Here is a 55,546-nt window from a genome sequence, read left to right as displayed (position 1 = left end):
ATCCCGATCGGCAGCGGGCCGATACTGATCGCGGCAATTCCTTTGAGCGCCGATTGTTCCGCCGTGTCCGCCACGCGATATGTGGTGTCAGCCAAGAATTCCTCCTTTATTTGCGATCATTGGTCACCCGCATGAGAGTCCGCGACCTTCAGATGCCATCCCGGTCAAAGATCCAAGGATTTGCCGCGCGATGCCGAGCTTCGAAGGAGCGGATGTCGTGGGCGAATAGCAGTGTGGAGCCGACGAAGTCGCGGCCCGTTAAAAACGCTTCCTTCTTCGCCTGCTCGATATCGAAGGTGATACTGCGGGCACCCCGATCGAGTTGGATCGATTGTTGCGCGAGATCGATCGAGAGACCGTTGCAAGCGGCCTCGCTGACGATGGAGGCGAGTTCATTCGCAAGTATCTCTTCGACACTGATCGTCAGAAGCCCGTTATTGTCGCAGTTGTCGTTGAAAATGCCCGCAAAGCTAGTGCCGATCAGGGCGCGAATGCCGAGTTGCTGCAGCCCCCAGACCGCATGCTCCCGACTTGACCCGCAACCGAAGTTCGGGCCAACGACCAGGAAGCGCGCCCGGCGGTAGCCCTCCCGGTTCAGGATAAAATCTGGATTGGGTTTTCCCTCCCTGAAGCGAAGCAGGTTGAAAGCGCCCTCGCCAAGCCCGCTGCGGTCGATGCGCTTGAGGAACATCTTTGGCATGATCACGTCGGTGTCGATGTTTGGCGCCATCATCGGCGCGGCCGCGCCCGTGACACGATCGAACGGGATCATTGGCGCGGCTCCCCAAGCAGCCGGCGCACATCGGTGATGCGTCCAGTCACCGCGGCGGCGGCGACCATGGCCGGGCTCATCAGGTGGGTTCGCACCCCCGGCCCCTGACGGCCTTCGAAGTTGCGATTGGTGGATGAAGCGCAGCGTTCATCCGGCTTCAGCACATCGTCATTCATGGCGAGGCACATAGAGCAGCCGGACTGCCGCCACTCGACGCCGGCGTCGGTGAACACCTTTGCAATCCCTTCCGCCTCGGCCTGTGCCCTGACCTGCGTGGAGCCAGGAACTACGATGGCGCGGACGCCACGCGCGACGTGACGGCCCCTGAAAATCTCGGCGGCATCCCGAAGATCTTCGATCCGCGAATTCGTGCATGATCCGATGAACGCGAAATCGATCGCGACGGACTGTATGGGAGTCCCGGGCGTCAGGCCCATGTAGTGAAGTGCGCGTACTGCCGCCGCCTTGCGGCCAGGTGAGCCCTGGCCCCCGGGATCGGGGACATTGTCGGTTACCGCAATCGCCTGATCCGGGCTGGTGCCCCATGTCACCAATGGCGACACATCGGCGACGTCGAGCGCTACCTCGCGATCGAACCGGGCGTCCGGGTCGGAGCCTAGGTTCAACCAGCACTTTGCGGCGCGCTTCCACATTTCGCCCTTCGGAGAACGCGGGCGGTCCCGCAAATACTCCAGCACCTTCCAGTCAGGGGCGATCACGACGCCCCGCGCCCCCGCTTCCACAATCATAATACACAGCACGATCCGCCCCTCGACGCTCATGTCGGACACAGCAGGACCACTGAATTCCACCGCATAGCCCGTGGCGCCGTCCGCGCCGATACGGCGGACGATGTCCATCACGATATCCTTTGGGGTTACCCCGAGCGGCGCGTGTCCGGTCAACGCGATCCGCATGGTCTTGAGACGGCGATAGCGGACCGTGGAGGTCGCAAGATAGTGCTCGATATCCGAGGTTCCGATGCCGTAGCCGAGCGCGCCGAATGCGCCGTACGCCGTACTGTGGCTGTCGCCGGCGGCGACTACCATGCCCGGCATCACCAAGCCCTGCTCGGGCGCAACCACATGCTCGATGCCCTGGCGCGGATCGAGAATGTCGAAATACTCAATGCCGAAATCCCTGGCATTGTCCGCGAAGAATTTGACTTGTCGTGCTGCGTCGTGGTCTGCAATGTCACGGGTACGGTGCTCGGCGGTTGGATTGACATGATCCACGACCATCAGCGCCGCAGACGGCTTCCAGACCTTGCGTCCTGCTGCGCGCAATCCGGCAAATGCCTGCGGACTGGTGTATTCGTTGAGCACCGTACGGTCTACGTAAAGCAGCACGAGGCCAGAATCGTCGAGCTTCCGCACCACGTGCGCATCGACCAGCTTGTCGTAGAGCGTACGCGCGGTCATCGCAGCTTTCTCCTTTACCCCTTTTCGGACCGTGCCGCGCGCAATACTGGAAATCCAATGCCAGGATCTGATATCATTATGCATGACGTGCATAAGCGCGCCCGATTGGCCGGGAGTTAGTCCATGGAGATAAATTTGCTGCACGACTTCATCGCGGTCGCCGCCACGCGCAGCTTTTCGCGTGCGGCCGAGCAGAGAAATTCCTCCCAGCCGGCCCTAAGCCGCCGGATCCAAACGCTTGAATTGTGGACTGGAACGCCACTGTTCGACCGAACCACGCATACCGTCAGTCTGACCTCGGCCGGCGAGGTTTTCCTGCAGACCGCCAAGGATATTTTGCGCCGGCTTGCCGCCGGGCGCCTCGAAGCCCAGGAGCGGGCCCGCGGCGCTTCGGACGTCCTGAAGTTTGCGTCAACCAATGCGCTGTCGCTGACGTTTTTTCCGGATTGGCTCCGCCGTGTCGAAACCAAGCTTTCGTTCGTGCCGAATGTGCAGCTTGTCGCCAACCACATGGATGCCTGCGAACGAACGCTCCTCGCGGGCGAGGCCCATTTTCTGCTTTGTCACCATCACCCATCCGCCGCGACCGCATTGATGCCGTCGCATTTCCGCTCGCTTCATGTCGGCAACGACCGCTTGATCCCCGCTTCGGTGCCGCTATCGGGGCGAAGCCGGAAACCCCGCTTCAAGCTTCCGGGGACGGAAAATGCGCCGGTGCAGTTTCTCAGCTTCCGTCCGGAATCAGGTATGGGAAAGATTCTCGAAGCGGTCCTTGCGACCTCGCCTATGAAGGCGCATCTGCGCACCACGTTTACTTCGCATTTGGCCAAGCTACTGGTGACAATGGTGCAGGCCGGCCGAGGCATGGCATGGTTGCCCGAAAGCTTGATCGCCGATCAGCTTGCCTCGGGTGACCTAGTCGCGGCAGGCGGCCAGGAATGGCATATCCCAATCGATATCCACGTCTTTAGACCTAAGTTTCGCCTGGCGCAGGCCCCCGAGTCATTCTGGCAACATGTCCTGAAGACTTTGGACGATGGCGGAGCCACGCCAGTACGCACTCGCACCTCGGGCACCCGGCGCAATAGCAAGACACCGATTTAGTGCCAGAGGACACGGCCCATTTTTGTGGCGCCTGATTCTCAGACCCATGCCTGACCAGCATCCATCCGCTAAGCCAGGGAAGTCCATACGGACGTACTCGCAGACCATGGCGATCAGTTTCTCGGAGCTCTGCACTCCGTCATTAAAGCGGCATCGGCACCATCACTTGTGTCGATGTCGCAATGTGCCATCAGCTCTTAATCTGGCGTTGGCAGCCCGCTTCGCGGTCGCACAACCTTAATGGGCCAAACGAAAATGCCAGGGCTTTAGGCGCCTTACGAGCCCCATAGCATCACTTCATGCTTACGAAAATCTCCGCCCGTGTCCGCCTGGTGCGCGCTTTCGATCACCTCCCCTTGATCTCCGGATCATTCTGATCTAAGTGCGCCATCCCGCGCGCAACCCGAAGTAGTCTTTTCCTTCCTTTCCGTGAGGGAGTTAATAGATCGCATGAACCATAGGAAGACAACGCGAACATTGAGGCCTACCCAAGCGGCTCGAATTGAACTGCATCATCTGCGCTCCGCCATTGCGGCAGCCGACCATGGAAGCTTTCGTGCAGCTGCGGAAAGTACTGCAGTGCGCCATTCCGCGCTAAGTCGATCCGTCAAAAGCTTCGAACATCTCCTTGGCGCCACACTTTTTATACGATCAAGCGCAGGACTTAGGGCCACGTCCACGGGACGAAATGTCCTTCGCATAGCCAAGTTAATCCTGGAGCAAGTGGAAGTACTTGCGACAATGGGGGATCCCAGCGCCGAAGCGGGTGGAGGAAAGCTTTCCATCGGTTTCTATACTTCGATGTCTGCGGGCAATTTGAGGGCAAGTTTGCTCGAATTCAAAAGACGCTTCCCGGAAATCGAACTCGCGACCGTCGAGCGTTCCCGAACACGTCTCATACATGCATTGAGGACTGGGACTCTTGACGCAATCATTATGACGGGAGCGATTCCGTTTCCCGCGGATGAGAAACTATCACTCTGGAGCGAGCGTATCTTGGTCTCGGTTCCTGAGGGACATCGGCTCGCTGACCGAGAGGCCGTCTTCTGGACCGACTTGCGCGACGAAACACTTATATTGAGCCACTACGATCCTGGCGCGGAATTTGAGGATTTACTCATCTCAAAGCTTGTGTCGCTGGAGCACCGTCCGAGGATTGAACGGCATGACGTTAGCCGTGGGATTATTAAGAGTCTCGTCAGCATGGGCTTGGGTTTGAGTCTCGTAACGGAATCGGATGTCGGCGCTAAATTTGCAGGCTTGATCTATCGTGAGCTGCGAGATGGATCGGGGCCAAGCCGCATCGGCTTTTCAGCGAGCTGGAGGCGCGACAACGAAAATATCGCGCTCAAACACTTTCTCGCGCTTCTGACCGAACGCTATCCCCCTCCGGCTCCAGACTGAGACGCGCGCCGTAACTTCGTAAATCCTCGATCCGTGGCCATGAACCGTGCCAGCATAGGTGCGACAAGCTTGGCCGGATCATTGATGGGTTGGCCAGATTCCCTCGCGAGGGCATTCGCATAGGCAACCAAATCTCGATGCACTGAAGCTGGCAATTCGAGATTGAGCTTGACAGGCTTGTCGTCGGGAAGCGTTCCAATCTTGAGCTTGGCCATAATTTTCGTCATCCTCCGTATGGCGCAAGAACGAGATCCCGGTTGACGATCACACGGACGGGAAACCCCGGACGGATGGTCAGCGTCGGCTGAATATTGAGGCTGCGCCGCACCACCTGCTGTCCAGTTTGGTTTACTGAGTCGGAGGCACCGTGCCGTAATGCCTGAATGATTGCACTGTCGTTGCTATTGGATTCCGAACCAGCTCCCAACTCCGTCCCGACAGCCAGAAGCGTCGATAGTGCCGCAGCCTTGAACAGCTCACCCCAATGATTGTCGACTTGGTCTTCCACCCCCGCGTACCCTGCGCTGTCAGCACCGGGCTGCCGCTCGAGAACGATCGAGCGGCCGTTCGGCATGATAAGCCGGGTCCAGACCAGCAGCACTCGCGACTGGCCGAACGAAACCTGGCTGTCATAACTGCCGATCAGCTTCGCTCCCTGCGGCACGAGCAAAAAGCAGCCGGTAGGAGTGTCGTATAAATTCTCGGTCACTTGCGCCGTGACTTGGCCGGGAAGGTCTGACCTGATCCCGGTGATCAGCGCTCCCGGAATCACCGTCCCGGCCTGCACAATGTATGGTGAAGCGGGCCTGCTGACGCGGTCAGGGCTCACCGTGCGGCGGTCCACAGGAGCGTTCACAAAGGCAAGTTTCCGGTCCTGCGCGTTTTGCGCAGGTCCTTCGTCGCTGGTGCTCGTGGCGTTCGGCGGCACGCGCTCGCCTCCAACAGCCGCAGCGGCGGGCGGACGCACTTCTCTCCCATTGGTCGAAGCGAACAGATGGCTGATACGGGCCGCCTCGCTCTCTTGATCCCGGCGTTGCTGTTCGGGATCTCCGCCGGTCGCCGGCGACTGGCCTTGAGCGGTCAGGATCGGTCGACCGAGGTCGCCTGGGAGCGGCGGGCCAAGCTGCGGCACACGTGAGACCCCAGTGTAATCCTTCGGCAACGCTTCGATACCATCGGCAAGATTGTGATGATCCGTGCTATAGAGCTCGTCGGTCGCCGGGTTGCGTGGACGGTTGCTTTGCAATGACCACAGTGCAGTTCCGCCGATAACCAGCAGGGCAACCGCGCTCCCTCCCGCTAGTACCTTGCGGGACAATCGCGTGACCCGCGGAGGTTCGGCTCGCAGGCGGAAGCTCCTGGCTTGCTCCTCCAGTGTTTCGGGCGGAATGGTCCCGTCCGGACTGTTTTCGTTCTGCGTGTTCATGACGACGGCCTCCCGTCAGTCCTGACAATTCTGACCTTCTGCTGGTGCTCACCACCCAGCCGCAGTTCTGCTGCTGCAAACAGCCGGTCCACGATCAGCACATTGCCGTAGGCGCGATAATTGACGAGCTCGGTCTTGCCATCGGGCCCGATGACGAAGAGCGGTGGCATCTCGCCCTGGACAATCCCTTGCGGGAATTCGATATAAACCTTCCGGCCGTCATCATACGCTGCGAGCGGCCGCCACGGTGGGCTGTCGCCCTCGATCGCATAACGAAAGACACGCTGCGCTGGATCTGGAATGACCGGTCTGAGCGCGATTGAGCGCGATCGTTCGCGAACGGTTTCCGGATAGTACCAGGCAACGGACGGCATATACGACCGTTCGCGGGAGCGGAGCTCGATCAGGTAGGTGCGCCGGTCGGTATTGACGACAAGATTGGTCTCGATCGAAGCCCGGGTCGGCTTCACCAGAATGTGGACGCGGCGCGTATCCCCGCTCCCGCTCTCGGTATCTCCCACAACCCAGCGCACGGTATCACCGGCCGCGATCGGTCCGGATCCCGTCAATTGTTCTCCCTCTTCCAGCGCGATGTCCGTGATCTGTCCGGGAGCGGCGTAGACCTGGTACAGCGCACCGGGGCTGAAGGCGTAAATCTGCGCCGAGTTGAAGTACCCCTTTTTGCGCGGTTCGACGCGCGCCGCGCTGTTTGCGGTCTCAACCCGGCTTACGGGCTCGGCGTCTTCCTTGGTGCCCGACTTGCCGCCGAGAACGGGTTTCCAAAGCGGTGGAACGTGAATCGGGTGAGGTCGATCATCGAGTGTAGCTGGAGGCGCTGGCAACGGTGGAACCTCCGCGTCATAGTTGATTTCCGGCGGAATGTAGGTCGCGCATCCAGCGAGGGCCGATGTGCCAAGCAGCAGAGCTGCTAAAAGGACGCGCCTCAAAGCCGCGAGCTTGCACCTGCTCGAGCTGAACCTGCGATATTGGATCGGACCTTTTGAACACATGTCACGCGTCGTCTTGATCACTGCCCCAACTCCTTCGACCAGTTGATGGCGCGGACGTAGACGCCAAGGGGATTTTTGCGCAGGCGTTCGGCATCGCGCGGCGTCTCGATTGCCACCGTGAGAATCGCGGTCCAGCGCTCGGTCGCACTCAGCGAGCCGTTCTCGTAAAGGCGCTGGGTCCATGCGACCCGGAAGCTCTCTGAAGACGCGCGAATAACGCTTGAGACATCGACAGAGATCTGCGCCTTACCCAGCTTGGCAAACGGATCGTTGTTGCGCGCAAAATCGTTGAGCGCAGCCGCGCCACGGTCGGTCGTAAAGTCATACGCCCTAAGCCAGTTCTGGCGCAGAACGATGCCATCGGCCGGCAGGCCTCTGACGTCCTCGATAAAGCGCGCCAGATGGTAGGCGATCTGTGCGTCGGTGGGCTGATAGTCGATGTTGGCTGGCGCAACACGTTGGGCTTGGCCGAGACGATCAACCTCGACCACCCATGGCGTGATCGATCCCTGCGCTGACTGCCAAACAAGGCCGGCGGCAAGACCCGCAGACAGCATGAGGCAACCAAAGGCCATCAACCGCCAATTCCTGGCCTGCACGCGCGCCGATCCGATGCGTTCGTCCCAGACCTGTGCTGCTTTTTGGTAGGGCGTGACAGGCTCGGGCATGCGCCCGTAGTGAACGGAAGGTCGTCTGAACATAAATGGTTGCCCCTGAGATCGAGTGATTGGTTTCGAGTGTCGCGCTATGCCGTTTGCCGTCGCTGCTGTCGGGCGGCAAACTGACGGAAGCTGCCTGTCAGCGCTCTCCTTCCGAGAGATCGACAGAAGAGCCGCTGCCGCCATGATCGCCAGAGCGAACAGCATGACCGGCCGCCGACGCGCCGTGCCGAATGGTCTGGGCGCGCTTCATGCGCCGTGCCCAATCGGGCTGCCCCTCGCTGGACGTACTCGCGGCTGGCTCACTCGCTTGCCCGCTGCCCGCGAACACGGCCGCGGCTCGACGCAACGGGCTCAGCGCGGCAGACCCACCCGCCTCTGCGACACCGGCAAGGCCGCCGCTTCGATACGCCGCGGATCCGCCGCTCACGATGGCAGCTCCACCGCGCCCTGCACCTGCGAGCGCACCACCGACGAGACCAGCGCCACCGGCGGCAAGGCCGGCACCTGCCGCAACGACGCCGCCAGCGGCAAGCCCCGTCCCTATCGCGGCACCGGCGCCGAGCTGGGGTCCGCCGGAGACCAGGCCGTTCGCAATTCCCGGACCGAAGATCCCGAGACCCAGCAAGGAGAGCGACGCGAGCACCAGGGTCATGGCATCTTCGATCGTAGGCTGCGCGCCGCCAAAACCCGCCGTGAACTGCGAGAATAGCGTTGAGCCGATGCCCACGATGACGGCCAGAACCAAGACCTTAATCCCGGACGATATGACGTTGCCGAGGACCCGCTCCGCCGCGAAGGCCGTCTTGCCAAACAAGCCAAAGGGTATCAGCACGAAGCCGGCCAGCGTCGTCAGCTTGAACTCGATCAGGGTGACGAAGAGCTGGATCGCCAAAATGAAGAAGGCGAGCAGCACCACGACCCAGGCGAACAGGAGAACGACGATCTGGACGAAATTCTCGAAGAAGCTGATGTAGCCCATCAGGTTCGAGATCGAATCGAGCATCGGCCTTCCGGCATCGAGCCCGACTTGCGCGATCTTTCCCGGCCGCAGGAAGTCTGACGCGGAGAGGCTCGAACCGGACGCTTTCAGCCCGAGGGCGGCAAAGCTCTCGAAGACGATCCGTGCGAGGTTATTCCAATTTCCGATCAGATACGCGAAGACCCCAACGAATAGCGTTTTCTTCACGAGACGCGCGATGATGTCCTCGTCGGTGCCCCAACTCCAGAATAGCGCGGCAAGCGTGATGTCGATGGCGGCCAGCGTCGTCGCGAGATACCCGACCTCGCCACCCAAAAGCCCGAAGCCGTTGTCGATGTAGCGGGTGAATGTCTCAAGGAACTGGTCGATGATGCCGGTGCCGGTCATGGCTTAGCTTCCTCGGGCAACCCGGCGGCGGGATATCCTTGCGGCATTCTGCTCTGATCTTTCGGCACGTCTGTCACGCCGGTTTCCGCAGCAGCAGCACCGTCTCGCCTGACAAAGAAGCGACGGCGGTTTTCGGCCCAGACCTTCTGACAACGCTGATAGTCCGCTGCCTCTTCCGAAGAAACGGTGCGGCAGCGCACAAGCTCGGAACGGTCAACGTCTTTGGTCTGCTCTGCCGTTGGTGACGCAGGGGTTTCTTCCCCGCCACGGAGGTGAATCGCACAGCCTGCGACCACCAGCACTCCGACCGAAATGAGTAGCGACAACGCCTTGAATGGGCCTGTATCGGTCATCGGTGGAACATCCGCACGTCCTGGGATTGATAGCCCTGCCCCGGCGTCAGAAATCGCCGGAGCTGTTCCCGCCCCTGGTCTTGAGCTGCCGCGCGCTGCGCCGCTTCAAGGCTCTGCGCCCGACCCTGTGCCGCGACAGTGGCGGTGAGATCGGCAAGCTGCTGCGTCTGAAGTGCGAGGATCTGATTGCCGGCCTGGGTCGCCTGCAGGGCGCCGCTGGCACCCTGGCTCGAGGTCACGAGGGCCGATGTCTGGACGCGATTGGTATCGAGGTTGCCGACGACACCGGCCTGGACCCGGAGCGCGTCCTGCAACGCGGCGACAGAATTCTGCCACCGCGATTGAGCGTTAGTGATCAACGCTTGGCTCGACTGGCTGCTGTTAGCCGGCGCATAGTTGGTCGAGAACGCGCGGTCGATCTGCTGGACATCGTAGGCGATCCGCTGGGCCTGCGCCAGCAATTGCTGGGTTCGCTGGATCGAGGATTGCAGTTGCTGCAACGATGAATACGGCAGGCTTGCCAGATTCCTGGCTTGGTTGATCAGCATCTGCGCCTCGTTCTGCAACGAGGTGATCTGATTGCTGATCTGCTGCAGCCCGCGCGCGGCGGTGAGCACGTTCTGGACGTAATTGTTGGGATCGAAAACGATCCACTGCGCTCGTGCGGGTACCGTGACGCAGAGCGTCAGCGCGATCGTGGCAGCGACGGCGAATAGACCAAGGCGCCTCATTGCGACTTCTCCAGATTGACGAGACTGGGAATCAGGTCCGTGGCCCAGGCGACGCCACGGTGCTGAAGCCAGGCTGGTACGAAGCCGTCAGGTCCATGTTCGGCGAGAAGCTGCGCGATGGCCGTCTGGTCTGTCTTGGATGAGGCCGCTGTGAATGCGAGCGCAACTTCGCCAAGCCCGAGCTCGAACATCCGGTTGCCGCGACGGGACTGGCAGTAATAGTCACGCTTGGGCGTTGCCCGGCTCAGAAGCTCGATCTGGCGGTCATTCAGGCCGAAGCGGCGATAGATGGCCGTGATCTGCGGCTCGATCGCCCGTTCGTTCGGCAGCAACAAGCGTGTTGGGCAGCTCTCGATGATCGCCGGCGCAATCGCCGAACCATCGATGTCCGAAAGCGACTGGGTGGCGAAGATGACAGACGCATTCTTCTTGCGAAGCGTCTTTAGCCACTCCCGAAGCTGGCCGGCAAAATCCTCGTCGTCGAGGGCAAGCCACCCTTCATCGACAATGAGAAGCGTCGGACGGCCATCGAGACGATCGCCAATGCGATGAAAGAGGTAGGCCAGCACAGCCGGAGCCGCGCTCGTTCCAATCAAGCCTTCGGTCTCGAACGCCTGGACGGAGGACTCGCCAAGGCGCTCGAACTCGGCATCAAGCAGGCGCCCGGACGAACCGCCGAGGCAATAGGGTTGCAGGGCGCGTTTCAGGGCATTCGATTGCAGAAGGACCGACAGGCCCGTCAGCGTACGTTCCTCCCTCGGCGCGGAAGCGAGAGACGTCAGTGCCGACCACAGATGGTCCTTGACCTCCGGGGTGATCTCGACCTTTTCGCGTGCCAGGATCGCGCCGACCCATTCGGTGGCCCATCCACGCTCGGACGGGTCATCGATCCAGGCCAGCGGCTGCAACGCGACGGGCTGATCTTCTCCGTCAGACAAGGCACCACCGAGATCATGCCAGTCGCCACCCATGGCGAGCGCGGCTGCCCGGATCGAACCGCCAAAATCGAACGCAAACACTTGGGAGTTCGGGTAACGGCGGAATTGCATTGCCATGAGGGCGAGCAGGACGGACTTGCCCGCACCTGTGGGGCCCACCACAAGGGTATGACCGACGTCACCGACGTGGAGCGAAAACCGGAACGGGGTTGAACCCTCGGTCCTGCCGAACAGGAGCGGCGGAGCGCCAAAATGCAGGTCCCGCGCCTCGCCCGCCCATACAGCCGACATCGGAATCATATGGACGAGGTTGAGGGTCGACACCGGGGGCTGCCGCACATTGGCATAAGCATGCCCGGGCAGACTGCCGAGCCAGGCTTCCACGGCGTTCACTTTCTCGATCATGCAGGTGAAATCGCGGCCCTGAACGACCTTCTCGATCAGGCGGAGCTTTTCATCGGCAGCATTGGGATCGGCATCCCAGACGGTGATCGTTGCCGTGACAAAGGCCTGTCCGATCTGGTCCGAACCAAGTTCCTGTAGCGCAGCGTCGGCATCCAGCGCCTTGTTGTGGGCGTCGGTATCGAGCAGTGTCGGCGCCTCGTTCGTCATGACCTCCTTGAGGATGGCGCCGATCGACTTTCGCTTGGCGAACCACTGCCGGCGGATCTTGGTCAAAAGCTTGGTGGCATCGGTCTTGTCGAGCATGATCGCGCGCGTCGACCAGCGATATGAGAATGGCAGGCGATTGAGGTCATCCAGAATTCCAGGCGTCGTCGCTCCCGGAAAGCCGACGAGCGTGAGGACACGCAGATTGGCTGCGCCCAACATCGGTTCGAGCCCGCCGGTCAGCGGCTGGTCAGCCAACAGCGCATCGATGTACATCGGAATTTCGGGCACGCGGACGCGATGACGTTTGGTCGAAATCGTCGAGTGCAGGTACGTCAGCGTGGCTTGATCATCGAGCCAGGTGCATTCGGGCATGAACCCTTCAAGAAGCCCGAGCACGCGGCCGGTTTGATCGACAAAACCGCGGAGCACTTCGCGAGCGTCTGCTCCGAGAGTGCGATCGCGCCCCTCATAGAGCAATCGCTCTGCCTTCGCTGTGCCCTCCTCTGGTGGAAGATAGAGGAAAGTCAGGAAATAGCTGGACTCGTAGTGGGCACCCGCCTCTTCGAACTGGGCCCTGCGTTCTGCATCGACCAGCGCGGATGCGGCATCCGGAAAGATGCTCGGAGGATAGGCTCCCGCAAAATGGCGCTGCGCCTCGACAAATACGGCCCAGCCCGATCCGAGGCGGCGCAGGGCGTTGTTCAGACGGCCGGCGACGGCGACGAGTTCGGCCGGCACTGCGCTGTCGAGGTCGGGGCCACGGAATTTCGCCGTTCTTTGGAACGAGCCATCCTTGTTCAGGACGATGCCCTCATCGACCAGGGCGGCCCAAGGCAGGAAGTCGGCAAGACGCGCGTTGGAATGACGATATTCGGCAAGGTTCATCATGACCGATAACTCAGAGGTTGAGATGGCCGGGAATGCGCAGATGTCGGCGCACCACGTGGACGAAGGCGGGATCGCGCTTGGCGGCCCAGACGGCGGCCATGTGGCCGATGAACCAGAGGACCAGACCCGCGATCCACAGTCGCAGTCCGAGCCCAAGCGCGGCGGCAAGCGTGCCGTTGACAATCGCGACCGATCGCGGCGCACCGCCCAACAGGATGGGCTCGGTAAGCGCGCGGTGGACGGGCACGACAAAACCTGCGACCGGCTCATCCATCAGATCACCACGCCGCCGCCGAAGGAGAAGAACGACAGGAAGAAGCTCGAAGCCGCGAACGCGATCGACAGACCAAACACGATCTGGATCAGCCTGCGGAAACCACCCGAGGAATCTCCGAACGCGAGCGTGAGGCCGGTGACGACGATAATGATGACGGCGATGATCTTGGCGACCGGCCCCTCGACCGACTGCAGGATCTGATTGAGCGGTTGCTCCCACGGCATGTTCGAGCCGGCGGCCCATGCCGGCGGTGCTGCCAAGAGCACCGCGCCGAAAGCCGCCAACGATGCCCCACGAAAAAAGCAAAATTGCAGACGCATGTCAGTCTCCTGCTGATGAAAGGCTGTAGTCACCGGCGGCTCCAAGCCCCGAGACGATGGCGAGCTCGGAGAGACGACGGTCGGCGCCGCGCCCCGCAAGGACGGCGACGAGGTTGATGGTCTCGGCGATCAGGGCACGCGGAACCGTAATGACGCCTTCCTGGATGAGCTGCTCAAGCCGCCGCAAGGCACCGAGCGCGGTGCCCGCGTGAATCGTGCCGATGCCGCCAGGATGACCGGTGCCCCAAGCTTTGAGCAGATCGAGTGCCTCCGCACCGCGGACCTCGCCAACCGGGATACGATCGGGACGCAGTCGCAGCGAGGACCGAACGAGATCCGATAGCGTCGCCACGCCATCTTTGGTCCGCAATGCTACAAGGTTGGGCGCCTTGCACTGAAGTTCGCGCGTGTCTTCGATCAGAACGACCCGATCGGAGCTCTTTGCCACCTCAGCCAGGAGCGCATTCGTCAACGTTGTCTTGCCGGTCGATGTCCCACCGGCGACAAGGATATTCTTACGAGCGGCGACCGCAGCCTTCAGGATTGTGGCCTGCTTCGAGGACATGATCCCTCTGGCGACGTAGTCGTCGAGCGTAAAGACGGCGACAGCGGGCTTGCGGATCGCGAACGCCGGAGCTGCCACGACGGGAGGCAAGAGACCTTCGAAGCGCTCCCCGGTTCCGGGCAATTCGGCCGAGACCCGAGGCGCGCCGGCATGCACCTCGGCGCCGACGTGATGCGCCACCAGGCGAACAATGCGCTCGCCATCTGCTGCGGACAAAGTTTCGCCTGTATCGATCAAGCCGCTCGACAACCGATCGATCCACAACCGCCCATCCGGGTTGAGCATCACCTCGATGATCGTTTCATCCTCGAGGTAGCTGGCAATCGCCGCGCCAAGCGCGCTACGCAGCATTCGCGCACCGCGCGAATTCGCTTCCGATTGGATGGAATGGATTGCCACCGACGTCCCCAGCGAATGAGGACCTCCACAGCGGGCCCTCAGGTGGGGATGATTAGAAAAGGCACCAATGGGCTTGGCGCAACGAGCGCTTTCGGTGATCGTAGACTGGCGTAGAAAAAGAAAGACCGAGAACCGACGTTTGAGGCTTACTCAATCGCATCAGGTGGCTTGCGAGTTGCTGCTCACACTCGGCCTCATCATACGCGCTCATAGTATGACCGTGGCGCCGGCGCTATCCATTCAATCACTGCAACATCCGCGTGCGGTGTGATCGGGCCAAAGCGCTATACGCGATTGCGTATATTGACGTTCCATACGCGAGTTCGTATATTTTCTCTGTATACGCATCCACGTATATTGACATCTTATACGCGTTCGCGTATCAAGCTGCAATGGATACGATCGCTCGCACCCCTCAGCAGCTTGGCGCCGCCATTAAGCGGCACCGCCGGCAAAAAAAACTCACCCAGAGCGGCCTAGGCGACAAGATGCACGCGCGCCAAGCGACAGTCTCGAAGCTGGAGGCCGGCGAACCAGCGACGCAACTGCGCATCCTCATGGATGCGCTGGCCGCGCTCGACCTGGAACTGGTCCTCCGACCACGCACGAAGGTGTCGGCCAAAGCCATCGAGGATCTGTTCTGATGGGACGCCGTCCTATCCGAGCGCCTCTCAACGTCTACCTGAACGCTCGTCTGGTCGGGCGGCTGCGGCGGGAGAGCAGCGGCGCCATCGATTTCCAATACGACGAAGCCTGGCTGCGATGGGAGAACGCCATCCCGGTCTCGGTATCGATGCCTCTACGCGAAGACCGCTATATCGGTGACCCCGTCATTGCAGTCTTCGATAACCTGCTTCCCGATAACGACGACATCCGCCGGCGTGTCGCCGAACGCGCGCATGCCGGCGGAGCCGATGCTTACAGCCTGCTTTCCGCGATCGGCCGCGACTGTGTCGGCGCCCTGCAATTCCTTCCGGATGGAACGGCACCCGGAGCGGCGGGCGGGATTGACGCTCGCGTCGCGAGCGACCAGGACATCGCGGCGATCCTTGCCAATCTCGCCAACAATCCGCTCGGCATCGGTCCCGATCAGGAGTTTCGTATCTCTCTGGCTGGAGCCCAGGAAAAAACCGCGCTTCTCTACTGGAAGGACAAGTGGCATGTGCCGCACGGTACGACCGCCACCACGCACATCATCAAACCGCAGATCGGCAGGTTACCGAACGGCGTCGACCTGACCCACAGCGTTGAAAACGAGCATCTCTGCCTGAAGCTCGTCGCCGCGCTCGACTTGCCCGTCGCCAAGTCGCGCATCGTTGATTTCGCGGGCCGGCGCGTGCTCGCCATCGAGCGATTCGACCGCACATGGGCGCACGACGGACGGCTTCTGCGCCTGCCACAGGAAGATTGCTGTCAGGCGCTTTCCGTCCCGCCCGGGCGCAAATACGAATCGGACGGCGGCCCGGGCATCCGAAATATCTCCGATCTCCTCAAAGGCAGCGATACACCGGCGGACGACCAGGCGACCTTCTTCAAGGCACAAATCGTTTTCTGGCTTCTGGCGGCTACTGACGGCCACGCCAAGAATTTCAGCATCCACCTCTCGCCCGGCGGACGATTCGTCCTCGCGCCGCTGTACGACATCATCTCAACGCAACCGAGCCTCGATGCCAAGCAGATCACGCAAAACCAGATGAAGCTCGCCATGGCGATCGGCAATAGTCGCCACTACGTAGTACACACGATTCTCGGCCGACATTTCGTGCAAACCGCAAGGACTTGCGGCCTGCCCGACAGCGTGGTTCGCGGTATCATCGAAGAGCTCGCGGATACGGCTGGCACGAAGATCGACGCAACGATTTCGAAGCTGCCGAAAGATTTTCCGCAGGCGATGGCAGAATCCATCGCGACCGGCGCGAAGCGACGCCTCGACAGCCTCGTCACGACGGAGAGTGGCGCTTAGGTCGCGCGGGTCACCACTCCACCTCGCCGTCCGATTGCTCGCAGAAAATGCTTGCTTCGACCACGTCGAAAGCACTGACCGGCATGGTGGAAGGGACTGACTTCATCCAGCAAGCAAAGGATTGGATCCAAGGTAGCCCGAACCAAACCAACGCCGCGATCTGCAGCGCTACGTTGAGACTGAACGCGACTTGATAAGCCAAGATCGACCTATGGCCATCGTTCGTGGACCATTGCTCCAGGATCAGTCCGGTCGCATATTGTGCCAGAAAAGCCCAACCAAAGTGCAAAACGTTCAAGGCGCCATTGGCACGGCCGGCAAGCTCCGACGGAAAGTAATCAGCTATCACGGCAAAGCTGACCACAGTTGCCGTTCCGATGATTGCGACAACCGACCAGGGCAAGATGGACGGCAGAGGTACTCGCAGGATCAAGGCTAGCTCGGCTGCGATAAATTGCACGGCCACCATCGCGAATATCGTCTCAGCCGTGAGACCTGTTCGTTTGACGTGATGGATCGTCATGCCGAACAACCAGGCACCGCCGCTGAGTACGATCGACATGATGAACAGCTGTCTGACGAGGCCTGCGCGATCGAGCCCCTCCACGTCTGCAAGCCACGGTGATGCCCACAATCCCTGCAGCGACCAAGCTGAACCAACGCAAGTCGCCGATAACGGGGCTATCCGCCAGAAGCGCCTATCACTGAAAACCGATCCCAGGGTGGCGGAGACTGGTGCTTTCGATGGGATAACGCGTTGTTCTGGAACTACGACATAGATGAGGATCGCTGTGGCACCTGTCGCAGCCGCCAGGACCTGAAAGAGCTGCCGCCAGCCCATCCAAGCGAGCAAGTGTTCGACGGGAACTGTGGCGGTTACCGCTCCTAGTGATCCCAGCATGATCATGTAGCCGTTCAGCAAGGCGACTCGTTCCCTGGGGAACCAAAGGATGATGGACTTAAGTCCTGCCGTCAGCGCCCCCGCCACGCCAAGCCCGATCATCGCACGCGCGATCAAAAACGACAGGAAGCCAGTCGATACGGCGAACAGTCCCGCGCCCAGTGCTGCGAACCAGAGCAGCGCGCTCTGGACCCGACGCGGACCAAAGCGGTCCAACAATATACCGACCGGGATCTGAGCGGCCGCGAAGACCAGGAAATAGACTGACGTAAGTAGTCCGAGGTTGGCTGACCCAAGCCCGGCATCCGAGCTGAGATGACTCACGATCAAGGCGTTGATCGTCCGAAACAGATACGAAAGATAGTAGCCAGCAGCAAACGGTAGAAATACGCGCACGGTGAGACGCCACGTCCTTGTAACTTGCATGCCGGCCTTCTTGCTCATCAACTCATTCGAGCCGATAGCGCGTTCAGCTTTTTATAGGCTCGGCTAAATTGCTGCGGTCGTAGGCTGGCGTAGAAAAAGAAGGGTTCGCGCGATGGCGCATTGAGAGCGATCAGTCAGGTCCGCCGGCGGGCTCCTGACGGACGATATCCTCCGGTATCTCACGCAGAAAGCTCTGCCCCTTTTGCAAACGACGCCCGAGCGCCTCGACAAATCCTTCAAACCGCTCCCGGCCTTTTGCCTGCGCAGCCGCCTGCGCGTCGTTCGGTAGCGGCGGCGTAACCGTCAGCCAGAAACGGACGAAGAGAGCCAGCGTCTCGGCCGTTAAACCGACGTCTCGCTCCAGTCTCTGCAGCTGACGCGACAGTCGATCCAGGCGACGGGTAAACGCCGCCTCCCGCCTGTCCGATCCATCCGGCGACAGAAACGAAGCAACGGCCGCCTCCACGATCGCAGACCGGGAGAGCTTCTGGCGATCGGCCAGATCCGAGATCTGCTTCAGAAGCTCTGGCGGGAAATACACGTTCATCCGGTCGCGCATATTGCCTCAGAGCTCCATGCCGTCATTCGGGTCCATGGCGGCTTGACGGGCGACGCCGCGCATTTGCTGACGGAGAAGCCGGGACTGGCAAACCGCGTCCTCGTCGTCGTCAAGAACGACGGCAAATTCCTCGGCTGGCGTCGGTTCGGCCGTCTCCTTGGCGATCGCGACGTGATCGGGGAGTTCGGGCTCGCGACGAAGGCCGCTATTCGCCGAATCTTCCTCCGCTCGCCCCCTTTCGGTTGGAAGCGACGCCGGCTTGGGCGCTCCCAATGCAGACCATCCGTCCGTTCGCGGTGACCGGCCGGATGCGGCTGGATCGGGCGGCGGCAGGACCCGCTCGGTAAACCGCCGATCTTCATAGTACCGAGCCTTCCGAGCTCGAATCGGCGGCGTACCCGCCACCATGACGATCTCGTCCGACGGCGAAAGCTGCATGACCTCGCCTGGTGTCAGCAGCGGCCTTGCCGTCTCCTGCCGTGAGACCATGAGATGCCCCAGCCATGGGTTCAATCGATGCCCGGCATAGTTCTTCATCGCCCGCATTTCGGTCGCCGTACCAAGCGCATCGGACACACGCTTCGCGGTCCGCTCGTCATTGGTCGCAAAGCTGACCCGGACGTGGCAGTTATCGAGGATCGCATTGTTAGGCCCATAGGCCTTCTCGATTTGATTGAGCGACTGCGCGATCAAGAAACTCTTGATGCCGTATCCCGCCATGAAAGCGAGGGCGGACTCGAAGAAATCAAGCCGCCCAAGTGCCGGGAACTCGTCGAGCATCATCAGGACGCGATGCCGGCGGTCGCGGGCGTGCAAGTCCTCGGTCAGGCGTCGGCCAATCTGATTCAGCACAAGGCGGATCAATGGTTTGGTTCGTGAGATATCCGAGGGAGGCACCACCAGGTACAGCGTCGTGGGGCGGCTACTTGCGATGAGATCGGCAATCCGCCAGTCGCACTGGCGGGTCACCTGGGCCACGACGGGATCGCGGTAAAGCCCGAGGAACGACATCGCGGTGGACAGCACGCCTGAACGTTCGTTCTCGGATTTGTTGAGGAGTTCGCGGGCGGTCGAGGCGACCACGGGATGGGCACCTTGGTCGCCAAGATGCGCGGTGGTCATCATCGCTTTCAGCGTCGCTTCGATCGGCCGCTTCGGGTCGGACAGAAAGGCGGCAACGCCGGCCAGGGTCTTATCCGCCTCGGCATAGAGGACATGGAGAATGGCGCCGACAAGGAGCGAATGACTGGTCTTCTCCCAATGGTTTCGCTTATCGAGCGAGCCTTCGGGGTCGACCAGAACGTCCGCCACGTTCTGAACGTCTCGAACCTCCCACTCCCCGCGCCGCACCTCGAGCAGTGGATTGTAGGCCGAGGATTTCGGGTTGGTCGGGTCGAACAACAGGACGCGGCCATGCCGCGCGCGAAAGCCCGCGGTCAGTTGCCAGTTCTCGCCCTTGATGTCGTGAACGATGGCCGAACCCGGCCAGCCCAGAAGCGAGGGAACGACGAGGCCGACACCCTTGCCGGAGCGGGTTGGTGCGAAACACAGTACGTGTTCCGGTCCGTCATGGCGAAGGTAGCCCCTGTCAAGTTTGCCTAGCACCACACCATCCGGGCCGAGAAGTCCGGCCGCTCGAACCTCTTCTGCATCAGCCCAGCGCGCCGAACCATAGGTCTCAACGTTCTTGGCCTCTCGCGCCCGCCAGACCGACATGCCGATCGCCGCCGCGATCGAGATAAACGTCCCCGACGCTGCGATGAAGGCGCCCTCGACAAAGACCTGAGGCGCATAGGCATCAAAGACGAACCACCACCAGAAGAAGATCGGCGGGTAATAGACCTTCAAGCCCGCCAGTTCGAACCAGGGCCGCCCAAGCTCCGGCTGCCAGGCGAGCCGCCAGGCCGTCCACTCGGTCGCGCCCCAGATGGCCAGCAAGACGATCAGGCCGACAACGATCACCTGACCCCAGAGGATCTTGGTTCCGGACATCACTAACGCCCTTCCGCAATTGCATTGGAGAGAATGCTAGAGGCCGAGGTCGCGCTTGCGGCCAAAGCCCCATTCGATGCCGCCGCCGTCCTTCACCGCACCGGTGACGTGCTGGCCGAGCCTCCTCTCGAGGTCGCGCGACCAAGGCACGAGTTGGAAGGCGAGGCCGTTATCGATCATGGCGAAGCGTCCCGAGGAGAGCGTCAGGCGCTGGCGATACGCACCTGCCACGTGCTCCCCAAGGGCCGCCTTCACGTGAGGCAGGCCGGTGTCGGCGGAGACTTTTGCGGCCACCTCGTCCAGTTCACGTCGGCGCAAGGTGTCCAGAAGGCCGCGCTGGAAGATGATGCGTTGGCCCTGCCGCCGCGCCAGACCTTCCTGAACCAGATGCTCGGAACGGGCTTCCATGGCGTCGCGGGTCTCACGGCCAAATCCGCCCATGGCAAGCGGCATGGGGCCGCGTTCGACGAGCCTGTGGTCGAGCCAGGTCGCGCCTTTTGCGGTGATCTGGCTTCCAAGGCCGAGATCGGAACGGGTCGCGAGGACTAAGGTGGGGTGCACGTCGCCGGCTTGACCGAAGCGTCGGACTTCGACGATTCCGCCGATCGGCGGTGCATGTTCGAAGGCCTCGATCCCTCGCAAGCGGACGTGGTGGGCGCGTCCGTCAGTTCCATCGATCAGGGCGTAAGCCTCACCCGTCAGCTCATCATGCAATCCCCGATCGACCAGCCGTCCGATGATCTGGGACGAAGGCTGCCCACCTTCGATGACGAAGTCGGCAACGCCGCGCGCTTCTCCACGCTCGGTAAAGGCGCGGTGCATGGTCTTGATGATGTCGCCGCGCATGCCGAGGTCGCGCAAGCTGCGCTCGGCCTCGAGCCCGACCATCCATTCCCCCGGTGCACTGGATGCGGCAAGGCCCATCTTCTCCAGATGTTGAAGGCGACCGACCATCAGGCGCCGGATCTCGGGATCAGACTTGCCGGGATGCTCGGGGCGGAGATCGACATAGCCAGTCTCATCCGCCGCCAGCCGGATCTCGCGATCGAGCCGCGTCCATCGTTCCACTGTTACTTCGCTTTCCAGGGAATTGTAGATCTCGTGATCGGGCTTTGGACCGAATTCGATCGCAACCAGTTCCTCCGCGCGGGAGCGCAGGCCCTGGCTGATGTAGTCGCGGGAGATCACGAGATCGGCCCCTTCCTGATCTACTCCCCGAATGAGCAGATGGACGTGAGGGTTGTCGGTATTCCAATGATCGACAGCCACCCAGTCGAGCCGCGTCCCCAGATCGCTCTCCATCTGCCGGGCGAGGTCTCGGGTGAAGGCCTTCAGGTCCGCCATGTCGCCGGCATCCTCTGGGGAGACGATGAACCGGAAATGGTGCCGGTCGTCCTTGCACCGGTCAGCAAAGGCCGCGCTATCGGTGCGGTCGCTGCCGGCATCAAACATCTCGGCCCTCTCGCCGCTTCGAGTCACGCCGTCGCGCATCAGGTATGAGAGGTGAGCAGTCAAGGGTGCTGAACGGAAGGCACGCCCTTTGTGACGAACCACGCGCGCCTTCACCACAACGCGCCGCGTCGAGCTGAACAACCGATTGCGAATAAAGGCGAGTCGGCCGCGGCCAAACGTCGAGCGCCCATAGACCGCAGAACGCCTGCCAACCGCGGCATGGCTCGATGTATGTCCTGCTTTCTTCGCCGCCCGCAGCACCTGGTTGATGAAGCTTTTGGGCTTCAGCGCGCGGGTGTTGCGGATGCGCCCGGGCCGAATACGCAGATCGCTGTCGCCCGTGGTCACAGCCGGACCTCCAAACGGGTGAAGGCGGGTACATTGCCGAAAGCATCCTTGATTTCATTGTTTAAAATCCAAGGCGCGGCACGCGCCCCGACCGGCCGGCACGCCCGAACCCAAGCCATGTCAATGGCTTGCCGTTCGACCGGTGAGCCCCTTTTATCTCGCCGTCCTGCTGTCGTGTTTGCCCACCGCTCTCCCCATTCCGCCCATTCTTCTCCAGAGCACGCCAACGCATGCGAGCTTGCGCGTTCCATCATTGCGCCCCTCCCGCATCAGATCTCGCGACAAACAACCCTGTTGCTTGTGGCACAATGGCCGAGACGTCGTGCACGGAGGCAATCGTCGGACCCCGTTTCGGTGGACGCCTGGCAGCGCTCTTTGGGCCTTCAGGCCGCACAACGAAGAGCGCTCCCGCGGATGACCGCAGACGAGCGACTGCGCTGGAAGTAGTAAGGTCGCTGCCGATGACTGGCGCGAGCTTCTGCAAATAGGCTTCGGTCTCTGCTGGCAATAGGCGGCCGGCAAGACGCTCATCGTAACGAGCAGGCCCCGCGTTGTAGGCTGCAAACAAGCCCGGCGCACCGTAACGGTCGCGCAGTTCGCGCAGGTACGCCGTACCTGCAAGTATGTTGTCATGAGGATCATAGGGGTCGTTGCCGAGGTCGTACCGCAGACGCAGCTCCGCCCAGGTTTCCGGCATGATCTGCATCAACCCCATGGCGCCCCTGGGTGACTTGGCGCGCACCTCTCGGGCGCTTTCGACGTCTATGACTGCCAGTATCCAGCGCACCGGGATCCCGAAACGACGCGAGGCGGCCTCAACGAAATCCGCAAATGAATTGCCAGTTCGATAACTCGCTGTAGGGTCTGCCGGTCGCGTCTCGGCGAGAGCAGCAGCGTTAGTCTCGGTTAGTGCCACGAACAGCAGTACGGCAGCGCACAGGCTCATCTCGGACAAATGCAAGCGTGCCGGCGCGCTCGCGCCTGTCCCGCGAAAAGCAGCTTCGCGCCGGCCTTTCGGCCGCCCTGGACCGCCGCTGCGCGCGCCGGCCTTGCAAGCTTTGGTCGGGACGGAGGAATGGTCCTGCACTTGATCGAACAAAGGAATGGCAGGACGGAAACTCAGAACGCGCACGATCATTCCTCCCACGTCCACACCGGGAGGGCACGGCCGATCACGGCCGACGCCGGAAGGACTCCAAAATATCGGCCGTCCAGGGAGTCGTCCGACTGCCAGTTCATGAGGAACAGCTCACCGCCATCGACCACGCGACAACCCTGCCATTTCGGCAACGGCCGGCCGCGGCCGTCGCGATTCCGCGCCTCGCCGACTGTAATATCATCGACCGAAATCGTGAGCCCGTTTCTGCAGACCGTCTGACCGGGGAGTGCCAGCACGCGCTTAAGCATTGGGACGCCGACAGGCAAATAGCCGTTCAGGTCGAGGAAGCTCGCAAGCGGCTCCGGTGGCTGCACGGCGACCAACTCAGTGACATGGCGGTGTTCCGACGGCCGCAGGCGATAGAGACCGATCGGCACGCTCGCAGATGCATTCCAGATGTAGAGCGGAAGTGGCTCCAGGACGATCGTCGCGACGAGTGCAGCAGCGGCCCCAAATGCTACGGTAAGCATCTTCAGACGTCCCGTCATCGCATTACCCTCTGACGGTGAAGCCAAGCCTGGTGGCGCGCTTTCGTATATGGACGCGGGTTCTCGTTGACGGACAGACGGTTATGAACGTGATGCCAATGATCAGGCGCGACGTCGGCGGGATCAATGCCGAGTGCCTCAACAGCATCGGTCATATGCAGCACGCGCTCGACCTTCGGCCAGCCTGTCAGGCGCAGCAGAATCTGTCCGCCGGGGGTTACATAAGGGACAGTCGAGCAGCGCTGTCCAGGCGCGACCGCGCGCAGGATGTCGATCCGCGAAATGACCGTCCCAAAGTCATTGGACGTCCAGCGAACGAAAGCAAAGATGCTGCCTGGCGCGAATGACAGGACACGTCGGTGGCGATCAATCTTCCGTTCCTTGACGATGCGACCGAACCGAATGCGGTTCTCGATACGCTTCTCGAGCCACAGGACTTCCACTTCGGTGAGTTCGCTCATGCTGCCGATCCCTGAAGCTGGCACTGAAAATCGTGCGCTTGAGTTTCGGTGAAGCGCGTGTGCGGCTTGCAAAGGAAAGCAGAGCTCGCGGCCCGCAGTTGCCGGTTGCTTGCAACGCGTCTCTCGGCTTGGTCCGTTAGAAGAAATCCGAAGGATTTCTGGTTAGTAAAGTTAGAGCGGCTAGAAGGTGCGCAGAAACAAGCTCTTAAGCTCGATTCCGGTCCCCGATAGCACGAGGATAGGGTCCCCGATAGCACGAGCTGATTCATAGGTTGTCCTCCGTTTTTGGAATGAGACCGCGCCGGCGCAGGGGCGCCGCTAGGGGATCGACGGGTGTTGGCGCGAAGTTCAGCCGCTCGGTACCGTTCGGGTCGCGCGTGAGCACGAGCTGATAGCCAGGCAATGTCTGGCGCTGAACGACCTGCCGTACGTCCTAAGCGAAGTGCTTGAGCGGCGGGAGGATGCCTGACTTGGCATGGAGGCGCACAAGATCAAAGCTCCAGCCGCCGTCCTGATGCCCGCCATGCTTGCGCACGAGCCGGTAGAGCCACCGCTCAAGCCCGCCCGTCAGATCGAAATACGCGCGATCAATTGTCAGCACGAGCGCGTCATCGATGACGCCGGCATAGAACCAATCCGGCAAAATCAGCTCGAGGCCAAACGGGCGGCCATTAGCATCGGCCGTCTCCTTCCACTCGTTGATCCAGGAGAAGCGATGCCGCCGCCGTTCTGCAGGCTGACGAATCGAGGTCAGCACGGTCGTTGACCGCAATCTGTCGAGACCCGCCTTCAGCCGGTCATAGTCGCGCGCGCTGGTGCCGCGGCCGACAAACGTCAATATCTCGTAAGGCGTTGCAGCCATCAGGCGCGACGTCTTTAAGCCGGCGTCACGGGCTTCGACAATCTGGGACGCGGCCCAGATCAAAACGTCTGCATCCCAGATGATCGCCATGCCGTGTTCCGGCACGGCTTCGACACGAATTGCGATCGCACCCGCGCGGAAATCGATCGGCACGATCCGCTTCGTTTTTGCGAGCGAGAAGAATGGATAAGCCATCAGATCCTGCGCGTCGCGCGGCGCGAGATCGCCGGGGAGCGCCCGAAAGAGCTCAAGCTGGTCGCGCTCGGAATGGTGCTTGCGCCGCATGGTCACTGCTCTCACGCGGTCAATCAGCGACGTTCCTGGCCCGCATACGGGCGCAGGGCCGGATGCTTTTTGGCCGGCAGAACAGTGCCCTTGCCGGGATCCGACGTTGACGTCTTGGCGCCGAGATCAGCCCAGGCCTTCAGATCATCCAGGGCGTAGACGACACGTCCGCCAATCTTCCGATACGTCGGCCCGGTGCCGTACGTCCGGTGCTTCTCAAGCGTTCGACCCGAGAGGCCAAGATAACGCGCGGCCTCCGGCGTGCGCAGGAAGCGCGGGGGCAGTCCGGCCATCGGATCGGGCATTTGAGAACTCCAAGGTGACAGCGCACCGCGCATGGCGGCGCCGGCGTGTGTGCGGTCATCATGGAGAAGCAGGTTCTCGGAGGGGGATGCCGAATATCGGGGGGGCGATTTTCGATACCCCTCGGCCGAGGGGCTACTTGTCCCTGCGGCCAGGCCGCAGAAGTCTGCGGTAGCCTCCGCGGACCAACGCGACGCCACTTTTCACCAGGCGGACCGTTCGATTGCGCAAATCGTGCGTCTTCCAGGCGCGATCAGGGATGCGCTTTTTGCCGAACAGCGCTTCGGCGGTAATGCGATAGCTGCCACCGGCAGTATGCGCGTCGAGCGCGCGGATGGCTGCGCTCAGGCGTTCGCGCCGCTGCTTAGATAACTTGTGAAAGGCAGGACCCGGCGCGCGTCCATTCATCGCGCGCCACAGCCGCCGGGCTGCATAGGCGCGCGCTTCCAAATCACCGTTAAACGGCAATTCGGCTACGTAGGACGCGCCGACCACGGGAGGCTCTTTGGACCAGACACGGTGATCCGTCGCCCCGATGCGCAGCACGATATGCCAGCCATCGGCGGCGCGGCGTACCTGCCCCGCTGCAAGGTCGAGCAGTGGCCGGGAGACCGAACTGCGACCGGCGGACGACGCGACCGTGACTGGAACGACGGTCGTTAGAACCTCAGGCGCCCAAAAGATTATCTGCTCGTCGAAGGACCGCTGCGGGTCATGGGCGAAAGCAGATGCCCCACCTCCTCCTGAACTCGGCGATCGCTTGGCCATCTGGGCTACTAGCGATCATCGCTTCGTAGTCGCGTCGATAGTCCGCGTTGCGGCGAAGACATTCCCAGGCGATGTCGGTGATTTCGGCGTCTTCTAGGCTCTTGTAGGAATCCGGCGACCGCCAGTCGAATTCAGGCATTGCTTCCGCCCCATTGCACGCAGCTAACAAGGATTGCGGCGCAATAGTTATGAACGACGCGGTTGTAGGAAGCCCCTAGTTTAGCACCACGTGGTGCATAAGAATGACCACTGGCCCGCGCGAGAAGATTATTCGCTTCCCCAATTCTGAAGCGACGATTTCCTTCTATTTAGAGCCGTCGCTACGCAAAAGCCGGCCCTGTTCGGTCAGCCACTTGGCGCGCGAGAGATGACTCTGGTATGCGCGGCGAGCGCGATCCGGCTCACGCTCTGGGTCAATGTGCAGTACTACCCGAGCGACTTCCGTCCAATCAGCCCCCTCGCTGTCAGCTTGCAGGAGGCGAATGTACGTGACGACATGCTGTTCGTCATAGGCCGTAAGAATCTGGTCTGTGGGCGCAGCGTCAGCGACGTCGGGATCGAACGGCGGATTCTTCATAAACTCCATGCCTTAGATTAGACAATTTCTAACACGCGAGCCGGAAGAGGCTGAAGCGCTAATGTTCGGTCACGAGACCGGACTGGAGCGTTTTGTCGAGAATACTCCGTGGTGAAATACTCTTCAAGGACGTGCCCTCTCGCGTATGGACATACGCGAGGTACTTGCAATCAATTTGCGGAAGCTCCGACAGGCGCGCGGTTTGTCGCAGGAGGAATTGGCACACAGGGCGGATATTGACCGCACCTATATCAGTGCGCTCGAGCGAAGCGTCTATGCGGCGGGTATCGATGTTGTCGATCGGTTGGCGCGCAGCCTTGGCGTAGAGGCGGCCGACCTGCTGACTCGCCCACCTACAACAACTCCCAGGCGAAGGACACGGGGGCAGGCCGAATAGCTCATGCGGCGAGCGTCGGCTGATGCGCACCGGTTTGAGAAGCCCCGCCCGGCGGACCGGACGGGGCTTGGCGGAGCGTCTACTCGCCGCTCTTGCGGGGCCGCGACCAGAGCAAGGTGTAGCCCTCGCCGCCTTCATCATCGAACAGGTTGGCGTAGATCGGCGCGTTGAACGAGGGGTCATCGAGCTTGAGCGAGAGGTAATCGCGGCCCTCTTCGGAACGCTTCGACCAAGCTGCGCCGATCTCCGCCCGGCCCACGTAGATGCGGTGGCTGGGAGCGTTGTCGTTGGAGCGGTTGGTCTCGGCGACGATACGGACGCCCCTGGCTTGCAGGCTCAGGGTGACGATCTCGCCCTGGAAATCGTTGCCGACCTTCTTGAAGGAACCGATGTTAGCCATGTCACTTCTCCTGTTGTGTTTCGAGCCCGCGACCACCGCGGCCTCGATGGCGATCTAAAGGCCGAGGACGATCGGCGACGCACCCGCTTCAGGGCCGGAGCGCAGCGGAGGACGCCGTTGTGGCGACTTTCTTGTCTCGCGAGGAATGGGCGAAGCGCAGGGGAAGAAAGTCGCAGCAACGGCGTTGCGGCTCAGACGATCGAGGCGCAGCCGGTCTTCGGCCAGATCAAGCCATCAAAGAGGCCACGTGCGTCCGCGTGCTGAACCGCAATCTTGGGAGAAGATTTGGCGAATCTCGGTTCTGCTGAACAAGGGGTTGGTACGGTTCGGCGGAGAAAGAGAAACAATCTGCCGCAAAGGGCGGTATCGTCCCGGAAGGAATGATCGAACGGAGCGCGCCGCTCCACCGCAGCTATGTGGGCCAGACAGAGACCGGTACGGCTTGCTTAAGCGCCCGAGGAGGGAACGCGGTTACTTCTCGCTCAAGCTCGACGATCCCTCATTCAACGTGACGCCCTGTGCCGTCTTGCTCGGCCGATGACCGCGACGAAGCCTCACCGCTCGTGCGCGGCGGCTGTGAGAACTGGTTCAGGCGCATTCTCCACCACCCCGGCCGACTCCGATGGGAGGGTCCCCGCAAAAACGGCCAAGCGTGTCCATGCCGTGCCGCCGATGCAAACCGCTCCTAGGCATGCCAACGCCTCGCGCCAAGCCAATGAAGGCACCCCGATCTGCGACAGGGCAAATATCACCTGATAGCCGGCGATCGCTGCGGGGACCGTGAATACGGTCGCGATCGCGACGCGGAAGGTCAAGGACCGACTAACGGCGACGGCGACCTGACCAGCGGCAAGCGTCAGCGTGCCAGAAGCAATTCCGATAAGCAGTGCGCCGAAGACGCCCGCGCCATGAAGAAATGCCAACATCCCGACACTGAGTGCGACGAAAAACGGCAGGGCATACACTGCGAGCGCAAAGATCACCCAGCAGAGCAGACCGATACTAAGTATGTTGAGAACAAGCCCGAACGCGAGCATGGTGGTGGCTCCATGTGCATGGATTTATCAATCGCGCCTTCCACCACCACCACGGCGCAAGTTCTAATGTAGAAATCGGAAACGAGGCGGAGTTGCGGCAGCTGCAACTCCGCTTTGACGCCGTGGAAGCGGCAAGACGGCGCTCACGCGCCGCCGAACCTCCAAACGGGAATGCCGAGCCGCTTCGCTTTGTCGGCGAAGTTGTCCTGAATTCCCGTGCCCGGGAAATGCATGACGCCGATTGGCAGGAGTTCAAGCATGGCGTCGTTGCGTTTGAATGGGGCTGCCTTGGCATGTTTCGTCCAGTCGGGCTTGAAGGCGATCTGAGGCACCTTGCGATTGGTCGCCCATTTCGAGGCGATCAATTCGGCGCCTTTCGGGGAGCCGCCATGGAGCAGGACCATGTCGGGATGCTTGGCATGAACCTTGTCGAGGCGATCCCAGATGAGGTGATGGTCATTGAAGTCGAGTCCACCGGTGAGTGCGATTTTCGGTCCTGGCGGCAACATGACCTCGGTATCGTAACGACGCTTGGCGGCGATAAAGTCGCGGGAGTCGATCATTGCCGCGGTGAGCGTTCGGTGATTGACCAATGATCCCGATCGTGGGCGCCAGGCTGAACCGGTGTGGACCTCAAATTGTTCGATGGCCTGGTCGCGGAAGAGCTCCAGGCAATTGCGGCGCTCGATCAGCGTGATGCCTTCGGCCGTGAGGCGCTCGAGTTCGACCGATCGCACTTCCGAGCCGTTCTGCTCACGTTGGCTCTTATGCTGCGCCTGTTCGTTGTCGTCGAGCTGCCGTTCGACGCGATCGAGGGCCCGATGGAACAGGTTGACGGTCGACCAGAGCAGATCGTCAAGATCCGGCTCAAGCCGCGTGTCGCTCAGGGTCGCAACGAAGGCGTCAAAGATGTCAACTACGGCGCCGACAATCATCTTGCCCTCCGGGAGTGGTCTTGGGTCGGGCTGGTCGTCGAAGGGACGAAAGCCGAAGAGCTGTAATTCGGTGAGGATGTGGTCGGTCGGAGAAGAGCCGTGCGGCGGTTCAATGTCGTCATGGTTGGTCATGAGAAGAGGTCCTTTGCCGGATCGGCCGCGACCATCGCGGCCTTCGTAGCGATCCTCTGACGGCGGGCGGACCGGGCCAGCACCCGACAGGGCCGAAGCGGCAGCGGAGGATGGCGGAGGCCGGCTATTTTGCTTCGCGATGCAAAGCGCGCGGCCAACTGCATGATGTGTCTTCACATCGCTGGCGCGCGGCGGAAAATAGCCGGACGTTAGCCATTGCCGGCCCGGGCCGCTTGCCGTCCGATCGCCCTCTAGAAGGCCGAGGTCGCGTCCTCTTCCGGTATTGGCCTCGCCTATGACCGGCCTATCAACGTCGATCGAAGACCGGGAGCTATTCCGCGGCCACCGTCGACGAATGCACGAAGCGGACGACATCCTCTGACACAAGCTGAAACCGCAGCGCTGCTCGGAGAGCTTCGAGACCGAAGACATGCAGATCTTCGTTGAAGTCGCCCAGCCGGGGCGACAGCACGACCACTTCAATGCCGGCGTCTGCTGCGCGCTGGCTGAGAGTTGCCACCACCGCACCACCGGCGGCATCGGCATCGCGCGCAATGTAGAGCCGGCGCAGGCTAGACGGCAGCGTCATGGCGGAGAGGTGATTAGCCGAAAGCGCTGCCGCCATGGGCATCGTCGGCAGCAGGTAGCGTAGCGAAAGCATGGTCTCGATACCCTCGCCGGCAGCGAGCACGTCATCCACCACGCCGAACCGAACGGCGTTGCCGAGCAGATCGCCCATCGCGCGCCGTGGGGTATCGATCGGAGCCTTGCCGAGCCGCACGCGATCAAAGCCGTCCGGATCGAGCCAGGTCCGGTGCACGCCGGTGATCCGACCATCGAGATTCGTGACGCCGGCAATCATTGCCGGCCAGGTTTCGGTCGGCAGATGGTCGTCCGGCCGATAGTAGCAGCGTGGATGGAAGCGCAGACTGCCGCCATGGTAGATGCCGGTTATGCCGCGGCCCTGCAAATAAGCCTCGGCAATGGTCCCCTTGATGGGGCGGGATATCGCAAAGAGCCGACGGGCGGCTTCCTGCGATCCGGGCGGTACGACTGAGGGAATAGGTCTTGGGGCCGGCTTCTGCTCAGAGCGAGGCAGGTTCAAAAAGCGCCTCGCCTCCTCGGCGACCTCACGAAAGTCTCGCAAAGCCAGAGTTTCGCGGATGATGTCGAGCAGATCGCCATGCGCGCCGGTTGCGGCATCGGCCCACTTGCCCGCCGCTCCCTTCGGCGATTCCTGGAGCCGTACAAATAGTGAGCGGCCCGGGTTGTTGTGGACGTCGCCGACCACCCAATACCGCCCCGCCCGCTTGCCATTGGAGAGATAGTGTCGGCATACCGCCTCCGCCTCGCGCGCGAGGCGGCGTGCCAGTTCGCAAGGTTGGCGGGACATCAGGCCGCCTCCTGCCAGCCGGCACCTTCGACTGGATACCGGTCGAGTATCTTCGACAGCATCTCTATGCCGCTTGCGTCCATCCGTACGAGCATCCGGAGCTTACAAAAGGTGATCTCTCCGAAGAGGCCGTGGCCTCGCAAGCTCTTGCGCATCTTGGACTTGGATCCCGACACTTCGATGCGCTTTCCACGGATCACTCCGACATCGGCCGACTTGATTTTTTGGACAGCTTTTGGCATGCTGATTTTCCACGACGGGCGGCCGGGAGCCTCTCTCTCGGCCTCCAACCCATCATGGAAACAACCCTGCCCCCTCTTACTCTAGTGCCCGCGGCTACCGAGCAGAGCCTTACGCCGCCTGCTGGTCCTCCCTCGGCATGTCGCCGACGGGTTCTGGGAGAAAGCCAAGCAGATAATCGGCAACCTTGCTGGCCTTGGAGGCAGCCCGGATAATGGCACGATTGTCCTCGCGCAAGACTTCAAGCCAAGAGCCGATATAGTCGGCATGCCGCACCGTCGGCACGATGCCGAGCGAGGCGCAACTGAACGCAGACGAGATTTCCGCAACCAGCTCCTCGAAGGCATACTTCTTGGTACCGTAGTTGCCTGACAGGTCACGGTTCAGACGCGACGGATGACCGCTGGCATGCGCCAGCTCGTGGAGAGCCGTTCGATGCCAATTGATTGGTTCAAAATAGGCCTGCGGAGGCGGCACCTGCACATAATCTTCCGTCGGCATGTAGAAGGCACGGTTGCCGCCGATGCGGAAGTCGATGCCGGTCGCCTTGATCAGGTATTCGACCTGCGGCTCGATCAGGCCCGGCGGCGGGGGCGGCGCCGTCGTCGCGATCTCTGGAGGCAAGCCGCCGCATTGATCACAGTTGAAGACCGTAAAATGCTTGAGGAACGGTATGGCCTGCGCTTCCTCGCCGGTCTCATGTGCGCGGCGCTTTTCGCAGGCAGGCACGAATCGGTCGGCATAGACGACGGTCGTGCCGCGCTCGCCCTTGCGGACGTGACCACCGAGCGACAGCGCCTGGCGGAAGGTAAGCCAGTTCTGGCCTGTAAATCCGTGTTCGGTCGCGGCACCCCATAGAACTAGAATGTTTATGCCGCTGTATTGGCGGCCGGACGCCGCGCTCTTCGGCAAAGCCAAAGGCGCCTTCGCCGCCGCGGTGCCCCAAGGCTGCACCCACGGCACTCGGCCAGCCTCCAACTCGGCGATGATCTTGTTGGTGATGTTGTCATAAAGGTTGGCCCGGTCCTTACCGGTGCGCGCCTGAGGATAATATCTGGACATCGCGGGTCTCCGCGACGGGGACCGCGAACCTCTCTCGCAGCCTGTAACCCGTCATGGCAAAACCCGGCCGACACTCTGACTCTCCTCCTACTTGAAGGAATGCGAGACCTGTGACGCAGCCCGCCTTGCATCGTATCTTCATGGGAATTGAGTTGAGCTACCGGGGCCGCAGGCCCCACGAGGCGTGCGCCAGGGGCGCATCGCCTCAACGGAAAATGGCACCCGGAGAGCGTGAGCATAGCGACCCGAAGGGGCACGCGGGTCCGAGTGCAGCGACGAGACCGGTTCAATAGCGGCACCCGGGAACGGGGCAGTGATAGCGGTCGCCGCAAGGCGAGCCCCTTTTCCGAGTGCCCCCGGCGAGGAGCTCCGCTATCCCTGCGCGAGGGATCGAAGCCGGATGGCCGAGACGCAGCGCGGCTCGGTTCACAAGAGCCAGTTGCGGCGCAGCCGCATGCGCGCAAACGGGAGAACTCGCCAGGGCCTGGCCAGAGGACCTCGTTTCGTCGCTTGAATTCGTCGGCGCGCAGAAAAGTCTCTTAGTCTTAGTGATCCCGGCGCAGTTCGGGTTGCATTCCGCATTGCATCGTCCATCCGGCTAAGCGCGTCCGGGAGGCCTGCAGGTCACGGAAACCTGGAAGGACTCAGTCCCAGTACGTGAGCGATAATGGAACCATTCGAGCAATGGCCGGCCAAGCAGTGCTCAGCCCAGCAATCATAGCCTGCTTAGTCTAACCCGCACGTCCAAATTCCGACGCCCAAAAGCGGTCCGAAGGCTTCGATACAAGTCTCCCATCGGACCTGTCGGATGGACTGTTGATTTATCATCTAGAGCAGTTGACTGCCTACTACCGGCCCCTGCCAACGGAGCGCCGCAACTGTTCCCCTCTTCTTTCGCGAGCGGCATTGGCTCTCTTGGAGAATTACACACCAAAGGCTTCCTTTTCACGCGCCAATCCAGCCTTTTCCCGCCCGGGCGCGCTTCGCAGTAGAGGTGCAAACTCCTTGGCCGTAACACTCCGCTTAATCCGCGATCCGAACTCTCGCTCCCGCAACCGGGGGCGAAGAGCAATCTGGATCGACCAGATCCCATCTCGTTCGTCAGTGAATCAGCACAAGTTACACCACGGGCATTCAGCAGTGAGATCAAACCGCTTAGGCTCGCCACGCTCCGCACTACCTGTCCGCTACCCTCTCGCTAGAACCTGGCCCACGATGATGAGAGCGGACATGGCCGCCGCTTACCTTGACTTTGGAGACACGAGCGAACTTATGCGCGCGATCAGCCGAGGAGACGCACCCCCGCCGATCGGCTTTCGCGGAACAGGGCGCCTGCGCCAACCAGTTTGGTCGAAGGCGACTATGGATCACTTCGCAGCGTCGATCGGAAAAGGAGATCTTAAGCAGGGGGAAGATCTTTTATGCCTGGTGTAATATCGCTTGGGAAGGCACCGCGTCTGCCTCGGTATTGTCGCCGCAAAAAACTGGCGAAGAATAGAATAGCCTACTATTTTGAACCCCCAACCTGGGCCCGTCGACAAGGCTGCGATTTAAACTTTGAAGCTCTAGGCTGCGATTACGCCAGTGCCGTCGAGCGGGTGGAGAAAGTTCTCTTGCCGGCGTTCGACAGTTGGCACTCACGGGGTCTAAGCGACATCGTGCCGGCGACTATCGAACCCGGCACGTTCGATTGGCTCGTCGGCGTCTTCCAAGCTCACCAGAAGTGGACAGAAATCGAAAGCACTACACAGCGGCACTACACAAAAAGTCTCGCGCTGTTCGCCAATCACGAGCTGAAAGATGGAAGTCGCGTTGGGTCTAAACAGTTGTCCGATTTCACCAAAGCGTTCGTCGACGCAGTTTATCGAAAATTATTGTCCGTGACGAAAGTCGATAACAGTGGAGAGGTCGTCGTTCGCGAGCGCCGTCGCTATGTCAATATGGCTATGGCGTCCTGCCGCCGGGCTTGGTTCGTTGGTCAGCGTGCTCAAGAAAGGATCGTACCAGCGACCAATCCGTTTTCCCGGATGGGATTAAAATCTCGTCCGCCTGGGCGGCCGATAGAGCCCACACCCACCGCAACTTGGGATGAGCTCGTCGCGTTCAGAGCTGCCGCGAGAAGGCTTGATTACCGCTCGATCGCAACAGCTGCTCTACTGTCGTGGGAGTGGCTGCAACGAGAGCAGCACGTCTTTGGCGCCTTCGACATTTCGCATTATCGCCCCAGCGAGCGACCAAATAGCGTCAGAATCGTCCACCCGAAGAATGGAGAGGAGGCCTGGTGGCCCCTAACGGACGAAACTGGCGCCCCTCTATTCCCTGAACTTATGGAGGAACTTGACGAGATCAAAAGGACCACCCTCTCCGGCCTGGTATTCCGGCGTGACCATGCGCATCGTCAGTCGGCAATCCCGCTACCATGGATTACCCCGCGCAAGGATCTCCGCTATCTACGGAGTGTGGTAAAAACCATCATCACAGAGGCTGGCCTACGTCAGGAGCTTTCTTTTCGGTCCTTCCGACACGGAGGATTTACTGAAGGCGCCGACAGCGATCTCACGGATGCAGAGTTGCGCGCGGCTGGCCGTCATAGATCAAGTCGCCAACTGCCAACCTACGCCAAGCGCACTGGCAGGCAGTTGATCATTGCCACAAAAAAGCGTCGCGAGGAGCGGGCAAGATCTCTGCTTATTCGGCTCAACGCCAATCTCTCCTCGGAATAAAGGCACGTCGGCCGACGGCGGCACCGACGAATGGGAAAGGATCGCCTATTTTCCCGTCCACACCGGCTTGCGCTTCTCGCTGAACGCTTTCAGCCCTTCCCTGGCGTCCTGGGTCATCGCGAGCAGCGCGATCTGGCTTTCGGTGTAGGCGATGCTCTCGTCGAACGACATCGAGGCGATGGCGCGCATCGCGTATTTGCCGCGACGGATCGCGGTCGGGGATTTGTCGACGATGCGGCCGATCAGCCAGTCGACCTTGGCATCCAACTCGGCCGTGGGCACGACGTAGTTCAGCAGGCCTGCGGCCAATGCCGCTTTCGCGTCGAACGGCTCGCCGGTCAGCGCCCATTCGTTGACGAGGCGAGGTGGCGCGATGGACTGCAACAAGCTCAACACCTGCATCGGGAATACGCCGACTTTCACTTCCGGCAGGCCGAAGATGACGTGATCGGCGGCAACGGCCATGTCGGTCATGCAGAGCAGGCCCATGCCGCCTGCCATGCAGACGCCACTGAGGCGCGAGATCGCGGGCTTGGTCGCGTTCTGCGACAAGCGCAACAGATCGGCATAGTCGACATTCGGCTTCGAATGATCCATCGCGAAAGCCGCGCCGGAGTTCTGCAGATCCGCGCCGGCGCAGAACGCCTTGTCGCCCGCGCCCGTCAGCACGATGACACGGACGTCCTTGTCGTCATGCGCATCGCGATAGCCGCGTGCGATGCCGGCGATGACCTCGCCATTCAGCGCGTTGTGTTTCTCGGGCCGGTTGATGGTGATCCAGAGCGCCTGCCCGCGCTTCTCGGTAATCACGGCTGTGGTGTCGGTCATGGTACGCTCGCTTCCTTGGGCTCCCGTTTAGCGGCCATTTGCGGCAGCTCGGGCGGAAGGTGCAAGGGCAAACTGTGGCGCGGCGCCGCTTTAGCGCCTCGACACAAACCTGCGGGCGATCGAAGCGCGCGCGATCAGGCGGCGACCGCTTTCCTGATCCAGACCTTGTTGTCGTGGAAAGCGGCGCCGCCGATCGGCGCGATGGTGTCCGCGCCGGTCAACATGTTGATGCCGCGGTTGCCGATATGGTTCTTGTTGGGATGAACGGACTCGGCGATCAACACGCCGCGCCGCACGCCCTCGAACAGCGTGGCGATCAGCGTGGTCTCGCCGCGGGTGTTGCCGAGCGTCACGGCATCGCCATGGGCGATGTCGAGCGCGGCCGCATCCAGGGGATGGATCATCACGCTCGCCTTGCCCTCGCGCGCCTGGGAGGACGGCGTCTCGTTGAAGGTGGTGTTGAGGAAGCTGCGCGACGGGCTCGTAGCAAGCCGGAACGGATGGGCCTGGTCGGAATGCTCGATCACCGCCCAATGGTCCGGCAGCGACGGCATCTTGTCGAAGTCACCCATCTTCTGGCCGAACGGCGGATGCGCCCAATCGGCCTTGAAGTGGAATTTCCTGTCGGCATGGGCGAAGCCGTCGAGATAATGCGAGGTGCGGAAGTCCGGCTGCAGGTCGCGCCAGAGATCGGCTTCGAGGCCGGCAATGTCGCCGTGGCTGCTCAGCTTCAGCGTCGCGTCGATCAACTCGCGCGGCGTCAGTTCGAACCCCGGATGCCTGGCGCCAAGCCGCGGCGCCAGCGCCTGCAAGACCTCGTGGTTGGAGCGGCATTCGCCAGGCGGGTCGATCAGCTTCGGGCCGACCGAGATGTGCTGGTGGCCGCCGCCGTAATAGAGATCGTCATGTTCCATGAACATTGTCGCCGGCAGCACGATGTCGGCCATCTCGGCCGTCTCGGTCATGAACTGCTCGTGCACCGCGACAAACAGATCCTCGCGCGCAAAACCCTGGCGGACCAATGCTTGCTCCGGCGCCACCGTCATCGGGTTTGTGTTCTGGATCAGCAGCGCCTTGACCGGACCCTTGCCGTGCAGGGCCTTGGAATCGCCGGTGAGGATGCGGCCGATCTGCGACTGGTCGAGCGCGCGGATAGTTGGGTCGATGGCGTCGTGACCTTCGATGATGGATTCGTTGAAGTGCCACAGCGCGTAATTGTTGAAGAAGGCGCCGCCGCCTTCATATTGCCAGGCGCCGGTCACCGTGGGAACGCAGTTCGCGGCGTGCATCTGCGCCGCGCCATTCCGCGAGCGGGTGAAGCCGTAGCCGAGCCGGAAGAAGGTCCGCTTGGTCTCGCCGACCAGTTTGGCAAAAGCCTCGATCTCCGCTACCGGCACGCCCGAGATCGCGGACGCCCATTCGGGGTTACGCGTCTTCAGATGCGCCTCGAGCTCGCCGGGGCAATCGGTGTACTTGTCCATATAGGCGCGATCGGCATAGCCGTCGCGGAACAGGACATGCATCACGCCGCAGGCGAACGCGCCGTCGGTGCCGGGCCGCAGGATGATCTTGATATCCGCCTGCTTCATGGTCTCGTTGTCGTAGATGTCGACGGCCGCGATCTTGGCGCCGCGCTCCTTCCGCGCACGGGCGGCGTGCGTCATCACGTTGACCTGCGTGTTCACGGGGTTGGTGCCCCAGATCACCACGAGATCGGACAGCGCCATCTCGCGCGGATCGACGCCGGCGATCTTGCCGGTGCCGATCGCGAACCCGATGCGGCCGACATTGGCGCAGATGGTCTGATAGAACCGCGAATATTTCTTCACATGGGTGAGGCGGTTGAGGCCGTCGCGCATCACCAGCCCCATCGTGCCGGCGTAATAATAGGGCCAGATTGAGTTCGCGCCGAATTCGCGCTCGGCCTGGTTGAAGCGATCCGCGATCTCGTCCAGCGCCTCATCCCAGCTGATCCGGGCGAATTGGCCGGAGCCCTTCGCACCCGTTCGGCGCAGCGGATACATCAGCCTTTCGGGATGATGGATGCGCTCGGCGTAACGGGCAACCTTGGCGCAGACCACGCCGGCCGTATAGGTCTGCTTTTTCGAACCCCGGACACGACCGATGCTGCGTCCCTCGACCACCTCGACATCGAGGGCACAGGCCGACGGGCAATCATGCGGACAGGTCGAATGGCGGATTTCGATGTTGGCGTGCTGGTTCATGTCCAATTTGGTAACACCAAAATACCCCTCGGCCGAGGGTATTTATCCGGCAACGCCCATGCGATTTGCTCAGACCGCGTGCGCTGCCGGTTCCTGCCGCGACTGCGAAAGGCCGCGTCGCCACACCGAAAACCGCAGGATATTCCAGGCGCCATCGGCCTTGTGAGGCGTCGACAGTCCGCCTCCCCTGCCGCTACAGTGCCGGCCAACAAGAACGACATCAGGGAGGTGGGTGTGACGGCCCGACAATTCATGCTGGCGCTGGCCGCCGGCCTGCTCAGCGCATGCTCCGCAGCCCCGTCCCTGGCGCAAGACTATCCCAACCATGCGGTCCGGATCGTCGTGCCCTTCGGCGCCGGCGGGCCGGCCGATGTCGCGGCCCGGCAGATCGGCAATGCGCTCCAGGAGAGTTTTGGCCAGCCCTTCGTGATCGAGAACCGCACCGGCGCGGGCGGCGTCATCGGCACGGTCGAAGCGGCGAAGTCGCCGGCCGACGGCTACACGCTGTTGATGATGTCCAACACCCAGACAGCGAACGAATCCCTGCTGACGCCGGACAAGCGCAAATACGAGCTGATGCGCGACCTCGCGCCGATCGCACCGGTGAACGCTTCCGATCTCGTCATCGTGGTGAACCCGCAAGTTCCAGCGAAGACGCTGCAGGAGTTCGTCGCGCTCACCAAGTCGCAACCGGGCAAGTTGAACTACGCCTCCTCCGGCCAGGGCACGCCCTATCACATGGCCGGCGAGCTGTTCAAAGCCATGGCCGGTATCGATCTCGTCCACGTCCCCTACCGCAACAGTGGCGAGGCGCGCAGCGGCGTGATCGGCGGGCAGGTGCAGATGATGATCGACGCGGTGCCGGCGATGGCGCCGAACATCGGCGAGAACCAGGTCCGCGCGCTCGCGACCACCGGCAAGCAGCGCTCCGCCGTGCTACAGAGCGTGCCGACAGCGATCGAGGCGGGCGTCGCAGGGTATGAAGCCACGATCTGGCTCGGCCTGATGGCTCCGGCCGGCACGCCGAAGCCCGTGATCGACAAGCTCAATGCCGCCGTGACCGCAATGGTGAAGCGGCCCGACATCGTCAAGCTCTGGACTGCGCAGGGCGCGGTGCCGATGTCGATGACGCCGGAGGAATTCGACAAATTCCTGCGCGGCGACATCGAGAAGTGGGCCGACGTGGTCAAAAAGTTCGACAAGTCCTGAGACCGTAGAGCGACAATGCCCAGCATTCAATTCCAGCTCAACGGCACGGCCGCGGCCGTGGATGCCGATCCGGATCAGACGCTGCTCGACGTGCTGCGCAGCCGGCTCGGCATTACAAGTCCGCATTTCGGCTGCGGAGCCGGCGAGTGCGGCGCCTGCCAGGTCATGGTCGGCGACCGCGCGATGGCCTCGTGCGACCTGCCGATGTGGTCGGTCGCGGACAAGGACGTCGTCACGGTGGAAGGCCTCGGCACAGTGGACGCACCGCATCCGCTGCAACGCGCCTTTATATCCGAGCAGGCGATGCAGTGCGGCTATTGCGTCTCGGGAATCCTGATCAGCGCGGCGGCGCTACTGAAGCGCAATCCGTCGCCGACGGAGGCCGAGGTGAAAGCGGCGCTTGATCGTAATCTGTGCCGCTGCGGATCGCACAACCGCATGGTCCGGGCCGTGCTGCGGGCGGCCTCGGAGATGGCGACATCATGAGTGCGCCGTCCCTTGCCCCGACACTGCCGGTCAGCCTTGCGGCCAATCCCAAGCTGTCATCCTGGGTGAAGCTCATCGGCGAAGGCCGCGTGGCGATCTCGCCCGGCAAGGTCGAGATCGGCCAGGGCATCGTCACGGCCCTGGCGCAGATCGCAGCCGACGAACTCGACGTCGATATTGGCCGGATCGAGATGATCCGCGCTTCCACGGCGGCAAGCCCGAACGAGGGCGTCACCTCGGGCAGCCTTTCGATCCAGCAGTCCGGCCGCGCACTGCGCCATGCATGTGCCGAAATCCGCCAGCGCTTCCTCGCCGTGGCATCCGAACGTCTCGGCGTCGATGCGTCGATGCTCGAGATCGATGACGGCACGATCTCGGGCCCCGGCAATATCAGAACCAGCTATTGGGAGTTGGCCGGTGACGTCTCGCTCGACCACGACGCCAATCCTGGCGCGACAGCGAAAATTGTCGCCAAACGCACCGTCGCCGGACATTCGGTCCAGCGCGTCGACATTCCCGACAAGGTGTTTGCGCGGCCGCGCTTTATCCATGACTGCCCGCTGCCGGACTTGCTGCACGGACGCGTGCTGCGGCCGGACATCTCGGGCGCCAGGCTGATCGCGCTCGACGAAACGGCGACGCGAGCCGTTCCCGGCCTCGTCGCGATCGTCTGCGACGGCGGCTTTGCCGGGGTGGTTGCCGACAGCGAGACAGCGGCGGAAGCCGCGCTGAAAGCCTTGCGCAAGGGGGCGACATGGTCGGCCGGCGAGCCGCTACCCGATGAAGATGATCTCGCCGGGTTCCTGATGAGCCAGCCGGTCGAGACCACTGTCATCGACACCAGGACCACTGCAGCAACGATAACGAAAGCTGCTCGCACCCTCCGCCGGCAATACATCCGTCCCTACATCGCGCATGCCTCGATCGCTCCATCCTGCGCCATGGCCCGATGGGACGGCGATCGTGTCCATGTCTGGACGCACAGCCAGGGCGTCTATCTGCTGCGGGCCGACCTCGCGATTGTGCTCAAGCTGCCGGCACAAAATATCGTCGTCGAGCACATGGAAGGCGCGGGCTGCTACGGACACAATGCCGCCGATGACGTCGCGCTCGATGCCGTGCTGCTGGCGAAAGCGGCCGGCGGCCGTCCGGTGCGGGTGCAGTGGTCGCGCCACGACGAGATGGCCCACGCGCCGTTCGGCGCGGCGATGGCGATCGAGATCGAGGCCGATCTCGATGCGGACAACGAGATCGTCGGTTGGCGCCATGCGATCTGGAGCAACGGCCACGCGGCGCGGCCGGGGCGCGCGGCGCAGCCCGCGCTGCTTGCCGCAAGCGAAATTGCGAACTCCTGGCCGCGGATGGTCTCGACCAATCCGCCCGCGGCCAATGGCGGCGGCGGCGACCGCAACTCCGTTCCGCTCTACGACCTCCCGGGCTGGACGATCACGAGCCACCGGCTCCTGACCATGCCGGTGCGGACCTCGGCGCTGCGGACGCTTGGCGGACAAGGCAATGTGTTCGCCATCGAGTCCCTGCTCGACGAGATCGCCACCCTGCGCAGCGAAGACCCGATCGCGTTCCGCCTGCGTCATCTGCGCGACGAACGGGCAAAGGAGGTCATTCGCGCGGCGGCACGACGTGCGCAGTGGAAACGGCAGAAGCAGGCCGGCATCGGTCATGGCGTCGGCTTTGCCCGCTACAAGAACACGGGGGCCTATTGCGCCGCGATTGCGGAGATCGAAGGCACTGATGACATCCGCGTCAAGCGGCTGACGCTTGCGGTCGATGTCGGCGAGGCCATCAATCCCGACGGCGTCATCAACCAGATCGAGGGGGGCGCGATCCAGGCGACGAGCTGGGTGCTGAAGGAACGCGTCCGCTTCGACCGCACGCGCATCACATCGACGTCCTGGACCGACTATCCGATCCTCACCTTCAGCGAGGTGCCAATGGTGGATGTCGAGATTGTCCAGCGGCCGGAGATCGAGCCGGTCGGCGCCGGCGAGGCCGCCCACGGCCCGGTGACGGCGGCGATCGCGAATGCCGTTTACGATTGCCTCGGCGTGCGCGTGCGCGACCTGCCGATCACCCGCGACAAGATCATTGCAGCCATGGAGCAGGCGTCGTGACGACAGTGAGCATTTTGAGTGGAGGCGCGGCGCAAGGCCTGGTGCGCGGCCTCAGCGATCCCTTCAAGACGCAGACCGGCTTCGGCATCGACGGCGAGTTCGGCGCGGTCGGCATCATGGCCGACAAGCTGCGCGCGGGAACGGCGGCCGATCTCGTGATCCTGACGCAGGCGCTGCTTGCAAAGCTTGCCGAGGAGACGCTCGTCGTGCCCTCCTCGATCTCGGATGTCGGGCGGGTCGAGACCGCGCTGGCGGTCCGCAGCCGCGATCCCAAGGTGACCGTGAAGACCGAGACCGATTTGCGCGAGGTACTGCGCAGCGCCGACGCGATCTACGTCCCTGATACGAAAGCCTCGACGGCGGGACAGCACGTCGCAAAGGTGCTGGATCAGCTCGGCATCGCCTATGAGGTCGCTTCGCGCCTCAAGATCTTTCCCAACGGCGCGACGGCGATGCGGGAGCTGGCGTCGTCCACTGCGACGCGTCCGATCGGCTGCACACAGGCGACCGAGATCATCGCGACCGACGGCATCATGCTGTCGGGAGCGCTGCCGCCGGGCTGCGAGCTCGTGACGATGTACACGGCCGGCGTGACCACGCGTACCGCACATCCGCAAGAGGCGGCCGCGCTGATCGCGTTGCTGACCGGCGCAGACCGCAAGGATCTGCGCCAGCGCGCAGGCTTCACCGGCTAGATAGCCGCCCTATGTGTGCAACTGGGTGAGGCCGGTCGGCGGTCCGTCCACGGCGGTCCAGCCACCATCGACGAACAGCGTGCTGCCGCTGACATAGCTCGCGGCGTCCGAGGCGAGATAGGCGACGGCGGTAGCGACCTCGTCGGCGCTGCTCCAGCGGTTGAACACGGTATGGCCGGCGTAGAGATTGTAGATGTCGGGGCGCTGCTTGAACGGGCCGGTCAGCGCGGTCTCGGCAATGCTCGGCGCAATCGCGTTGACGCGCACGCCGGAGCGTCCGACCTCGGACGCAAAGCCCTTCACCAGCAGGCCGATGGCTGCCTTGGTCGAGCCGTAGACGCCGAGACCCGGCTCGATGGTCACCGCGCGCACCGAGGAGCAGGCGATGATGCTGCCGCCCTTCTGCTCGACCATGATGCGGCCGAAGGCCTGGAAGAACCAGACCGTGCCCTTGATGTTGAGGTTGAGAACGCGGTCGAGATCCTCCTCGGTGTAGTCGAGGATGGTCTTGCGGATGTTGAGCCCGGGCGTCGTCACCGCGATGTCGAGCCGCGAAAATTTCTGCATCACGGTCTTGGCCAGCGCGTTGACGTCCGCGGCGCTCGCCGCGTCACACGCAGCCGTCTCGGCCCAGCCGCCCTTCTCACGAATGCCAGCGGCGGTTGCTTCAGCGGCGTCAAGCGCGCGATCGGCGCAGACGACACGGGCGCCGAGCCCGGCCAGCGCCTCGGCCGACGACTTGCCGATGCCCGAGGCAGCGCCCAGCACCACGGCCGTCTTGCCGGTGAGATCGAAGAGCTTGCGATAGTCAGTCACGGATCAATTCTCCCTGCGTTGCTGCTATCCCTTGTAGCCCATCAGCAGGCGGGGCAGCCACAGCGAGAACGCGGGGACGTAGGTCACGAACATCAGAGCTGCAATCAGGGCGGTGTAGAACGGCAGGATGGTGCGCATCACCGCGCCCACCGAGATGCCGCCGATGGCGCAACCCACGAACTGCGTGGTCCCGACCGGCGGGGTGTTCAGCCCGAGGGCGCAGTTGATCAGCATCAGCATGCCGAACTGCACCGGATCCATGCCCGCCTTCATCGCGATCGGCAGGAAGATGGGCGTGCAGATCAAGATGGTCGCGGCCATGTCCATGAACGTGCCCAGCACGAACAGGATGACGTTGATGAGCAGGAAGATGACCCAGGGCTGCGTCGAGACCCTGCTCATCATCTCGCCGGCGAAGTCGGCGACCTCGTAAAGCCCCATCAAATACTGGAACATGGTGGAGACGCCGATCAGCAGCAGCACCACCCCCGTCGTCTTCACCGCCTTGGCCGCAGCGCGCAGGAAGTTCGGCAAGGTCATGGTGCGGTAGATGAAGAACGTCAGCAGGATCGTGTAGGTGACCGCGACGGCCGCGGATTCGGTTGCCGTGAAGACGCCGGACAGGATGCCCGCCAGGATGATACCGACGATCAGAAGGCCGGGCAGAGCGGCCGCGAACGAACGGAAAACCGCGGGCCAGCCCGGGAATTTGCCGGCCGGATAGCCGCGCTTCACCGCGACCGCGTAAGCGGCGACCAGCATGCATACCATCAGCACCAGCGCCGGCAGGAGGCCGGCGGCGATCAGCGCACCGATCGAGACCTTGCCGCCGGCGGCGAGCGCATAGATGATCATGTTGTGACTGGTCGGCATCAGCGCTCCGACCAGCGAGGCATGGGTGGTGACGTTGACGGCGTAGTCGGTGTCGAAACCTTCCTTCTTCATCATGGGGATCATCACCGCCCCCATCGCCGACACGTCGGCCACGGGCGAACCGGACACGCCGCCGAACAGCGTGCAGGCGACCACGTTCGACATGCCGAGCCCGCCGCGGATGTGTCCGACGAGATTCTTGGCGAGCTGCACGATCTTGTCGGCGACGCCGCCATGCAGCATCAGCTCACCGCTGAAGACGAAGAACGGGATGGCGAGGAAGGAGAAGATGTTCATCCCCGACATCATCTGCTGGAAAATGACGGCGACCGGGAGGCCTTCGTAGAGGATGGTGCAAATCGCCGACAGGCCGATCGCGAAGGCGACCGGGACGCCGAGGACGAGAAAGCCGAAGAAAGTGGCGCCGAGAATGATCAATTCCATGAGGGGACGACCTCTTCGCCGCGCAGGAGGGCGATGATGTGCTCGATTGAAAAGGAGACGATCAGGACGCCGGATGCGATCAGCGGCACGTAGCGGATGACCTCGGGCAGCCCGAGATTGGGGATCTTCACCGTTCCGACCGAGGCTCCGAGGATCCAGCCGTTGTAGGCCATCGCGACGCCGAACCCGGCCACCAAAACGTGGATGACAAGCTCGATTTTCTCTCGCGCCTGGTCCGGCAGCATCACCAGCAAGCTGTCCATGCCGATATGCCCGGCATCGCGCACGCCGACGGCGGCGCCGATCAACGTGACATAGAGGATCAGAACCAATGCAAGGTTCTCCGTCCAGGTCGGGCTGGAATTGAGCACGTAGCGTCCGAACACCTGGTAGAAGACGATGGTGACGATGACGAGCAGTCCGGTCACCGACAGATACATCCCTAGCCGAGCGAGGGGAGCATTGATCCGGGACAGCAAGCCGGTGGACGGGCGTCCGGCTACGTCCAGTTCGTGGTCTGCGACGTGAGGGTCTGTCATCCGGGTCTCCTTGCAAGTCTCCTTGCGCGCCTCCACTGCGTCGGGGGGGGGGGGGGGCGGGGGGCGCCCCCCCCCCCCCCCCCCGCCACAATTTTTGCGTGAAGACGATCCGTTTTCGCCGACGCCTCGGCGAATTGAAACTGTGCGAAGCCGCGTGCATCCGTCGATGACGAGAATGTTATCCGTCATCGCCACGGAGGGAATTCGCGATGCGCAGCCGCGGCTTGCGGGCAAGGCGCACCTTCCGAAAATTTCGATGCCGGGCAATTGTGATCTATCTCGCTCGTGACAGGCGTGATCGCGCCTAGGCTGCAAACCCCAGCGCGAGAAACTTTAGCCCGATCTGTTTCATTCGACTTTTCAGGAAGGTGTTTCAATGAGCAGCCGTCACGCAATTGTTCCGCGCGGTCTGAACGCAACGCGTTCGCCGCTTTCGCAAGGCCGCTTCGGCCGCATGTTCCGCAAGCTCGCACCGGCCAAATTCGGCCCGAACGATTCCGACAATTTCGCAAACCTGTCGGCGCTCGCCGACAAGATGGTCGCCGATTTCGACGGGCCGAAGGACGGGCCGGACGCGGAAGAGAGCGGCATTCCCTCGCTTTACACCTATTTCGGCCAGTTCATCGACCACGACATCACCTTCGATCCGGTCAGCTCGCTGACCAAGCAGCAGGATCCCGACGGGCTCGTCGATTTCCGCACGCCGTCGCTCGACATGGACAATCTCTATGGCCGCGGTCCGAACGACCAGCCCTATATGTATGACGGTATCAAGTTCCGGCTCGGCGAGAAGGTCACCGGCGCCGGCGTGCCCGACGCAGTCGACCTGCCGCGCTTCAAGGGCCGCGCGCTGATCGGCGATCCTCGCAACGACGAGAACAGCATCGTATCGCAATTCCAGGCCTTGATGCTGCGCTTTCACAACCGCATGGTCGACGACAATGACAGCCTGTCGTTCGAGGACGTGCAGCAGCGTGTTCGATTCCACTATCAGTATGTGGTGCTGAACGACTTCCTGCCGCGCATCGTCCACGCCAGCGTGCTGGACGAACTCAAGACCGCAGGTCAATACGACCGCAGCAAGCTCGCTTACTACCATTGGAAGACCTATCCGTTCATGCCGGTCGAGTTCTCGGTCGCGGCCTACCGGCTCGGGCACTCCATGATCCGCCCCGGCTACCGGCTGAACGACGCGGCCAACATGCTGCTGCAGATCTTTCCCGATCCCAACAATCCCGACCAAAACGCACTGACCGGCTTCCGTGCGATGGGACCGGGACGCGCCATGGATTGGGGTCGCTTCATCGATCTCGACACGCGCCCCTATGGCGTCGAGGACGACGACACCAATCCCGACAACAAGAGGCGGCTGCAGTTCGCCTATCGCATCGATTCCTCGCTGGTCGACCCGCTGCGCAAGCTGCCGCCGGAAGTCGCCTCCAACCCGGCCTCGCTCGCGCTGCGCAATCTCGAGCGCAGCTGGCGGCTCGGACTGCCGTCGGGCCAGGCCGTCGCCAGGGCGATGAACCTGACGCCGCTGGCCGACGACGAGATCATCATCGGCAAGGCCGTCGACGAGCCCGGCGCGGGCGATCCGCAGGTCAAGATCGCGACCATCGCGAACGGCGTGTTCGCCGGCAACTGTCCGCTGTGGGCCTACATCCTGGCCGAGGCGCGGCAAAACGCGACGGACATGGCAATCTCCGCCACCGGCGGGCCCGCCACGGTCAAGACACCGCAGCTCGGACCGGTCGGCGGTCGTATCGTCGCCGAGGTCTTCCTCGGCATGATGTTCGGAGACAATTCCTCCGTGCTGTCGCTCGACCCGCAATGGACGCCGGTGACCGGCTCCGGCTTCGCACTGAAAGACCTCGTCGCCTACGCACTCGGCCAGGGCGATCCGCTGCATTGAGCGGGTGACGGACGATGATGCAAGGCCGCTCGTGTCATGCGAGCGGCCTTGTGGCCCACTCGCCTCGACGGGCGGGCGGACGGGTCCTGGCAGGCGTGCTTCCCTAACGCAAATCCGTCCGCTTCCTGTTGACTCGCATCGCGAATGGAGAAATCCTTCAGCAACGCAATTGCCATTGCCAATCTCAGCAGTACGAATTTCGGCGCCCTCGGTTTTATCGGCGCCATCCGACCAGATTTATTCTGAACAGAAAATGGAGGGGCTGATGCGCGCGCTCGCCTTGAGAACCGTCTCACTTCTCGCCCTCGCTGCTCTGGGTTCGATTTTCGGCACGCCTGCCGCACGCGCGGAGGACGGGACCGACGAGCAATTTGGCAAGGTGCACTTCCAGACTTCCTGCAACGAGGTGGCGCAGCGCCGGTTCGATCGCGGGATGCGTTATCAGCACTCGTTCTGGTACCGGCCCGCAAAAGAGATTTTCGAGGAGACGCTGCAGGCTGATCCGGAATGCGCGATCGCCTATTGGGGCATTGCCCTGAGCCTGCTGTACAATCCGCATTTTCCCGCGCCGAAGGAAAACCTTACCGCAGGCCTCGTCGCGCTGCAGAAGGCCAAGGCACTCGGCGCCAAGAGCGAACGCGAACGCGACTATATCGACGCGCTGCTGGCCTTCTATTCGGGCGACGAGAAGACGACGTTTGGCCAGCGGGCGCAGGCCTATCTCAAGGCAACCGAAGCCGTCGCCGCGCGCTATCCCGATGATGACGAGGCGCAGATCGCCTACGCCATCACGCTGAATGTCGCGGCGTCACCAAACGACAAGACCTATGCCAACCAGCTCAAGGGCGCTGCTATCCTGGAGCCGATCTTCAAGCGCCAGCCGCGGCATCCCGGCGTTGCGCATTACCTGATCCACCTCTATGACTATCCGGCGATCGCAGACCAGGGACTCGACGCTGCCAAGCGCTATTCCGAGATCGCGCCGGCGGCACCGCACGCCTTGCATATGCCGTCGCACATCTTCACGCGCGTCGGTTACTGGAACGAATCCATCGACGCCAATAGCCGTTCTGCCAAGGCTGCCAAGGAGGGCAAGGACCCCAGCGAGCAGCTGCATGCCGACGACTATATGGTCTACGCCCTGCTCCAGCTCGCGCAGGACAGCCGAGCCAGCGACGTCATCGCGGACATGATTGCGACCACGGGCTATGCGCCGGCCGTCCGCGCCGGTCCCTACGCGATAGCGGCCAGCCAGGCGCGCTATATGGTCGAGCGCGGCGATTGGCAGGGCGCTGCTGCGCTGAAGGTCGAGCCGAGCCGGTTTGCCTATGTCGATGCCATCACCTATTTCGCACGCGCCCTTGGCGCCGCGCGCTCCGGCAATGCAGACGCAGCAACTCCGGACATCGCCAAGCTGGCGGAGTTGCGGGACAAGCTGCAGCAGGACAAGGACGCCTATTGGACCGAAATCGTGGACATTCAGCGGCAGGTCGCCACAGCCTGGCAGCTCAACGCCCAGGGAAAACAGGCGGATGCGCTGGAAGCGATGCGCCTTGCCGCCGATGCCGAAGACAAGACCGAAAAATCCATCGTGACGCCGGGCCCGCTTGCTCCGGCACGCGAGCTTTACGGGACCATGCTGCTCGAACGCGGCATGGCGACGGAGGCATTGGCCGCGTTTGAAAGCACCATGCGCAAGGAGCCGAACCGCTTTGGCGCGACCATCGGCGCCGCTCACGCGGCCGAGAAAGCGGGGGATACTGTGAAGGCCCGCCAGTACTACGCCAAAGTCGTCGAAACGGCGAGAAATGGCGACTCATCGCGGCAAGACCTCGCGGCCGCACGAAAGTTGATGGCTCAGAATTAGCAAAGGTGCCGCGGCAGCTTCCATGCGCCTGATAAGCAAATTCGTTGCAATCAGCGTAGCCTTTGCGCTGCTCTGCGCTGCTGCAGCGTTCTGGATATCGCGATCCGGTGAACCGGCACGCGCAACAGCGGCCTCCGGGGAGGTCCGCCCGGTGTGGGCGGAAATCGACTGGCCTTTCGGAGCGGATCCCTGGGGGAAAGGAAAGGCGTTTCGCTGCAAGGCCGAAGATTGCGGCGGCGAGGTCCAGCTCTACGTTCGCGCCAAGCTCGGCTTTTGCAATTGCGCCACCGGCGTTGCCGACGACGGCGACCTCGAACAGATGGGCGACCTGGCGCTGATTGGGAAGGCAACGCCGACGGCTGCCGGCCGGGCGATCGTCGTCGGTCCAATGCGCGGCCGCAGCCGGGCCTATCGCGTTGAGGGAAACCCCAAGGCCGCGCTCTCACTCGCCTTCAATCAACGCTGCGACATGGTAGCCGCGACGGCTTTGCTCGCACCGGGCGCGGCCGCGTCACTGGAGCCGGCGGTGCTGTCATTCCTCAATAGCGACCGCATGCTGAAATGGGCCGAGATCGCGCTTGGGTTATGACTCAAAGCAATCGGCTTCTGTCGTTCGCAGAACCATAGGACTTCCGAATGTTCTTCAAAGACGGCGTCCTTGGTGAGGTAAGTCGCGGTGGGCCCGCCACGGTCAAGACACCGCAGGACCGGTCGGCGGCCGCATCGTCGCCGAGTCTTCCTTCGGCATGATGTTCGGATATAATTCCTCCGTGCTGTCGCTCGACCCGCAATGGACGCCGGTGACGGCTCCAGCTTCGCGCTGAAGGACCTCGTCGCCTACACGCTCGGCCAGGGCAATCCGCTGCATTGAGCGGATGACGGACGATGTTGAGAGCGACATGAACCCAATCTAATCGCGGAACGCTGGTGTTTGTTTTGTGGTCCATGTTTGCTCTCTGTTTCGGTGCTCTGGCGCTCCATTCAGAGTAGGCGCGTGGTAAGGCCCGAGCCACCCGGGGCCTTTTGCTGAGTAATCCACGTTCGCATCGCTCGCTTCGAGTCAAAAGCGGCGTTAGACGCCGAGTGGTCGAGGTCAGGTTTGCTACGACATGACACGTCTTCGAACGACCTTCGGCTAGCGGTGAGGGCAGCCTCGCTTTAAAAATCAGATGGCGAATGGAAATGACTGCGACTTCTTCAAAACACATGTAGCGAGGGCCGGCCTGGCTTGCACGTTCGGCAAGCCCAGCACGTCAAACGTCACTGCCTCTGGCGACCTATGCGCTTGCAAGCTCGATAGACATCCGATGTGTCTAACCTGTAACAGCATGCCGACGCCAAATGGTGTATCCCGAGCCATTCGTTGAAATGATGGGATTACGCTGATGAAGAAGATCGTTCTGGCTGCGCTCGGCTCTATGCTGCTCAGCACCTCTGCGTTTGCTGCTGATATGGCAGCGCGGACCTACACCAAGGCTCCAGCGATCGCAGCGTCCGTCTACAACTGGGGCGGCTTCTATCTGGGCATCAACGGTGGGGGCGGTTCAGCCCACACCTGCTGGGACGTCACCAACAACGCCGGTGTGCCGGTCGCTCCGGCCGTGGCTGAGGGCTGTCATAACGCAACGGGCGGGACCGTCGGCGGGCAGATTGGGTATCGTTGGCAAGCAACGAACTGGGTGTTCGGCTTGGAAGCCCAGGGTAACTGGGCAGATTTCAAAGGAAGCAATGCCAATCAGTTCGCTGTAATTGGCGCTACTTCCCTTTTCAACGACAACACCAAGATCGATGCCTTTGGGCTGTTCACCGGGCAGGTTGGCTACGCCTGGAATAACGTGCTGCTCTATGCAAAGGGTGGTGCAGCGGTCGCGCACGACAAGTACTCACTCACATTCACGCCTGCCGGAGCAGCCTTTGCAGGCGGCGTGGTGGCAGGCCAGACCCTGTCTTCCGGTTCTGAAACGCGGTGGGGAGGGGTTGTAGGCGCGGGTCTTGAGTTTGGCTTCGCTCCCAATTGGTCGGTCGCAGTCGAATACGATCACCTTTTCATGGGCAGCCGGGACATCTCTCAAAATCTCGTTCTGCCGTTTACTGGCCCATCCAACACACATCGTATCGGCCAGGACATTGATGTCGGAACCGTACGTGTGAACTACACGTTCGGCGGGCCCGTAATCGCGAAGTACTGATCCGGCATTCCTTCCAGTCGACTGGAGCCCGGGCCGCAAGGCTCGGGCTTTTTTCTTTTTGGGACACGCCCTAATTTCTCGGGCCGAGGCCAACCTCCCGCAGCCGCGTCGCGAACCAGCGGGACAGCGGCTGATCGAGGACGCCGCTGACATAGACTTCCGAGATCGCGACATAGTCCTTGTCCAGCACCAGCAGCACGCCGATCCAGAAGGCGAACCAGACATGCGCATCGGTCAGCGCCATCAGCTTGTGCTGGTCGTGGTCGAGCGCGGTGTGGTTGCTCGCCTTGCGGATCTCCACGGTGAGCAAATTGTTCGGGATCTCGCGCTGATGCACGACGACGTCGGGGTAGATCGACTTGCCCAGGTGATCGTCGGTCGAGATGATGGTGCCGTGCGGCAGATGCAGCGTACGCTCGCCGAGCCGGTCGTAGTTGCAATCGACCGACCAGCCGGAGAATTGCTTCTCCAGATGCACAGCGAAGCGGTGCGTGATGGCACGCTCGCCGATGTCCTTCTCGAACAGGAATGCTTCGTTGGCGTAGAAGTCCCGGAGCGCCGCGATCACCTTGTTCAGCTCGGTCTGCATCTTGCCCCCCGGCCCCTCGCGCGCATTCCGATGCGCCGTCACCACCCTCATGGTGAGGAGCGCGGAACGCGCGTCTCGAACCATGAAGGCCCGTATCCCGCCTGTCACCATCCTTCGAGACGCCCGCGTAACGCGGGCTCCTCAGGATGAGGGCCGGAATTCGCGGCGCGATCGACCAGTCCCTACATCTGGACTTCGATCAGCCGTGGTCCGGGCTCGGCGACGGCTTCGGCCAGCGCCTTGTTGAACTCGTCCGCGTTGGTGACGGCGCGGCCGGGCACGCCCATGCCCTTGGCCAGCGCCACGAAATCCAGCGTCGGCCGGTCGAGGCGAAGCATGTCATTGGCGCGCTGGCCGGGTTCGCCGGCGCCGACATTGTCGAACTCGCCGCGCAGGATCTGGTAGATGCGATTGGCGAACACGATGGTGACGATGTTGAGATTTTCGCGCGCCTGCGTCCACAGCGACTGGATCGTGTACATCGCACTGCCGTCGCCGACCATGCAGATCACCTTGCGGTCCGGGCAGGCGATCGCGGCACCGATCGAGAGCGGCGTCGAGAAGCCGATCGAGCCGCCCATGTTCTGGAGCCAGTCGTGCGGCGCGGCAGCCGCCGTCGGCGGGAAGAAGGCGCGGCCGGTGGTCAGCGATTCGTCGACCAGGATCGCGTTCTCGGGAATCGCATAGGCGATCGACTGCGCGATCGAGGCGTGGGTCAGTGCGCCGGTCGGCTTGAGCAGTTCCTGCGCGGCCTGCGGCTTGACGTCCTTTGCGCTGGCCTTCACGGCGCCGGCGAGCGCTTCAAGTGCAGCGACCGAATTCTCACCCCAGGAGGTCATGCGATGCACGTCGCAGCCCTCGGGCTTGAGGATGCTCGGCTTGTTCGGATAGGCGAAGAACGCCACGGGATCGTCGGACTCGACCAGCACGATATGGCGGAACCTCGCCAGCATCTGCAGCGCGTTGTCGATCACGTAATGGATGCGGTCGATCGAGAAGCGACCGCGGCCGCGCGCCATCCTGGGACGGAAGGTCGGGCCCATCACGGTGCAGCCGGTCTTGGCGGCGATACGCTCGGCCAGTGCCAGGCCCTGCTCGCTCAGCGCACTGCCGGTCATCAGCAGCAGCGTGCCCTCGCCGTCGCCGTGCAGGATCTTAGCGGCCTGCTCGACCGCCTGCGGCGAATAGCTCGCCCGCTGCTGCTCGGCCGGAACCTCGGCGATGCCGTCCGCTTCGTTCCAGGCCGTGTCGGCGGGCAGGATCAGGGTCGCGATCTGCGGCGGCGCGCTCTTGGCGGCGGCGATCGCCGCGGCACCGTCGGCGGCGACCGATTTTGAGTTCGGCGAGGTCCGGACCCAGGACGACATCGGCCGGGCCAGGCCCTCGATGTCGGAGGTCAGCGGCGCGTTGTAGCCGATGTGGTAGACGGCGTGCTGGCCGACGATGTTGACGATGCCGGAATTCGCCTTCTTGGCGTTGTGCAGATTGGCAAGGCCGTTGGCGAGGCCGGGACCGAGATGCAGCAGCGTCGAGGCCGGCGTGCCCTTCATGCGGAAATAACCGTCGGCGGCGCCTGTTACCACGCCTTCGAACAGGCCGAGCACGCAGCGCATGCCGGGCACGCGGTCGAGCGCTGCGACAAAATGCATTTCGGAGGTGCCGGGGTTGGAGAAGCAGACGTCGACCCCGCCCTTGACCATCGTCCGCACCAGACTTTCCGCACCGTTCATCCGTCAGCTCCCGCAACCGGCAATGTTCCACAATCCGTGCGATCAATCATTGTTCGCTCGTCTCGTCAAAGCAATAGCCGGCATCGCCGCCCTGCCCCGCGCGGCGATGCGCCGGTTTGGCTAATGATTTCCGGCAACTTGGCGCGGTTGCCGGTTTGGTAACTTCCTTCATTAAGGATGCCTCCCTCACGGGGCCGTGGCTTGCGGAAAGCCCGCAAATATGGCCTGTGACTTCAGTTGAATCGATTTTTTTGCTGGGGGAACTATGATCCGGTATTTTGCCGCGCCGATTGCCGCCATCGCACTGCTGTCGGCCACCGCCGGCGGCGCGTTCGCCGAGGAGTTCGACTCGCGTGACATCATGGGCGGCGGCCCGAATTTCTTCCGCGGCGGCTCGAGCCCGGTCCCCCGCACCACCGTCATGTATAACGGCAATTACGCCCCCGGCACGATCGTGGTGAACACCTCGGAGCGCCGGCTCTATCTGGTGCTTCAGAACGGCCAGGCCCTGCGCTACGGCATCGGCGTCGGCCGCGACGGCTTCCGCTGGGGCGGCGTGCACAGGATCACCGCCAAGAAGGAATGGCCGGACTGGACGCCGCCGTCGCAGATGCTGGCCCGCCGGCCGGACCTGCCGCGTCACATGAAGGGCGGTGTCGAGAATCCGCTTGGCGCGCGCGCGATGTATCTGGGCTCGACGCTCTACCGCATCCACGGCTCCAACGAGCCGGAGACGATCGGCCAGGCGGTGTCCTCGGGCTGCTTCCGCATGACCAACGACGACGTCACCGACCTCTACGGCCGCGTCGGGGTCGGCACCACCGTGGTCGTGCTGAACAACTAGCAGGAACCGGCGGGCCGCGTGGATATGCGGTCTTGTGCGTCGCTTCCGAATACGGCAGCGTCGCCTGGCAATGAGCGCATTGGCCCCGCCTTCGTCCGGCTTTCGCATCGCCCTGCTGGTGCTCGCCACCGCCGCGTTCGTCCCTGACACCGCTACCATCGCCGTCGCGGGCGAATTGCCCGCGATCGCCTCGCGCCAGCGCGCCGAGAAGAAAAGCTTTACCGACGGCGAGATCGTCGATGGCTTTCTGAAGACGGCGTTCGGCGCCGAATACCACCTTGCCGGCCGCGTCGACCGCATCCGCAAGTTCGACGGGCCGGTGCGCGTGTTCGCCGAGAGCGACCGCGCCGACCGCAAGGCGCAGCTTGCAAAGGTCGTGGACGATATCGGCAGGCGCGTGCAGCATCTCGACATCGCCATGATCGACAGTAGCGAGGCCGCGAATGTGCGGGTGAAGCTCGTGCGCGACCGCGATCTGTTCCGCACCATCTCGAGCTTCTACGGTGCGGAGAAGGCCCGCGAGATCCGCACCTCGCTCGATCCGCAATGCCTGTCCGGCTTCCGCAAGAACGACAATTTCGAGATCGAGCATTCCGACGTCATTCTCACCGTCGACAACGGCGATTTCACCTTCCTCGACTGCGCCTATGAGGAGCTGCTGCAATCGCTCGGCCCGATCAACGACACCGCGAGCGTGCCCTGGACCATGTTCAACGACAACGTCTCGATGGGCTATTTCGACGTCTACGACCAGTACATCCTCAACCTGCTGTACGACCCCCGCATCAAGGCCGGCATGACCATACAGGAGGTCAAGGCGGCGCTGCCCGACGTGATCGCCGATGTGCGCATTTGGGTGAAGCGGGTGAACGACCTGAAAGATTAGGCGATGCTTTCCCTCTCCCCTTGCGGGAGAGGGTGGATCGCCGCGGCAGCGGCGAGACGGGTGAGCGACTATCTCTGTTGTCAAGTTGCATTGACGTAGGCGGTGCGCGCATCGCGTGCCTTGGCGTTGAGGCGGACCAGGAGTTTGCGGGCGAGCGCGATGCGAATGACC

At 62.4% G+C, this 55,546-nt stretch carries 55 protein-coding genes and 2 pseudogenes (1 of these 57 cut by a window edge); 17 read left to right on the top strand and 40 right to left on the bottom strand.

The features are described from left to right. The 3 genes in view from AC0L3C_RS03435 to leuC are tightly spaced (at most 53 nt apart) and all read right to left on the bottom strand, a layout consistent with a single transcriptional unit that may run on beyond the window. Positions 1–95, bottom strand: the beginning of a protein-coding gene (locus tag AC0L3C_RS03435; RefSeq protein ID WP_473407146.1) for a 2-hydroxycarboxylate transporter family protein. Its footprint begins 1,228 nt before the window's first position; 95 of the gene's 1,323 nt are visible here — the first part of the coding sequence; the start codon lies at positions 93–95; its stop codon lies beyond the left edge, outside the window. 53 nt (positions 96–148) lie between these two features. Then, a complete protein-coding gene (leuD, locus tag AC0L3C_RS03430) occupies positions 149–772 on the bottom strand; it encodes a 3-isopropylmalate dehydratase small subunit (RefSeq protein WP_473407145.1) in 624 nt (207 codons plus the stop codon). Next, positions 769–2,193: a 3-isopropylmalate dehydratase large subunit gene (gene leuC, locus AC0L3C_RS03425; protein WP_473407144.1), complete on the bottom strand. Its 1,425-nt coding sequence runs from the start codon at positions 2,191–2,193 to the stop codon at positions 769–771. The genes leuD and leuC overlap by 4 nt, the downstream gene beginning before the upstream one ends. A 123-nt stretch (positions 2,194–2,316) precedes the next feature. Between leuC and AC0L3C_RS03420 the strand changes: the two genes are divergently transcribed. Together AC0L3C_RS03420 and AC0L3C_RS03415 are read left to right on the top strand one after the other, a co-directional pair. Beyond that, positions 2,317–3,297 (top strand): LysR family transcriptional regulator, encoded by a 981-nt coding sequence (locus AC0L3C_RS03420; RefSeq protein WP_473407143.1) that lies wholly within the window; start codon positions 2,317–2,319, stop codon positions 3,295–3,297. A 450-nt stretch (positions 3,298–3,747) separates the two neighbouring features. Beyond that, the gene (locus AC0L3C_RS03415; protein ID WP_473261843.1) at positions 3,748–4,701 is read left to right on the top strand and encodes a LysR family transcriptional regulator; all 954 of its coding nucleotides are present in this window, start codon (positions 3,748–3,750) and stop codon (positions 4,699–4,701) included. Here AC0L3C_RS03415 and AC0L3C_RS03410 read toward each other — a convergent pair. The 11 genes from AC0L3C_RS03410 to trbB all read right to left on the bottom strand — a co-directional run bounded on the left by AC0L3C_RS03410 (position 4,677) and on the right by trbB (position 14,200). Further along, entirely contained in the window at positions 4,677–4,916 is a 240-nt protein-coding gene (locus AC0L3C_RS03410) for a DUF2274 domain-containing protein (protein ID WP_084462517.1), read from the bottom strand. The genes AC0L3C_RS03415 and AC0L3C_RS03410 overlap by 25 nt on opposite strands. An 8-nt stretch (positions 4,917–4,924) precedes the next feature. Beyond that, entirely contained in the window at positions 4,925–6,127 is a 1,203-nt protein-coding gene (locus AC0L3C_RS03405; RefSeq protein WP_473407142.1) for a TraB/TrbI/VirB10 family type IV secretion system protein, read from the bottom strand. Next, positions 6,124–7,158 carry a P-type conjugative transfer protein TrbG gene (gene trbG / locus AC0L3C_RS03400; protein ID WP_473407141.1) on the bottom strand — a complete coding sequence of 345 codons (1,035 nt, stop codon included), beginning with the start codon at positions 7,156–7,158 and terminating at the stop codon, positions 6,124–6,126. Before trbG ends, AC0L3C_RS03405 begins: the two co-directional genes overlap by 4 nt. Continuing rightward, positions 7,155–7,838 (bottom strand): conjugal transfer protein TrbF, encoded by a 684-nt coding sequence (trbF, locus tag AC0L3C_RS03395; RefSeq protein WP_473407377.1) that lies wholly within the window; start codon positions 7,836–7,838, stop codon positions 7,155–7,157. The genes trbG and trbF overlap by 4 nt, the downstream gene beginning before the upstream one ends. A 97-nt stretch (positions 7,839–7,935) precedes the next feature. Next, positions 7,936–9,165, bottom strand: coding sequence for a P-type conjugative transfer protein TrbL (gene trbL, locus AC0L3C_RS03390; RefSeq protein ID WP_473407140.1), 1,230 nt, complete (start codon positions 9,163–9,165; stop codon positions 7,936–7,938). Further along, complete coding sequence (gene trbK-alt, locus AC0L3C_RS03385) at positions 9,162–9,518, bottom strand: putative entry exclusion protein TrbK-alt (protein WP_473407139.1); 357 nt, start codon at positions 9,516–9,518, stop codon at positions 9,162–9,164. The genes trbL and trbK-alt overlap by 4 nt, the downstream gene beginning before the upstream one ends. Further along, complete coding sequence (gene trbJ, locus AC0L3C_RS03380) at positions 9,515–10,249, bottom strand: P-type conjugative transfer protein TrbJ (protein ID WP_473407138.1); 735 nt, start codon at positions 10,247–10,249, stop codon at positions 9,515–9,517. Before trbJ ends, trbK-alt begins: the two co-directional genes overlap by 4 nt. Then, the gene (trbE, locus tag AC0L3C_RS03375; protein WP_473407376.1) at positions 10,246–12,687 is read right to left on the bottom strand and encodes a conjugal transfer protein TrbE; all 2,442 of its coding nucleotides are present in this window, start codon (positions 12,685–12,687) and stop codon (positions 10,246–10,248) included. The genes trbJ and trbE overlap by 4 nt, the downstream gene beginning before the upstream one ends. A gap of 10 nt (positions 12,688–12,697) precedes the next feature. Beyond that, positions 12,698–12,961, bottom strand: a complete 264-nt coding sequence (locus tag AC0L3C_RS03370; RefSeq protein WP_473407137.1) for a VirB3 family type IV secretion system protein — start codon at positions 12,959–12,961, stop codon at positions 12,698–12,700. Beyond that, the gene (locus tag AC0L3C_RS03365; RefSeq protein WP_473261822.1) at positions 12,961–13,284 is read right to left on the bottom strand and encodes a TrbC/VirB2 family type IV secretion system protein; all 324 of its coding nucleotides are present in this window, start codon (positions 13,282–13,284) and stop codon (positions 12,961–12,963) included. Before AC0L3C_RS03365 ends, AC0L3C_RS03370 begins: the two co-directional genes overlap by 1 nt. A gap of 1 nt (position 13,285) precedes the next feature. Then, positions 13,286–14,200: a P-type conjugative transfer ATPase TrbB gene (gene trbB / locus AC0L3C_RS03360; protein ID WP_473407136.1), complete on the bottom strand. Its 915-nt coding sequence runs from the start codon at positions 14,198–14,200 to the stop codon at positions 13,286–13,288. 440 nt (positions 14,201–14,640) lie between these two features. Between trbB and AC0L3C_RS03355 the strand changes: the two genes are divergently transcribed. Both AC0L3C_RS03355 and AC0L3C_RS03350 read left to right on the top strand, forming a co-directional pair. Further along, positions 14,641–14,892, top strand: a complete 252-nt coding sequence (locus AC0L3C_RS03355) for a helix-turn-helix domain-containing protein (protein ID WP_354128442.1) — start codon at positions 14,641–14,643, stop codon at positions 14,890–14,892. After that, a complete protein-coding gene (locus AC0L3C_RS03350) occupies positions 14,892–16,211 on the top strand; it encodes a type II toxin-antitoxin system HipA family toxin (protein WP_473407134.1) in 1,320 nt (439 codons plus the stop codon). Before AC0L3C_RS03355 ends, AC0L3C_RS03350 begins: the two co-directional genes overlap by 1 nt. A gap of 10 nt (positions 16,212–16,221) precedes the next feature. On the opposite strand, the gene AC0L3C_RS03345 is transcribed toward AC0L3C_RS03350, so the two are convergent. The 12 genes and pseudogenes from AC0L3C_RS03345 to AC0L3C_RS03290 form a co-directional block, all read right to left on the bottom strand. Beyond that, positions 16,222–17,556: an MFS transporter gene (locus AC0L3C_RS03345; protein ID WP_473407133.1), complete on the bottom strand. Its 1,335-nt coding sequence runs from the start codon at positions 17,554–17,556 to the stop codon at positions 16,222–16,224. Between the two features lie 112 nt (positions 17,557–17,668). Then, on the bottom strand, positions 17,669–18,097 hold the full coding sequence (locus tag AC0L3C_RS03340) for a ribbon-helix-helix protein, CopG family (protein WP_027519220.1): 429 nt from the start codon (positions 18,095–18,097) through the stop codon (positions 17,669–17,671). A 6-nt stretch (positions 18,098–18,103) separates the two neighbouring features. Continuing rightward, the gene (locus AC0L3C_RS03335; RefSeq protein ID WP_473407132.1) at positions 18,104–20,089 is read right to left on the bottom strand and encodes a conjugal transfer protein TraG; all 1,986 of its coding nucleotides are present in this window, start codon (positions 20,087–20,089) and stop codon (positions 18,104–18,106) included. Positions 20,090–20,125: 36 nt separating this feature from the next. Then, on the bottom strand, positions 20,126–21,889 hold the full coding sequence (locus tag AC0L3C_RS03330) for a relaxase/mobilization nuclease domain-containing protein (RefSeq protein WP_473407131.1): 1,764 nt from the start codon (positions 21,887–21,889) through the stop codon (positions 20,126–20,128). A gap of 250 nt (positions 21,890–22,139) precedes the next feature. Beyond that, positions 22,140–23,027 (bottom strand): lytic transglycosylase domain-containing protein, encoded by an 888-nt coding sequence (locus tag AC0L3C_RS03325; protein ID WP_473407130.1) that lies wholly within the window; start codon positions 23,025–23,027, stop codon positions 22,140–22,142. Next, positions 23,024–23,536 (bottom strand): S26 family signal peptidase, encoded by a 513-nt coding sequence (locus AC0L3C_RS03320; RefSeq protein ID WP_473407129.1) that lies wholly within the window; start codon positions 23,534–23,536, stop codon positions 23,024–23,026. Before AC0L3C_RS03320 ends, AC0L3C_RS03325 begins: the two co-directional genes overlap by 4 nt. Beyond that, positions 23,533–23,997: a DUF2840 domain-containing protein gene (locus tag AC0L3C_RS03315; RefSeq protein WP_473407128.1), complete on the bottom strand. Its 465-nt coding sequence runs from the start codon at positions 23,995–23,997 to the stop codon at positions 23,533–23,535. Before AC0L3C_RS03315 ends, AC0L3C_RS03320 begins: the two co-directional genes overlap by 4 nt. 265 nt (positions 23,998–24,262) lie before the next feature. Continuing rightward, a pseudogene (locus AC0L3C_RS03310) lies at positions 24,263–25,144 on the bottom strand (replication initiator protein A). Between the two features lie 23 nt (positions 25,145–25,167). Then, on the bottom strand, positions 25,168–25,449 hold the full coding sequence (locus AC0L3C_RS03305; RefSeq protein WP_057854240.1) for a helix-turn-helix transcriptional regulator: 282 nt from the start codon (positions 25,447–25,449) through the stop codon (positions 25,168–25,170). Between the two features lie 133 nt (positions 25,450–25,582). Beyond that, positions 25,583–26,215, bottom strand: a complete 633-nt coding sequence (locus tag AC0L3C_RS03300; protein WP_473407127.1) for a DUF2285 domain-containing protein — start codon at positions 26,213–26,215, stop codon at positions 25,583–25,585. Further along, positions 26,160–26,354 (bottom strand): transcriptional regulator domain-containing protein, encoded by a 195-nt coding sequence (locus tag AC0L3C_RS03295; protein WP_473407126.1) that lies wholly within the window; start codon positions 26,352–26,354, stop codon positions 26,160–26,162. The genes AC0L3C_RS03300 and AC0L3C_RS03295 overlap by 56 nt, the downstream gene beginning before the upstream one ends. Before the next feature lie 165 nt (positions 26,355–26,519). Then, a complete protein-coding gene (locus tag AC0L3C_RS03290) occupies positions 26,520–26,792 on the bottom strand; it encodes a DUF2285 domain-containing protein (protein WP_473407125.1) in 273 nt (90 codons plus the stop codon). A 145-nt stretch (positions 26,793–26,937) separates the two neighbouring features. Here AC0L3C_RS03290 and AC0L3C_RS03285 point away from each other — a divergent pair, with 145 nt between their 5' ends. Then, positions 26,938–27,189, top strand: a complete 252-nt coding sequence (locus tag AC0L3C_RS03285; RefSeq protein WP_473407124.1) for a helix-turn-helix domain-containing protein — start codon at positions 26,938–26,940, stop codon at positions 27,187–27,189. A 79-nt stretch (positions 27,190–27,268) separates the two neighbouring features. Here AC0L3C_RS03285 and AC0L3C_RS03280 read toward each other — a convergent pair whose 3' ends face one another. The 6 genes from AC0L3C_RS03280 to AC0L3C_RS03255 all read right to left on the bottom strand — a co-directional run bounded on the left by AC0L3C_RS03280 (position 27,269) and on the right by AC0L3C_RS03255 (position 32,388). Next, entirely contained in the window at positions 27,269–27,589 is a 321-nt protein-coding gene (locus tag AC0L3C_RS03280; protein ID WP_007594548.1) for a DUF736 domain-containing protein, read from the bottom strand. A gap of 554 nt (positions 27,590–28,143) precedes the next feature. Continuing rightward, complete coding sequence (locus AC0L3C_RS03275; protein ID WP_473407123.1) at positions 28,144–28,626, bottom strand: hypothetical protein; 483 nt, start codon at positions 28,624–28,626, stop codon at positions 28,144–28,146. Positions 28,627–28,769: 143 nt separating this feature from the next. Further along, on the bottom strand, positions 28,770–29,693 hold the full coding sequence (locus AC0L3C_RS03270) for a DUF2493 domain-containing protein (RefSeq protein WP_473407375.1): 924 nt from the start codon (positions 29,691–29,693) through the stop codon (positions 28,770–28,772). A gap of 331 nt (positions 29,694–30,024) precedes the next feature. Beyond that, a complete protein-coding gene (locus tag AC0L3C_RS03265; protein ID WP_473407122.1) occupies positions 30,025–31,086 on the bottom strand; it encodes a DUF7146 domain-containing protein in 1,062 nt (353 codons plus the stop codon). Further along, the gene (locus AC0L3C_RS03260) at positions 31,086–31,328 is read right to left on the bottom strand and encodes a hypothetical protein (protein ID WP_473407121.1); all 243 of its coding nucleotides are present in this window, start codon (positions 31,326–31,328) and stop codon (positions 31,086–31,088) included. Before AC0L3C_RS03260 ends, AC0L3C_RS03265 begins: the two co-directional genes overlap by 1 nt. A gap of 109 nt (positions 31,329–31,437) precedes the next feature. Then, on the bottom strand, positions 31,438–32,388 hold the full coding sequence (locus tag AC0L3C_RS03255; RefSeq protein WP_473407120.1) for an ArdC family protein: 951 nt from the start codon (positions 32,386–32,388) through the stop codon (positions 31,438–31,440). A gap of 1,613 nt (positions 32,389–34,001) precedes the next feature. Here AC0L3C_RS03255 and AC0L3C_RS03250 point away from each other — a divergent pair. After that, positions 34,002–35,111 (top strand): hypothetical protein, encoded by a 1,110-nt coding sequence (locus tag AC0L3C_RS03250; RefSeq protein ID WP_473407119.1) that lies wholly within the window; start codon positions 34,002–34,004, stop codon positions 35,109–35,111. Positions 35,112–35,156: 45 nt separating this feature from the next. Here AC0L3C_RS03250 and AC0L3C_RS03245 read toward each other — a convergent pair whose 3' ends face one another. Together AC0L3C_RS03245 and AC0L3C_RS03240 are read right to left on the bottom strand one after the other, a co-directional pair. Beyond that, positions 35,157–35,939, bottom strand: a complete 783-nt coding sequence (locus tag AC0L3C_RS03245) for an enoyl-CoA hydratase/isomerase family protein (protein ID WP_473407118.1) — start codon at positions 35,937–35,939, stop codon at positions 35,157–35,159. Positions 35,940–36,073: 134 nt separating this feature from the next. Further along, complete coding sequence (locus tag AC0L3C_RS03240; RefSeq protein ID WP_473407117.1) at positions 36,074–38,164, bottom strand: molybdopterin-dependent oxidoreductase; 2,091 nt, start codon at positions 38,162–38,164, stop codon at positions 36,074–36,076. Positions 38,165–38,416: 252 nt separating this feature from the next. Here AC0L3C_RS03240 and AC0L3C_RS03235 point away from each other — a divergent pair, with 252 nt between their 5' ends. Genes AC0L3C_RS03235 through AC0L3C_RS03220 form a run of 4 tightly spaced genes read left to right on the top strand, consistent with a single transcriptional unit; the run spans position 38,417 to position 42,686 of the window. After that, positions 38,417–39,373, top strand: coding sequence for a Bug family tripartite tricarboxylate transporter substrate binding protein (locus AC0L3C_RS03235; protein WP_473407374.1), 957 nt, complete (start codon positions 38,417–38,419; stop codon positions 39,371–39,373). Between the two features lie 15 nt (positions 39,374–39,388). Further along, entirely contained in the window at positions 39,389–39,859 is a 471-nt protein-coding gene (locus AC0L3C_RS03230; protein ID WP_473407116.1) for a (2Fe-2S)-binding protein, read from the top strand. Then, positions 39,856–41,991 (top strand): xanthine dehydrogenase family protein molybdopterin-binding subunit, encoded by a 2,136-nt coding sequence (locus AC0L3C_RS03225; RefSeq protein ID WP_473407115.1) that lies wholly within the window; start codon positions 39,856–39,858, stop codon positions 41,989–41,991. Before AC0L3C_RS03230 ends, AC0L3C_RS03225 begins: the two co-directional genes overlap by 4 nt. Continuing rightward, the gene (locus AC0L3C_RS03220) at positions 41,988–42,686 is read left to right on the top strand and encodes a molybdate ABC transporter substrate-binding protein (RefSeq protein WP_027519243.1); all 699 of its coding nucleotides are present in this window, start codon (positions 41,988–41,990) and stop codon (positions 42,684–42,686) included. The genes AC0L3C_RS03225 and AC0L3C_RS03220 overlap by 4 nt, the downstream gene beginning before the upstream one ends. Positions 42,687–42,695: 9 nt before the next feature. On the opposite strand, the gene AC0L3C_RS03215 is transcribed toward AC0L3C_RS03220, so the two are convergent. The 3 genes from AC0L3C_RS03215 to AC0L3C_RS03205 are packed head-to-tail and all read right to left on the bottom strand — an operon-like array spanning position 42,696 to position 45,358. After that, complete coding sequence (locus AC0L3C_RS03215; RefSeq protein WP_027519244.1) at positions 42,696–43,502, bottom strand: SDR family NAD(P)-dependent oxidoreductase; 807 nt, start codon at positions 43,500–43,502, stop codon at positions 42,696–42,698. Between the two features lie 24 nt (positions 43,503–43,526). Beyond that, the gene (locus tag AC0L3C_RS03210; RefSeq protein ID WP_027519245.1) at positions 43,527–44,819 is read right to left on the bottom strand and encodes a TRAP transporter large permease; all 1,293 of its coding nucleotides are present in this window, start codon (positions 44,817–44,819) and stop codon (positions 43,527–43,529) included. Beyond that, the gene (locus AC0L3C_RS03205; RefSeq protein ID WP_027519246.1) at positions 44,810–45,358 is read right to left on the bottom strand and encodes a TRAP transporter small permease; all 549 of its coding nucleotides are present in this window, start codon (positions 45,356–45,358) and stop codon (positions 44,810–44,812) included. The genes AC0L3C_RS03210 and AC0L3C_RS03205 overlap by 10 nt, the downstream gene beginning before the upstream one ends. Positions 45,359–45,734: 376 nt before the next feature. Here AC0L3C_RS03205 and AC0L3C_RS03200 point away from each other — a divergent pair, with 376 nt between their 5' ends. The 5 genes and pseudogenes from AC0L3C_RS03200 (at position 45,735) to AC0L3C_RS03180 (ending at position 51,326) form a co-directional block, all read left to right on the top strand. Continuing rightward, complete coding sequence (locus AC0L3C_RS03200) at positions 45,735–47,270, top strand: peroxidase family protein (RefSeq protein WP_473407114.1); 1,536 nt, start codon at positions 45,735–45,737, stop codon at positions 47,268–47,270. A 265-nt stretch (positions 47,271–47,535) separates the two neighbouring features. Beyond that, a complete protein-coding gene (locus tag AC0L3C_RS03195) occupies positions 47,536–49,137 on the top strand; it encodes a hypothetical protein (RefSeq protein WP_473407113.1) in 1,602 nt (533 codons plus the stop codon). A gap of 22 nt (positions 49,138–49,159) precedes the next feature. Then, positions 49,160–49,726: a hypothetical protein gene (locus tag AC0L3C_RS03190; RefSeq protein ID WP_473407112.1), complete on the top strand. Its 567-nt coding sequence runs from the start codon at positions 49,160–49,162 to the stop codon at positions 49,724–49,726. 115 nt (positions 49,727–49,841) lie between these two features. Further along, positions 49,842–50,008 (top strand): annotated as a pseudogene (locus AC0L3C_RS03185) (peroxidase family protein); the annotation flags it as partial. 514 nt (positions 50,009–50,522) lie between these two features. After that, on the top strand, positions 50,523–51,326 hold the full coding sequence (locus AC0L3C_RS03180; protein ID WP_473284835.1) for an outer membrane protein: 804 nt from the start codon (positions 50,523–50,525) through the stop codon (positions 51,324–51,326). A gap of 70 nt (positions 51,327–51,396) precedes the next feature. Here the strand turns inward: AC0L3C_RS03180 and AC0L3C_RS03175 are convergent, their stop codons facing one another. The 3 genes from AC0L3C_RS03175 to AC0L3C_RS03165 all read right to left on the bottom strand — a co-directional run bounded on the left by AC0L3C_RS03175 (position 51,397) and on the right by AC0L3C_RS03165 (position 53,817). After that, positions 51,397–51,915, bottom strand: a complete 519-nt coding sequence (locus tag AC0L3C_RS03175; RefSeq protein WP_473265806.1) for a hypothetical protein — start codon at positions 51,913–51,915, stop codon at positions 51,397–51,399. Positions 51,916–52,097: 182 nt separating this feature from the next. Beyond that, positions 52,098–53,645, bottom strand: coding sequence for an acetolactate synthase large subunit (locus tag AC0L3C_RS03170; protein ID WP_473265769.1), 1,548 nt, complete (start codon positions 53,643–53,645; stop codon positions 52,098–52,100). Between the two features lie 46 nt (positions 53,646–53,691). Continuing rightward, the gene (locus AC0L3C_RS03165; RefSeq protein WP_473407111.1) at positions 53,692–53,817 is read right to left on the bottom strand and encodes a hypothetical protein; all 126 of its coding nucleotides are present in this window, start codon (positions 53,815–53,817) and stop codon (positions 53,692–53,694) included. Positions 53,818–53,910: 93 nt separating this feature from the next. On the opposite strand from AC0L3C_RS03165, the gene AC0L3C_RS03160 reads away from it, so the two are divergent. After that, positions 53,911–54,489 (top strand): L,D-transpeptidase, encoded by a 579-nt coding sequence (locus tag AC0L3C_RS03160; RefSeq protein ID WP_007596474.1) that lies wholly within the window; start codon positions 53,911–53,913, stop codon positions 54,487–54,489. Between the two features lie 70 nt (positions 54,490–54,559). After that, on the top strand, positions 54,560–55,375 hold the full coding sequence (locus tag AC0L3C_RS03155; RefSeq protein WP_473407110.1) for a DUF2927 domain-containing protein: 816 nt from the start codon (positions 54,560–54,562) through the stop codon (positions 55,373–55,375). Positions 55,376–55,546: the final 171 nt, after the last annotated feature.

The sequence above is a fragment of the Bradyrhizobium sp. WSM4872 genome (genome assembly GCF_055811715.1).
This window is presented reverse-complemented; position numbering and strand designations above follow the sequence as displayed.

Coding starts and splice junctions, on each gene's coding strand:
- leuD (WP_473407145.1), bottom strand. CDS start 772: ATGATCCCGTTCGATCGTGTCACGGGCGCGGCCGCGCCGATGATGGCG.
- leuC (WP_473407144.1), bottom strand. CDS start 2,193: ATGACCGCGCGTACGCTCTACGACAAGCTGGTCGATGCGCACGTGGTG.
- AC0L3C_RS03420 (WP_473407143.1), top strand. CDS start 2,317: ATGGAGATAAATTTGCTGCACGACTTCATCGCGGTCGCCGCCACGCGC.
- AC0L3C_RS03415 (WP_473261843.1), top strand. CDS start 3,748: ATGAACCATAGGAAGACAACGCGAACATTGAGGCCTACCCAAGCGGCT.
- AC0L3C_RS03410 (WP_084462517.1), bottom strand. CDS start 4,916: ATGGCCAAGCTCAAGATTGGAACGCTTCCCGACGACAAGCCTGTCAAG.
- AC0L3C_RS03405 (WP_473407142.1), bottom strand. CDS start 6,127: ATGAACACGCAGAACGAAAACAGTCCGGACGGGACCATTCCGCCCGAA.
- trbF (WP_473407377.1), bottom strand. CDS start 7,838: ATGTTCAGACGACCTTCCGTTCACTACGGGCGCATGCCCGAGCCTGTC.
- trbL (WP_473407140.1), bottom strand. CDS start 9,165: ATGACCGGCACCGGCATCATCGACCAGTTCCTTGAGACATTCACCCGC.
- trbK-alt (WP_473407139.1), bottom strand. CDS start 9,518: ATGACCGATACAGGCCCATTCAAGGCGTTGTCGCTACTCATTTCGGTC.
- trbJ (WP_473407138.1), bottom strand. CDS start 10,249: ATGAGGCGCCTTGGTCTATTCGCCGTCGCTGCCACGATCGCGCTGACG.
- trbE (WP_473407376.1), bottom strand. CDS start 12,687: ATGATGAACCTTGCCGAATATCGTCATTCCAACGCGCGTCTTGCCGAC.
- AC0L3C_RS03370 (WP_473407137.1), bottom strand. CDS start 12,961: ATGGATGAGCCGGTCGCAGGTTTTGTCGTGCCCGTCCACCGCGCGCTT.
- AC0L3C_RS03365 (WP_473261822.1), bottom strand. CDS start 13,284: ATGCGTCTGCAATTTTGCTTTTTTCGTGGGGCATCGTTGGCGGCTTTC.
- trbB (WP_473407136.1), bottom strand. CDS start 14,200: ATGCTGCGTAGCGCGCTTGGCGCGGCGATTGCCAGCTACCTCGAGGAT.
- AC0L3C_RS03355 (WP_354128442.1), top strand. CDS start 14,641: ATGGATACGATCGCTCGCACCCCTCAGCAGCTTGGCGCCGCCATTAAG.
- AC0L3C_RS03350 (WP_473407134.1), top strand. CDS start 14,892: ATGGGACGCCGTCCTATCCGAGCGCCTCTCAACGTCTACCTGAACGCT.
- AC0L3C_RS03345 (WP_473407133.1), bottom strand. CDS start 17,556: ATGAGCAAGAAGGCCGGCATGCAAGTTACAAGGACGTGGCGTCTCACC.
- AC0L3C_RS03340 (WP_027519220.1), bottom strand. CDS start 18,097: ATGCGCGACCGGATGAACGTGTATTTCCCGCCAGAGCTTCTGAAGCAG.
- AC0L3C_RS03335 (WP_473407132.1), bottom strand. CDS start 20,089: ATGTCCGGAACCAAGATCCTCTGGGGTCAGGTGATCGTTGTCGGCCTG.
- AC0L3C_RS03325 (WP_473407130.1), bottom strand. CDS start 23,027: ATGATCGTGCGCGTTCTGAGTTTCCGTCCTGCCATTCCTTTGTTCGAT.
- AC0L3C_RS03320 (WP_473407129.1), bottom strand. CDS start 23,536: ATGACGGGACGTCTGAAGATGCTTACCGTAGCATTTGGGGCCGCTGCT.
- AC0L3C_RS03315 (WP_473407128.1), bottom strand. CDS start 23,997: ATGAGCGAACTCACCGAAGTGGAAGTCCTGTGGCTCGAGAAGCGTATC.
- AC0L3C_RS03305 (WP_057854240.1), bottom strand. CDS start 25,449: ATGCCCGATCCGATGGCCGGACTGCCCCCGCGCTTCCTGCGCACGCCG.
- AC0L3C_RS03300 (WP_473407127.1), bottom strand. CDS start 26,215: ATGGCCAAGCGATCGCCGAGTTCAGGAGGAGGTGGGGCATCTGCTTTC.
- AC0L3C_RS03295 (WP_473407126.1), bottom strand. CDS start 26,354: ATGCCTGAATTCGACTGGCGGTCGCCGGATTCCTACAAGAGCCTAGAA.
- AC0L3C_RS03290 (WP_473407125.1), bottom strand. CDS start 26,792: ATGAAGAATCCGCCGTTCGATCCCGACGTCGCTGACGCTGCGCCCACA.
- AC0L3C_RS03285 (WP_473407124.1), top strand. CDS start 26,938: ATGGACATACGCGAGGTACTTGCAATCAATTTGCGGAAGCTCCGACAG.
- AC0L3C_RS03280 (WP_007594548.1), bottom strand. CDS start 27,589: ATGGCTAACATCGGTTCCTTCAAGAAGGTCGGCAACGATTTCCAGGGC.
- AC0L3C_RS03275 (WP_473407123.1), bottom strand. CDS start 28,626: ATGCTCGCGTTCGGGCTTGTTCTCAACATACTTAGTATCGGTCTGCTC.
- AC0L3C_RS03270 (WP_473407375.1), bottom strand. CDS start 29,693: ATGACCAACCATGACGACATTGAACCGCCGCACGGCTCTTCTCCGACC.
- AC0L3C_RS03265 (WP_473407122.1), bottom strand. CDS start 31,086: ATGTCCCGCCAACCTTGCGAACTGGCACGCCGCCTCGCGCGCGAGGCG.
- AC0L3C_RS03260 (WP_473407121.1), bottom strand. CDS start 31,328: ATGCCAAAAGCTGTCCAAAAAATCAAGTCGGCCGATGTCGGAGTGATC.
- AC0L3C_RS03255 (WP_473407120.1), bottom strand. CDS start 32,388: ATGTCCAGATATTATCCTCAGGCGCGCACCGGTAAGGACCGGGCCAAC.
- AC0L3C_RS03245 (WP_473407118.1), bottom strand. CDS start 35,939: ATGACCGACACCACAGCCGTGATTACCGAGAAGCGCGGGCAGGCGCTC.
- AC0L3C_RS03240 (WP_473407117.1), bottom strand. CDS start 38,164: ATGAACCAGCACGCCAACATCGAAATCCGCCATTCGACCTGTCCGCAT.
- AC0L3C_RS03235 (WP_473407374.1), top strand. CDS start 38,417: ATGCTGGCGCTGGCCGCCGGCCTGCTCAGCGCATGCTCCGCAGCCCCG.
- AC0L3C_RS03230 (WP_473407116.1), top strand. CDS start 39,389: ATGCCCAGCATTCAATTCCAGCTCAACGGCACGGCCGCGGCCGTGGAT.
- AC0L3C_RS03225 (WP_473407115.1), top strand. CDS start 39,856: ATGAGTGCGCCGTCCCTTGCCCCGACACTGCCGGTCAGCCTTGCGGCC.
- AC0L3C_RS03210 (WP_027519245.1), bottom strand. CDS start 44,819: ATGGAATTGATCATTCTCGGCGCCACTTTCTTCGGCTTTCTCGTCCTC.
- AC0L3C_RS03205 (WP_027519246.1), bottom strand. CDS start 45,358: ATGACAGACCCTCACGTCGCAGACCACGAACTGGACGTAGCCGGACGC.
- AC0L3C_RS03200 (WP_473407114.1), top strand. CDS start 45,735: ATGAGCAGCCGTCACGCAATTGTTCCGCGCGGTCTGAACGCAACGCGT.
- AC0L3C_RS03195 (WP_473407113.1), top strand. CDS start 47,536: ATGCGCGCGCTCGCCTTGAGAACCGTCTCACTTCTCGCCCTCGCTGCT.
- AC0L3C_RS03190 (WP_473407112.1), top strand. CDS start 49,160: ATGCGCCTGATAAGCAAATTCGTTGCAATCAGCGTAGCCTTTGCGCTG.
- AC0L3C_RS03180 (WP_473284835.1), top strand. CDS start 50,523: ATGAAGAAGATCGTTCTGGCTGCGCTCGGCTCTATGCTGCTCAGCACC.
- AC0L3C_RS03175 (WP_473265806.1), bottom strand. CDS start 51,915: ATGCAGACCGAGCTGAACAAGGTGATCGCGGCGCTCCGGGACTTCTAC.
- AC0L3C_RS03170 (WP_473265769.1), bottom strand. CDS start 53,645: ATGAACGGTGCGGAAAGTCTGGTGCGGACGATGGTCAAGGGCGGGGTC.
- AC0L3C_RS03165 (WP_473407111.1), bottom strand. CDS start 53,817: ATGAAGGAAGTTACCAAACCGGCAACCGCGCCAAGTTGCCGGAAATCA.
- AC0L3C_RS03160 (WP_007596474.1), top strand. CDS start 53,911: ATGATCCGGTATTTTGCCGCGCCGATTGCCGCCATCGCACTGCTGTCG.
- AC0L3C_RS03155 (WP_473407110.1), top strand. CDS start 54,560: ATGAGCGCATTGGCCCCGCCTTCGTCCGGCTTTCGCATCGCCCTGCTG.